The following is a 57,671-nucleotide window of genomic DNA, read 5'->3' as shown; positions in this document are numbered from 1 at the left end:
GTCTCGAGAATTTCGGCTGCTGCGGCGCGCCCTACCGGGAATCCGGGAACCGGCAAGCGTTTTTGCGCCAGGCCAGAGCCACCTTGAAGGCTCTGGCCACCCTCGAACCTCTGGAGGCGATCGTCAGCGACAGCGCCATTTGCCTGGTCACCCTCAAAGGCTATGCCCGCTCCCTGGGACACGATCCGGAACTGGGCGAAATCGCCAAACGGGTCGCGGAAAAAAGCATCGACCTGTCCAGTTTCCTGGCCCCGCGCCTGAAAGCACGCGGGATTCTCTTCACTGCCACGGAGACGCGGACGTTCACCTACCATGACCATTGCCAAAGTCGTCATGGCATGGGTATACTGACGCAACCCAGAGTATTGCTTGAGATGCTGCCCGGGACGCACCGCGAACTGACGCCGGAAGGCACCCCGGCACTCTGCTGCGGGGCTGGTGGCGAATACCTGTTGCGCGAGCCGGAACGGTCCGATCGAATCCGCGACGCCAAACTCCAGGCCATCGCCCGCGTTGGCGTCGATGTGGTGGCGGCCAGCAATCCGGGCTGCATCCTGCACCTGGGGGCCGGCTTGCGGGAGATCGATGCACCGGTTCAGGTCCGTCACCTGGCCGAGCTTCTCTGGGAAGCCCATCCAAAACCAAACGAGACCGAAAGAGAGAGACCATGAAATACCGTCACCCCCTGATCTTGATCCTGCTCATGCTGATCGGACTGGCCGTGGCCGTGCCTCCCATCGATGCCGAGGCCGCCCGTTTCGGCGGCGGCAGCTCCTCCGGGTCGCGCGGATCGAAAAGCTTCTCCACCCCGCGCGAGGCCACCACCCGTCCCGAGTTCTCCCACACCACCCCCAGCCCGGCCATGGCCGCGCCCGCCTCGCGCCCCTCCGGATTCGGATCGGGCCTGATGGGCGGCATCGCCGGCTTCGCCCTCGGCGGCTTGATCGGCTCCATGCTCTTCGGCGGCGCGGGCGGCGGCATCGGTCTGCTGGAGATCCTCCTGATCGGCGGCATCATCTGGTTCGTGATGCGTCGCCTGGGCTCCCGCAGCGCGCCTCGCATGCCCCAACCCATGCCGATGCCGACACCCGATCCCGTGCCGGCCCAAGGCCGCATTTCCCTGGAAAAACAGCCGCAAGCGTCCCAGGGATTCCAGTTCCAGGGCAGCCAGCCCACCGGATCGTTCACCTTCGGTCAGCCCACCGACGAGGTGACCCAGGGGCTGACGCAGATCGCCAGCATGGATCCGGGCTTCAACGAGGCCCAATTCCTGGGAGGCGCCAAAAGCGCCTTCCAAATGATCCAAGGCGCCTGGAGCGACTGGAGCATTGACCGATTGCGTCCGCTGCTCACCGAGCGCATGTGGTCCCTGGTCGAACACCAGGCACGCGACCGCCAGAACGCCGGACGCCGCGACATCATCGAAAAAATCCGCTTCCAGACCGCCGAAATCTCCGAGGCGTGGCAGGAGGCCGGCGAGGATTGGCTCACCGTCCACTTCGTGGTGGAGATGGTGGAGTACGAAACCGATGTGGCGGGCAAGGTGCTCAACGGCGATCCCAACCGCCCGGTGCGGGTCGAAGAGTACTGGACCTTCTGCCGCCCGGTGGGCAGCCGCAATCCCAACTGGTTCCTCTCGGCCATCCAACAACCCGGCGAAGTGGCCAGAAGCGTGCCGTGACCTGGCCTCGTGACATTTTCGGATCGTTGCGCATGGCACGATACCTCCTGGCGATCCTTCTGGTCGGCTGGGTGGCCGCCTGTTCGGGGCCCGCACCGGAGAAGAAAATCACCGAGGAGAACAGCCTGACCCTAGTCCCCTGGAGTCAGGTCGCCAAGGCGATCCATCAGGACAGCGACCTGGCCTCGTGGGCCGACGCCCTCGAGGCCAGCGCCGGGTATTACGCCTCCATTCCCCCGGAAACCATGGTCCGCTTCGGACCGCGTCAGTTCAGCGCCGAAACCATGGTCGAAGCGTGCAAGGATCTTGCCCGCTCGGCACGCTCCATGGAATCGACCGCCCTGTTGAAACATCTCGAAACCAACTACCTGCTGCTGCGCTCCGTGGGCAGCGACCAGCAGGGCGACGTGCTGGTCACCGCCTACTTCGAACCGCTGCTGCGCGGCTCCCTCACCCAGACCAAAACCTTCGCCCATCCGATCTACCGCCGCCCGCGCAACCTGGTCGAGGTGGATCTGTCCGAATGGTCGCCGGAGTTCAAGGACAAACGCATCATCGGACGCATCGACAAGGGACGTCTGCGCCCCTACTACGACCGGGCCCGCATCGATCAGGAGAAGGTGCTCAAGGGAGGCAATCTGGAGCTGGCCTGGGTGGACGACCCCATCGATCTGTTTTTTCTGCACATCCAGGGGTCGGGTCGCGTCCAACTCCCGGACGGCTCCACCTTGAGGGTCGGCTACGCCGCCACCAACGGCCAACCCTATCGCTCCATCGGCGCGCTGCTCATCGAGGAGAACCAGATCTCCAAGGAGAACATGAGCATGCCCGCCCTGCGCCAATGGTTGAAGGATAACCCCAAACAGCGCGATCGGGTTCTGAACGCCAACCCATCCTATGTCTTCTTCCGCAAGCTCGAAGGCGGCCCGTTCGGCAACATCGGCGTGCCGTTGACCGGCGAACGCTCCATGGCCACCGATGCCACCCTCTTTCCCAAGGGCGCGCCCGGTCTGCTCCACGTCACCTTGCCGGAAATCAACACCGATGGCTCGGTCTCCACCTGGCAACCCACGCTGCGCTTCACGGTCAACCAGGATACCGGTGGCGCCATCCGTGGCCCAGGCCGGGTCGATTACTTCATGGGCTTCGGCGAACGCGCGATGCAGATCGCCGGCATCATGAAACAACGCGCCTCCTCGCTCTACTTCATCGCCCCGCGTCCTCCAGACGAACCGCGTCCCGGTTTCTTCGCCCGTATCCGCGAATTTTTCTCGTTTGGTCAACCATGAGCCACGCCGCATCCCATCGGTTCACCCGCCAGATGTTGTGGCTGCTCATCCTGCTGTTCGCGCCGCTCCCCGCCCTCGCAGAGAGCTACTACCAACCCTATCTGGGCATCAGCTCCGGCTTCGGTCGCTGGAACACCACCATCCACTGGGTCTACAACCCCACCAACGCGCCACCCCTCTTCCAGGACAGCGCCAAGGTGGTCGCCATGCTCCAGGAGACGATGGCCGAGTGGGAAGGGGCGTGCGGGGTCAAATTCAGCTACGCCGGCACCGATGCCACCATCCAGGATATCAGCACCGATCAGAAGGTGTCGGTCATCTGGGGCAACGCCAACGGCGCCGCCGCCTACGCCGGCCCCTCACGCAACAGCTGGACCTCCTCGAACGACAGCTCGGACCGGGCCCTGGGATATGATCCCTATACGGACGGCAGCGTGGTGATCTCCAACACCCTCGACTGGAGCCAGGATGGCAATCTCTCCACCACCCAGGCGGAACGGAGCTTCAAACGGGTCATCCTGCACGAAATCGGCCATCTGATCGGCCTCGGCCACTCGGACAACCCGGTGTCGCTGATGTACGCCAACCCCTACAACGAGATCTCGCACCTGATGGCGGACGACAAGGCGGCTGCCCTGGCCCTGTACGGCCCGTCCGCAAACCCGACCACCGCGGCAACCTATTCGCCACCCACGGCGACGGTCAACCTGTTCACGGGAAGCAAGCTGACCAAAAGCGCGGCATCCGGTGCGCAAAGCGACCTGACAACCGCCATCACCAACGCGACCGCAGACACCGATTATCTTTGGTTGTATATTGATTATCAATGGTATACCGCCAAAGCGGTCGAGATCATCGTGGTCGATCCCTACGGCTACACCATTCAGGAGAAAACCGGCAACCTCAATTGCACCAACACAGGAGGGGGCGGGTACTCGTGTTCGGGCGCCTACCAGGGGATCGGCTATGCGGGCGCCCTCAAGAAAGTTCCGGGCACCTACAAGGTGTATGTGCTCGACAACAACCAGGTGGCCGCCAGCCACACCTTCACGGTCTCCTCCGACCCCGCCTGGAACAAACCACCCAGCGCCACCCTCTCCTTCGACAAAACCTCCGGCCTCGCCCCCCTCACGGTCTCCGGCACGGTGCAGGCCACGGACCCGGAGAACAACGCCATCTCCGTCACCTGGCACATCCCCGGCGTGGGCGCCCGGACGGTCTCCAATTTTACCGGATCGGCCAGCCAGTCGATGCTTTTCACCACGCCGGGACAGTACGTGATCCATGTGGCGCTCAACGACAACAGCGCGCGCTACACCGGCGCTTCCCTCGACTACGGTTCCACCAGCGACGCCGGCGAGGGTCCGCGTCTGGTGCTGCGTCAGGTGATCACCGTCACCGATTCGACCTCGGTGACCACCTCGAAGCTGGACGTGGACCAGGATGGCAGCGTCTCCTCGTCGGATGGTCTGATGATCTTAAGGCGCCTCACCGGTGCCGACGTCATCGTCAACGATCTGGGCATCGCCGAATCGCGCAACGACACCATCCGCGCCATCATCGACGCCCTGACCGCCGACAAAACCCTCGACGTGGATCAGAGCGGTACGGTCACCTCCTCGGATGGTCTGCTGATCCTGCGGCGCCTCACCGGTGGAGATGTGCTGATCAACGATCTGGGCATCGCCGAATCGGGCAACGTCACCATCCGTGGCCTCATCGATCAGTTGTCGGGAAAATAAGCAAACCGCAACGTCACGATTCAAAACCACCTTTACTTAAGTTATCACGCTGGCTTCACAAAGATCCAGAACCCCATGGGGGCCCTGGATCTCCATGCATCTGCGAAGCTGTTTGGCCCTTGCCAAACAGCCTCTGACCAACCATCGACTTTCAGGCCAGCTTATCCTTCAACAACCCGTTCACCACCCCCGGATTGGCCTTGCCACGGGTCGCCTTCATCACCTCACCCACAAAAAATCCCAGCAACTGCGTCTTGCCCGCCCGATACTGCGCGATCTTCTCCCCGTGGGCCGCCAACACCCGATCCACCTCGGCCTCAATGGCCCCCTGATCCGACACCTGGACCAGACCACGCTCCTCGACGATCTTCTGGGGATCGCCCCCCTGCTCCCACAAATGGGCAAAAACGGTCTTGGCGATCTTGCCGTGGATCACCCCGGCGTGGATCATGTGAACCAACTTGCCGAGCGCCTCGGCCAACACCGGCGACTGACCGATCTCCATTCCCTCGCGATTGAGCCGACCCAGCAGCTCCACGGTCACCCAGTTGGCCACCGTCTTGGGATCCGCCGGACGGGCCACGGCCAACGCGGCCTCGAAGTAATCGGCCATCTCCCGGTCTGCGGTCAGAACCCCGGCATCGTAATCGTTCAAGCCGAACTCGGCCTGAAACCGGGCAAATTTTTCGTCCGGCAGCTCGGGCATGGTGGCACGCACCGCCGCGATCCGCTCCGGGGTGATCACCACCACCGGCAGATCCGGCTCCGGGAAATAGCGGTAGTCGTGGGCCTCCTCCTTGCCGCGCATGGTGCGGGTGTGGTTCTGATTGGCATCCCACAGGCGGGTCTCCTGCACCACCTTCTCGCCGGCCTCGATCAGGTCGATCTGTCGCTCGACCTCGTAATCGATGGCGCGCATGACGTTGCGAATCGAATTGAGGTTCTTGATCTCCGCGCGCGTGCCGAGTTTGGGATCACCGAAGCGGCGCACCGACACATTGGCGTCGCAGCGAAACGATCCCTCCTCCATGTTGCCGTCGCACACCCCGAGATGACGCACCAGGGCGCGAAGTTTTTTCAGGAACATTCCGGTCTCGGCGGCGGAACGGAGATCCGGTTCGGTGACGATCTCCAGAAGCGGGGTGCCGGTGCGGTTGAGATCGACCCACGAGGCCCCCACGATCCCCTCGTGCAGACTCTTGCCGGCATCGACCTCCATGTGGGCGCGGGTGATGCCGATGCGCTTGCGCGGGGCATCCTCCAGTTCGATCATCAGCGCGCCATGTTCGACGATGGGCAGTTCGAACTGGGAAATCTGATAGCCCGCGGGCAGATCCGGGTAGAAGTAGTTCTTGCGGGCGAACTCGTTGCGGGTGCGGATCGTGCCGTTGAGGGCCAGGCCGGTCATGATGGCCAGATCGAGCACGGCGGTGTTGAGTACCGGAAGCACACCCGGAAAGGCGGCGCAGACCGGGCAGATCTGGGTGTTCGGCGGCGCGCCGAAGCGGTTCGGACAGCCGCAGAAGATCTTGGAACGGGTGGCGAGCTGGGTGTGGATCTCCAGCCCGATCACGGTTTCATAGCGGTCCTGGATGGTCATGGCGTGTTTCCGGGGCGGGCGGCATGCCACTGGGTGGCCTGTTGATAGGCGTGTCCGGCGGTGAGGATGGCGGACTCATCCAGGGGTCGGGCAATGAGCTGGAAGCCGATCGGCAACCCCCTGGCATCGAAGCCGCACGGCAGGGATGCACCCGGCAACCCGGCCAGATTGACGTTGATGGTAAAGATATCCGACAGATACATGCTGACCGGATCCTGATTCTTCGCGCCGAGTTCAAAAGCGGTCTCCGGTGCGGTCGGGGTGAGGATCACCGAGAGATCATGGTCGCGGAAGGCGCGGGCGAAATCCTCGGCGATGAGGCGCCGCACCCGCTGGGCCTTGCGATAATAGGCGTCGTAGTAGCCCGAGGAGAGGACATAGGTGCCGAGCATGATGCGTCGCTTGACCTCGGCGCCGAACCCCTCGGCACGGGTGCGGGCGTAGAGATCCTTGAGATCCCTGGGCTGGTCGCAACGGTGACCGAAACGGATGCCGTCGTAGCGGGCCAGATTCGAGGAGGCCTCGGCAGGGGCGATGATGTAGTAGGTGGGGATGGCGTGGCTGGTGTACTCGAGCGAGACCGGCACGATTTCCGCGCCCAGCCCGCGATAGACCTCGATGGCCGCCTCGATGGCGGCACGGGATTCGGGATGGAGTCCCTCGGCGAAGTACTCGCGCGGCAGACCGATGCGCATGCCCCGGACCGGTTGATCGAGCGCGGCGCCGTAATCGGGCACCGGAGCGTCGATGGAGGTGGAGTCCTTGGGATCGTGTCCGGCCATCTGCTGGAGCAGCAGGGCGGCATCGGCGATGTCGCGGGTCATGGGGCCGGCCTGATCCAGGGAGGAGGCGAAGGCGATCATGCCGAAACGCGACACCCGGCCATAGGTGGGTTTGAGGCCGGTGATGCCGGTCATGGCGGCGGGCTGTCGGATCGAGCCGCCGGTATCGGTGCCCAGCGCGGCCACGCACAACCCTGCCGCCACGGCGGCGGCGGAGCCGCCCGAAGAGCCGCCAGGGGTGCGTTTGAGATCCCAGGGGTTGGCCACCGGACCGAAAAAGGAGGTTTCGTTGGAGGAGCCCATGGCGAACTCGTCCATGTTGGTCTTGCCGAGCACCACCGCCCCGGCGGCGCGCAGGCGCGTGGTGACGGTCGATTCGTAGGGGGGCAGGAAATTTTCGAGCATCCGCGAAGCGCAGGTGGTACGCAACCCCTCGGTGCAGAAGATATCCTTGATGGCCAGCGGAATGCCGGTCAAGGGGGTGATCGGCTCGTTGCGCGCCCGTTTGGCATCGGCCTCCCCGGCGGCGGCCAGGGCCCCCTGGGCGTCCACGGTGACGAAGGCGTTCAAGGCCGGTTGATACCGCTCGATGCGCGCCAGGCAGGCGCGGGTCAGCTCCACGCTGGAGATCTCGCGCGCGGCCAGGGCTCGGGCCGCTTGCGCCAAGGTCGGGATGGTCGGTTCCACGTTCCGGGGTATCCTTGCTGAATGGTACGTACTGCCTTGAAACTCCCGAACTTCCAAAGCACCCCCAGGGATTGGCGGGCTCGGGAGGCGCGCGGGGGGATCCCCACGCGGATTCCAGTTCAACGACGGGTCATCACTCGATGATCTTCGGGACGCGAAAGCACCCCTCCTCGGCATCCGGGGCATTGGCGAGCATGGCATCGCGACGGTTTTCGTTGACGACCCGATCCTCCCGCTCCGGAGTGGTCATCGCCACGGCATGAGACATCGATGCCACCCCGTCGGTGGGAATCGCACGCAGCTGTTCCATCAGACCAAGGATGCGCGCAAGCTGGTCGGTGTAGGTGTGGATCTCCGCGTCGGAGATCTCCAGGCGGGCCAGCGTGGCCACATGACGGATTGTCTCTTCGGTGATGGACATGCGTTCCTGATCCAATCCGGACGGCACCGGGAAAGATAATTAAAATTTTCATCGATTAATCAACAAAATTGTATTGTAACATACCCCAGGATCCGTGGCAATGGCGGGTGGGCACGACAGGATCCTGGCAGAATGACGAAAAAATAAATGCGTCCCGATCAACAAATTGGATGTCATCAGCGTCAATGCATGATAAAGTGCGATCCGATAAGTTTCAGATGGTAGCCGGCAAAAACCATGCAAAACCCGCATGCTTGACGAGCCGGGCACGGCCCTCCTCAACCAGGAGAATCCGCGCGGTCATTTTTGACGCAAGGGGCAAACCGCATGGCCCCGGAGACAAGCATTGGACATCCTCTTCATCGCATTTCTGGCCACATGGTTGAGCTCCACGACCCTGATCCGCTTTGCGCGTCTGCATGTGCATCTCTCCTCGGACAGCGTGGATGGCGGACCGCAGAAGTTCCATGCGAACTCCGAAACCCCCCGCATCGGCGGCATCCCCCTGCTGGCGGGCATGCTCGCCGGCGTGGCCCTCATCAAGTTCCATGGCCACGTCATCCACCCCTGGCTGCTGATTCTGGTCGCCGTGCCGGTCTGGGGACTCGGGATCGCCGAAGATCTGTTGAAACGAATCGGACCCCTGCCCCGCCTGATCGGCAGCTTCGTCTCCGCCGGACTGGGCATCTGGCTGCTCAACGCCCGCATCACCCACCTGGGCATTCCGCTTATCGATGACTGGATGGCCGAATCGTTCCTCATCAGCATCCTCTTCACCCTGTTGGCTGTCGGCGGTCTCACCCACTCGATCAACATCATCGACGGCTTCAACGGCTTGGCCGGCATGGTGGTCATCATGATTTTAAGCGCCCTGGCCTATGTTTGCAACGAGGTCGGCGACCGCTATCTGATGCTCTACTGCCTGGCCCTGATCGGTGCCACCCTGGGCTTTCTGACCTGGAACTATCCGCTGGGACTGATCTTCGCCGGAGATGGCGGGGCCTATCTGTGGGGGTTCATGATCGCGGAAATCTCGGTGCTGCTGGTGTCCCGCAATCCGCAGGTTTCACCCTGGTTCCCGCTTCTGGTGGTGATCTATCCGGTCTGGGAGACCATCTTCACCATCTACCGACGCAAATTCCTGCGCGGTACCGGCACCGGCATCGCCGATGCCATCCATCTCCACTCCCTGGTCTATCGACGCCTGGTCCGCTGGATGGTCGGCTCCCGGGAGGCGGCGGACATCACCTATCGCAACTCCCTGACCTCCCCCTACCTCTGGGTTCTGGCCTCCTTGTCCATCGCGCCGTCGATCCTCTTCTGGAACAACACCCTGATGCTGGTGATCTTCGTGGGGATCTTCATCTCCTGTTACATCGCGCTCTACGCGATGATCGTCCGTTTCCGCTCCCCTTCCTGGATGGTCATCCGCCGCCCCAGGAACGATCCAACCGATTGACGCACGAGGAGGCGGACCCCTTTCCACCTCCCCAGAGAAACACCCCGCACGCTCCCGGAACAGGGCCAGACCGGCCAGATGCGCACCAAGAGGCCGAAGAAACACCCCGCATGCTCCCGGAACAGGGCCAGACCGGCCAGATGCGTCCTAAAAGGCTGGAAAAACACCCCGCATGCTCCCGGAACGAAAGCCTGCTCCCCGCGCGTGTAACGCTCGCGAGGCTGGGCGGGTGCGGTGCGGGGTGAGATCGCTCCTACTCCCCGCGCGTGTAACGCCCGACCAGGGGATTCTCCACCCCAGCGCCGACCCGGATCTTCTCCGCCGCCACCTCGGCCTCCGCACGACTGGGAAACGGCCCGGCGAAAATACATTCGAAACGGGTCTCCCCGTTCTTGATCAACTTGCGATAGACCGGATAGGACATGGCGCGGATCTTTGCGCCCAACTGTTCGGCGTGCGGACTGGCCGTGGCGAAACAGGAGAGATGCACCACCGCCCCCTGCTTCACCTCTCTGGCCGGTCCATCCTTGAGAGACGACTCCTTGACGGGGTGGGCCGACTGCCCGGATACGACGGTGGATGGCACGGTTTCCGCTGCGGGCCACGCCCGCTCGGGGGCCACCGACGGAACGGTCGCGGCGCTGGTGGTCGATGGGGCGGACAGCGGCTCCAGGGGCACGATGGTGGCCGGGGTGATCGTGTAGGCCTGCCGAACCGCCGGCAAGACCGGCTCCCCGGAGGAGGCGGAGGGGGCGGAGGAGGGGGCGGAGGAGGGCGCGGAGGAGGGCGCGGAGGGCGCGGAAGGCGCGGAGGGCGCGGAGGGCGCGGAGGGCGCGGAAGCGGTCGCCTGTCTGGCCGGGACGGGAGCGACGCCGGTGGCGGCGGGCGCCGCTGAAACAACCGGGGGCTCCGGGATGGAGGGCTCCCTGGAAGCGGCGGGCGGAATCTTCGCCAGGGTCTGGATCGCCTGGGTCACCCGCGTCACCTGGGGATGATCCCGGCCCAGTTTCTTGACCAGAATCTCCTCGGCGCGCCGCAAGAGACGCTCGGCCCGCTCCCGCGCCCCCTCCTTGTGCAGGATCACGCCGAGGTTGGCCAGCCAGTCGGAGAGCCCGAGGGGATTGTCCTTGAAGAACCGTTCCGCCGTGGCCTCCGACTGATCCAACAGACGTTCGGCCTCCGACTTGTGGCCGCGCCGCGTCTCGATCTGGGCCAGGTTGCCCAGGATGAACGCCACCTGGAGATGATCGTTGCCCATCCGTTGACGCGCGATCGTCAGGGCGTGCTTGAACAGCGTCTCGGCGCCGGCCACATCCCCGACCGCCAGACGCAACAGCGCCAGATCGTTCAACACCTTCACCAGCGCCGGATGCTCCTTGCCCAGACTCTTTTCCCGCGCCGCCAGCACCCGTTTCAAGAGCGCCTCGGCCTCCTGCCGCCGGTCCAGGGCGATCAGCGCCTCGGCCAACCGCTCCTGACTCTCCGCCAACTCCGGCAAGGCCCCCTCGCCCCCCTTCTCCAGAATCTCCACCGATCGGCGCAAAAACGGTTCCGCGCTCCTGGCCTCGCCGCGCACGGTCAATTGATGACCCCGTTCGCGCAACGTTTCGGCCACCAACGGATGATCGCCCCCCAGGCTCTTTTCGCGCAGGGTGAGTGCCGTGGTCAATCCCACCAGGGCCTCGTCATGCCGCCCGAGGGCAAAACGGATGCGCGACAACACCATCCACGCCTCGGCCACGCGCGGATGGTCGGCCCAGAGGCCGCGGGTCAGGCGTGGCAAAGCATCCTCCACCAGCCTGGCCGCCCGTTCGCGATGCTCCGGATCGGCCATGAGCAGACGGGCCAGATTGATCCGCGCGCTGGCGGTGTTGAGATGCTCGGCGCCCAGGGAGCGCTCCAGCCCCTGCAAGGCCGCCTCGAGCAGGGCACGGGCGGCGGTGAAGTTTCCGAGTCGGCTTTTGGCGCGCGCCAGACGGGTACGCGCCTCGGCCACCTCGGGGTGGTCCGCCCCCAGACGCTTCTCCAGGATTGCCAGGGCCCGTGTCAGGGTCGCCTCGGCCTCCCGATCCCGTCCTGCGGCCAGATCGATCTCGCCGGACTGGGTCAGGGCGGTGGCGGTAACGCTGCTCTCCGGACCGAACTGCCGCTCCGAATCCGCCAACATCCGTTTGAGCCGTTCCGGATCCAGCGGGCGTTCCTCGGCCCGAACCGGCACGACCATCGCCACCACCAGGGCCATCATGACCAGGCCCGCCACTCCCGCGACGCGGGCACGCCTCCCCACAATACGATGCCAGACCAAGATTGAACGCTCCGCTTCCGATCGGATGTTGTCGAACGGACCCCCGCCTCGGGTTGCCCGGAGCGGGGAATCACCAGGCCCCCATCCGGTCAACAAGGGGGCGAGATTCGAATTATCGACAAATCCGGACCCGCGCGCAACGCATCCGCCTCACCCGGTCTCAAAAGCCGTGCCAGCCCACCCCTCCCGGCAGGCTTCCGAACCCCTCCGCGCCCAACCCCGCATCCAACCGTTCGAGACTCTCCCACCCGACCCGCGGCACGCCCAGGGCATGGAACTCGCCCACCGTGCCGGCCCCCTCCCGGGCGGCACGCCACAGCATCTCCAGGGCATCCGGACCATCGTCATGGGCATCCGGTTCACCCCAGTGACGCAGTTGATCCAGCAGCACCGTCTGTTCGCGCCGGAAGCGGATCAGGCCATTGGCCACATGGGGTTGCAGCGCGCCGATGCGCAACCCCTTGTCACGGGTCGGTTTGACCCCACGCGCCGGAACCGGCACCCCGGCCTGCGCGGAGCGTTTGACCAGCTCGTCCTTGAAGAACTCCTGGAACTGCACCGTCTCCACCACCCAGGCCCGACACCCGTGGCGTGCCTGAAGGGCGATCACATCCGCGATGATCCGATCCGGCGAACGACGCCGGATGTCGGCTTCCAGCAGATGCAAGACTCCACTGGCCGGATCGTATCCGCCGACCAGGATCGCCGAAGGATCCCCCCGGCCACCCGATTTCCCCAGGGAGGGATCGACCGCGCCGAAACAGAGCCACGCGCCGGGCTCGCCGTTCCAGAAATGGAGCGCCGCGAACGGGGCGTTCTCCTGCATGGGTTGATTCTGCAACTCGGCATCAAAGGCATCCGCGCCATCCCGAACGCGAATCTTCATCAGGCTCTCCAGACTCCGCATCCCCGGCCAGGAAACGATGGCCCCGGCCTCCATGGAGGCGCGTCGTTCCCGATAAAAGGCGTCCGCCGCGGTCTCACCCTCGACCAGGAGCATCTCCCGCCAGCGCTCCCAGGCGGTCATGTCGTCCGGCCAGCGCACGATGGCCTGAAAGCGGCGCGACTCCCAGGCGCCATCGGCCAGAAGACGCGCCAGCACCGAATCGTGGTGCAGCACCGTGCCCACCAGGATCAGATCCATGGAACCATCCGGCGGACCCAGACGCAGCACGGTTTTTTTCAGCCAATTTTCCAGTTTGTCGCGCTGGGTGCGCATGCGCACCCGTTCATCGTTCTCCAGATCGTCGCAGATCACCAGATCGGGTCGCGCCGCCCCATGCCGCAGGCCGCGCAGCCGCGCCCCGGAGCCGGCGGCCTGGATCTTCACCCCTCCCCGGCTCACCAGCACGTTGGCCCGCCAGACGTTCCCGGCACCGCAGCGATCCGGAAAGTCCCGTTTGAGACGGGGGTTGACCTCCAGTTCGGCCTTGATCGCCTCGAGCATGGTCGCGGCCTGGTGTTGGGCATCCATCACGATCAGGATGAAACGGCTGCGTCCGGTGAGCAGGCGCCAGAGGACGAAGATCTGGGTGATCAGGGTGGATTTCGCCTCGCCGCGCGGCGCGGCCACCGCCAACCGACACCCCCGACCCGCGCCGGCGCCCAGAAGCGGCAGACGTTCGAAAAGCCAGGTGTGCAACAGGCTTTCGGAGTCGGAGACGTAATGGGGAAAATAGACCCGCGCGAAATGGCGCAACGAGCGGATCGCCTCCAGCCGTCGCGCGTCCGCCTCCACCCGGTCCACGTCGAAGCCGTCCACCCGATGCCCGATGACCGCGCGCAGCTGTTGTCCCAGCTCGGCCAGATCGCGGCGGAAGCGACTGGATGTGGTGGGCCGGGCGTTCACCGAAGGGGGCGGGAGCCCACGCCGGCTGTCCTGTCTGTCCATCATGGGAATGATCCCTCCATGCTCAAAGATGCCATGCATGCGTGACGCATGCGGCCCGACAATCGTTACTGTAAGCTTGATCTCCTCCTCCTCCCAGATGAATCCTTGCGGCCAAGAGCGAATTTCCAGGTGTCGCGCCCCATCTTTTTGCGCTATTCTGTTGATCAGGATCCCCAACCGGTCGCACCGACAGGCACGACCCATACCCCTTACGTTTCGCGAGGATGCCCGCGCGCTCCCCATGGCAGACCGTCTCCGCTCCGGTTCCCATCCGCGCCTGATCCCCTGGCTGTTGCTGGCCTTGGGGTTTGCCTGCACCTTGTGGTTCTGGCAACACGAAAACACCCGTGACGCGGAGGCCCGTCGCGACCGCTTCCTGAAACTCACCGAAGCGCTGCGGGAAAACGCGCGCCATCGCCTGGAGGCCCGATCCGACATCGCCCGTGTCATGGCCACCTGGTTCTCCTCGGAAGGGGGGATCACCGCCCGACAGTGGCAAACCTTCGCCGCCGCCCTCGCCCCGCGGGGACGCCATCCGGGCGTGCTCCAGATCGGCTTCGTGGAACCGGTGGCGGCCACGGATCGGGAGCGGTTCGAACGGGAGGCCCGACGCCGCCTGAACGATCCCAACTTTCGCCTCCGCAGCGATGAACCACGGGAAGATCTTCTGATCCTCACCCACGATTTCACCCTGGAGGAGGGTCGGCGTCCCTTTGTGCCCGGTCAGGAGATCGGCACCGAAAAACGACGCCGCCAAACCTTGCGTCAGGCCGCGGATTCCGGCCTCTCCCACTTCACCCCGCCCGTCCCCCGCCCCGGACCGGACCGCCAGCCCCAATACGAACTGATGCGCGTCACCCCGGTCTATCGGGCCGGCATGGTCCTCTCCAGCCCCGAGGAGCGACGTCAGGCCCTGCTCGGCTGGGTGGTGATCGTCCACGATGCCAAAACCCTCTTCGAACAGATGTTTCGCGATGAGTCCGGCCAGATCCGGGTGGAACTCTTCGATGGTCCGGTGTTGCGCCCCACCGCCCTGATCCACGACTCCCACCCGGATCTGGCCGGCACCCCGGACCCCTCCGACTGGAGCCAGATCATCCGGGGGGGCGAGGAGGGAGGCGGCTGGCTGCACCGTTTCAGCGCCACCCCGGCGTTCTTTCAACTCCATCCGGAGTTGAGCGCCAACCTGGTGTTGATCGCGGGGCTGGCGATCAGTCTGGCCCTGGGGCTGGTGGGGTGGTCGCTGACCTCGAGTCGCGAACGGGCGCTGGCCCAGGCCGTGACCATGACCCGCGCCCACCGGATGAGCGAGGAGCGTCTGCGCCGCACGGTGCTGCACGCGCCGATTCCGATCATGATCCATGCCGCCGATGGCGCGGTGATCCTGGTGAACCGACGCTGGAGCGACCTTTCCGGTCAACTTTCCAGCGAGATCGGCACCCTGTCCGCCTGGGTGGAACGGGTATTTCCGCCCGGAGAGCGTGAAGCGGCGTTGCGGCTGCTCGATGCCACGTTTCCGCCGGATGCGCCGTTCAAGGAGGCCGAATGGCGCATCGAGCCGTCACCGGGCGAACAGCGTTTCTGGATCGTGCGTTCCCGACCCATGGGGGCGACCGGGGATCCGGAAGGGTTGATCATCACCATGGCCATGGACATCACCGAACGCAAGAAGGCCGAGTCCACCCTCCTCGAAGCCAAGCTGGAGGCCGAGGAGGCCAATCGCGCCAAAAGCGAATTCCTGGCCACCATGAGCCACGAAATCCGCACGCCGATGAATGTGATCGTGGGCATGGCCGAGGTGCTGGCCGAGTCGGAGTTGACCGAAGAGCAGATGCGTTACGTGCGCATCTTCCGCAAGGCCGGGGACAGTCTGCTGGAACTGATCAACGACATCCTGGATCTCTCCAAGGTCGAGGCCGGACGCATGGAGCTGGAATGCGCGCCGTTTCCGCTGCGCGAGTCGCTGCATCGGATCGTCGAGATCATGGGCATGCGCGCGCGGGAAAAAGGATTGGAGTTGACCCTGGAGATCGCCGCGACCATTCCGGACGGCCTGAAGGGGGATGCCAAGCGGTTGCGGCAGATCCTGATCAATCTGATCGGCAACGCCATCAAGTTCACCCACGCCGGTCGGATCACCCTGCGGGTGGTGCCGCGTCCGGATCTGGGAGAGGCGGGCATGCTGTTCGAAGTGGCGGACACCGGCATCGGCATTCCGAAGGAGAAGCAGGCCCAGGTGTTCGAGGCCTTCACCCAGGCGGACGCCTCGACGACCCGTCAATACGGCGGAACCGGGCTGGGACTGGCCATTTCGCGGCGGCTGGTGGATCTGATGGGCGGGGAGATGACCCTGGAGAGCGAACCGGGTCAGGGGAGCGTGTTTCGTTTCACCGCCCGTTTCCGGGTGAGCGACACCCCGGTCGAACCCCTCACCCTGGCCCCGGAGGATCCGACCCGGAGAGGATCGCGCCTGGCGAAGGGTTCCGGCGTCGCGTCGGAGGCGACGGGGAGCACCCCGTCCGAGGCGGGACTGGATATTCTGATCGTCGATGACTCCGAGGACAACATCCTGTTGGTGAAGACCTTCCTGAAGCGCGCCCCGCACCGTCTCGACGTGGCCCAGAACGGTCAGGAGGCGGTGTCGCGGGTCACCTCCGGGCACCATTATGATCTGATTCTGATGGATGTGCAGATGCCGGTGATGGACGGCTACGCGGCGACGCGGGCGATCCGCGCCTGGGAGCGGGCACACCGCTTCGATCCGGTGCCGGTGATCGCCTTGACCGCCCACGCCTTCGCCGAGAACGAACGCCAGACCCTGGAAGCCGGCTGCACCGAACATCTGACCAAGCCGATCACCAAGCCGCGCCTGCTCGAGGCCCTCGGTCGCTATTCCCGACGGTTGCCCTGGCCCGCGGCCTGAGCCCGGCGCCCGCTCGCATCACCCGCTCCGCCCGCGCGGACCGGATCACCCCTCGAAGCGGATCTCTCCGGCATCCAGGGAGAGCACCTCCATGCCATACAGCGTGGTCAACGTTTCGCCCGGATCGGCCCCGTAGTATTGATGCAGCTCCCAACGCAACGCCTTGGCGGTCTCACCAGGCAGATGAACGCCCATGGCCTGTTTGCCATCCGCCTCGTAAGCCAGTTTCCTGGCCAGGATATCCTTGATGTGATCCATGTTCCCCCTTCACGATCCCCACGATCCGGCTGCTCCGTGCTCGCGACGGAGGAGCGGTTGTTTTCGACGTCATAACCTAGTAAAATTATCAACTATTAGGTCGCACCTTGTCAAGAGCCGACGACGACCGCGATCCTGCGGCAACGGCTTCGAACGCGCACCGGTGGCCCCTCCGTTCAGGGATTGAGGAAGGGTGCCTGTTGGCCGACAAGCCGCCTCCGGCGGCTTGGTTCAAGGCAAGGCGAAGGAGCGTCGTTTGGCCAGAATCGCAAAACGACGCTCCTTCCAAGGCCGCGCGCGGCGCATTTTTCGCGAAAACGCGAAAAATGCTTCTTTTGAAGAGCGCGCTAAAGTCAACGTCAAAAGCCAGACCTCGGAGGCTCTGCCTCCGAACCGCCGCCGGGGACCTTGCGGTCCCCGGTCCCCTGCAACAATCGGAGATTCCAAATGGTTGCCATGAAACTCCCGAAGAGAGATCCACGGCAAGGGGGGTGAGGAGAATCTCCCCCCATCATGCAAGGACGCGAAATCACTCGTACAGTTTGGCGTTGGGCAGGAAATCGATCGGGTTGACCTGCCACCTGGTGACATCCTCGTGCCCCTTGATGTAATACCCCGAGGCAGGATCGCTCTTGTAGGCCATAAGGTTGACCTCCTTGGGCACAAGCTTCTGACCGGTCTTGCCGTTGATGATCACCATCACCACCGGATGAAGCAGACTCTCATGGTTGGGACGGCTCACCACCCCCAACAGTCCGTTCTCCAGACGCACCAGGGTGCCGATGGGATAGATGCCCACGCACTGCACGAATTTCTGATACAGCTCAATGCTGAAGTGATGGCGACTCCACTCAAGCATTCGTTTCAAGGCCAGATGCGGTGGGTTGCCCTTGTGATAGCAGCGGTCGGAGGTGATGGCGTCGTAGACATCCACGATCGCCGCCATCTGCCCGAAGGTGTTGATCTGATCCCCCTTGAGCCCCTGAGGATAGCCGGAACCGTCGTAACGTTCGTGATGCTGGGCCGCCACATGCATGCTGACCTCGGCGATGCCGGGGGTCTCGGAGAGGATCTTGCGACTGAAGGTGACATGCTTTTTCATGATGAGGAACTCCTCATCGGTGAGCTTGCCGGCCTTGTTGAGGATCCCCTCGGGGGTGCGCATCTTGCCGATGTCGTGGAGCATCCCGCCCACACCCACGTTGATGATCTCCTCCTCGTCCATGCCCATCATCCGGCAGAAGGACATCAGCATCACCCCCACGTTCACGGAGTGCATGAAGGTGTATTCGTCCTTCTGCTTGATGAGACTCAACGACAGGAGGGCATCCGGATTGCGGAACATGGAGTCGGCCATGTTCCGCACCGCATCCTTGACCGGCGACAGGGTGACCTGCTTGCCCAGGCGGGCATCTTCCAGGATCGAGCCGACCAGGGTACGGGCCTGGGCCTTGACCTTGGCGGCCTGATGGATCTCGCGCTCCATCGGCACCTCGCGCTCCATCTCGTCCGGATCGTCGTCGGCCAGATCGCGCAGCTGCGCCTCGAGCATGCGCTGCACCTCCGCCGCCGAGGGGGCCTCCTCCACATCGACACCGCGCGCGGTGTCGATGTACAACTCGGCGATCCCATGCGCGATCACCGCCTCCACCTCCTCGTCGGTACGCACCATCTTCGGGCCACGAAAGGCGTTCGGATCCCGATCCTGACAACAGGGATCCTTCCAGTCGTGATTGAAATCGTGTACCCACATCCCCGCACGCAACTGCCGAACCGGAATTCTCTTGATCATCGTCTCCTCCACACCGCGCAACCCCCCAACATCCATCCAGACACCCGGCCCAACCAGGTTTCAGCTCGACATCCTGGCGATCACGGTTCGTCCGGGGATTCGCGCAGGGCCTCGCGCACCATCCGTTCCGCGCCGGCTTCGTCCCCATTCAAGAACCGCTCCGCCAATCCCGCATCCAACAGCCGCTTCCAGAAGGCCCCGCGCGCCGCCAATCCACCCGGCACCGCGCGCCGCCACTCGGCCAACCGCTCGGCCAATGGCCCCAACCGCTCCGGAAGAACCGACGCGATACGCCGCCGGATGTAGCCCGCCAGGGCCGGCGCCCGTCCCCCGGTGGTGATCGCCACGGTCACCGGACTCCGTTCCACCACCGCCGGCCAGATCACCGTGCAAAAACGGGGTTGATCGACCACGTTGAGCCAGATCCCGCGCTCCAGGGTGGCGGCATGCAGACGCGCGTTCAACGATTCGTCCGGGGAGTCGCTCACCACCAGCCACACCCCGGCAAGCATGCCCTCGTCGAAGGGCCCGCGCAACCACTCGGCCCGCCCATCCCGCACCGCTCCATCCAGGGCGGCGTCCAGGGTGTGGGCCAGGATGCGCAGACGCGCTCCGGCGGCCAGCAACGTCTCGCCCTTGCGGGTTGCCTCCGCCCCACCGGCGACCAGCAGACACAGACGCCCGTTCAGACGCAGAAACAGGGGAAAAAGAGTCTCATCCATCCTTCACCCGCCCTTGTTTGCGGGAACCGTTCGACCATCCAAGGGAGCGGATGGGCGCCTCTCTTATGTAGATCATCGCGTCCCACTTGGCAAGCGTATTAACATATGCTTAAATAGCTTGGAAAAACCTTCTCCACCCACCCACAAAGACGAGTGATTTCCTGATCATGTCCACCAGTCTGGATGTCCGCGACCTGCCTGCTCCCGAACCGATGCTGCGCATCCTGGAGGCCGTGACCTTCCTGCATCCCGGAGAGAGTTTGCGGGTGATCCACAACCGGATTCCCTACCCGCTCTATCCGCGACTTCAGGAACGCGGGCTGCTGGTGGAGACCCAACAGCGCAACGATGATGAAATTCATCTCGTCATCCGTCGCCCCGCCTGACGCTCGCCAGGCCACCCAACCGGCCACTGGCCACCTGGAGGCACGCGATGCCCGATTCCCCCGACCTGTCCACCTCAACCCGCCCCGGCGACGAGGAGATCGTGCGCCGAATCGGCGCGCTGGCCCGTCAGTATTACGCGGATGGTCAGTTCTCGTGCGCCGAGGCGATCGTGCGGGCTTTTGCCGAGGTCTTCGCTCCGCATCGTTTCGACCCGACAACCGTCACCCGACTGGCCACCCCGTTCAACGGCGGCTTTTCGGAGCTGCAATTGACTTGCGGCATGTTGACCGGCGGTCTGCTGGCGATCGGTCTGGTGGCCGGTCGCGACCAGCCTGGAGACGAGGAGGCCAAGGAGCAGGCTTACACCCTGACGCAGATCTACTACAAACGGTTCCATGACGAACTCGGCACCACCTCCTGCAAGGAACTTCTAACCCGCTGGAAGGAGCAGGGGACGGAGAAGGGGCTGTGCAAGGCCCACACGCAACGCATGAGCGAACAACTGGCCAGACTCATCCTTCAGGTTGGTTTTCACGAACTGGGCGACGAGGAGGAGTCCTGATCGCTCCCTCTTTCCGACATGGTTGTCAGGATCGCATCACAAACACCCACGTTCAAATCTGAAAGTTTTTCCTGTTCCCGACCTGGAAACAACAATCGACAACTCTTTCATTTCTCACCAGAATTACATCCCACCACCAAACTCCCGGCCCGTCCCGGCGAGAAGTGCATGACCCTGATGCATTTTCCTGGGAGTTTTTTCCATTTTCACTTGTCTAAAACAACGAGAAGGTATAATCTTCAGTCTTGTTTCCGTGCCAACAGTTCCTTAAGGTTGGCAAAAGGGTGATAGGTCGCGGTTGATTCCGATGACTCAGCGAGACCACCACCCGAAAAAGATGCCTGATGTTCTTCATAACGGGCGTGTTCGTTGTCGTGACAATAGATACACAAATTTTCCCAGTTGCGCCCATCAGCCGGGTTGTTATCGTGGTTATGGTCCTTATGATGCACGGTCAGCTCGCTCAGGTTCTCCCGATTGAACGCGCGACCACATCGGGCGCACACCCACGGGTGCAACGCCAGGGACCGCTCCCGATACCCACCCATGCGTTCATCCCTGGACTTGCGCGCCGAAGCGATCAGGGCATCCACCCGTTCCGTCTGGATGGCGGTCACCTTGGGTCGTGAATCCTTGGAAATCGGTTTATTGCCAGATGAAGTCGCCACTCTCAACCTCCACTTGAAAAAATGCCCTGCCGCGCCATTGGCCAGCAAACAATCACTACCGTGAATGAAAGACATTCAAAACGTGACACTGACAACTGATTATTGCATTTTTTTAACATCATATCAAGCAACAAAAATAACCGAATTTTCTTATTTTTGATTTCTGATTCAAAAAAATATTTTTTCAGGAATGAATGTCTAAATGTAAAATAATTTAAAATTTTCAAAAAACAAATCAAATAATCATTCCAGACCACGCATTTCCTGATAAGTATTGAGAAAAAAGGTTGCAATCGGCTTCCAAAAAGTATAAACCTACCCTCGACGCAACCAATCTTCATTAAAGGACGCAAACCCACCATGACAGACAGAACCAGCACCCTGACTTTAAGCGACCGCATCCAAACGGCTCGCAAATACGCCAACCTCACCCAGAAGCAACTTGCTGATCGCGTCGGCATCAGCCAAACGGCGGTGCATAAACTGGAGTGCGGTCGTTCCCGTTCCTCCAGACGCACCGTGGCCATCGCCCTGACCTGCGGCGTGGATCCGATCTGGCTGGATACCGGACGGGGCGAAATGAGCCTGGGTGGACCTCCCGGTTCCGGCCCCGGCGTGAGCGGCGTCTCGGAGTCCGCCGAGGGTTATCGTGTTCCGGTCATTGCCCGCATCCCGCTGATCACCTGGGAAGAGGCCAAATCCTATTCGCCGGAGACCGCCGAGTCCCACCATCCGGAAAACGTCAAGGCCTGGATCCCCGTGGCCCCGCGCACCAGCGCCAAGGCGTATGCGCTCGAGGTTCCGGATGATTCCATGGAGCCGGAGTTCACCGAGGGTGAGCTGATCATCGTGGATCCGACCATGAAGGCCGAGCACAACCGCTACCTGATCGCGCGCACCAGCGAGGACAATCGCGCCACCTTGAAGCAGTTGATCGTGCATGGCAACCGGCAATACATGAAGCCGCTCAACTCGCGTTATCCATTGATCGAGGTGCAGGGTCAGCTGATCGTCAGTGGCGTGGTCGTGGCCAAGTACAAGGACTATTGACCCCGAGGGCTTGACGATGACCCTCCCAGCGGGGGTGGGGGATCGTTCGATCCACCCCCGCCGGTGGGATCCTGGTGACCCCATGCCGGTCACGTTCATGGCGAGTCGCTCCTGATGATCCCACTGGACGCACGACCTTTCGCCACCCAGGCGGAACCCGACACCCGTTTGCAATCCGCGACGGTCTTCATTCTGGGCGCGGGCGGCCTTGGTTGTCCGCTTGCCTTGCTGCTTGCCAGGGCACGGATCGGTCATCTGATAATCGCCGACGATGATCGTGTGGCGTTATCCAACCTGCCCCGTCAGATCCTGCATGTCACCTCCCGTCTTGGCCAGCCCAAAGTTCTTTCGGCGCATCGCGCGCTGCAATCGGTCGCATCTGAAACGCGGGTGACCCCGATCCCGGAACGCGTGACTCCCGAGAACATCCACGCCCTGTTGGAATCCTGTGATCTGGCTGTAGACGGCAGCGACAATTTCGCCAGCCGTCATCTGTTGAACCGCGCCTGTCTGGCGATGGGGATTCCCTATGTTTCCGGCGCGGTTCTGGGTTTCGAGGGTCAGGTTGGAGTTTTCTTGCCTGGTGTGGACCCTTATGCGCCCTGTTATGCCTGTTTGCATCCGGAGCCTGAGACGGGATGCGGCATGGATCCGGTGGTTCCCACCTGTGCCACGGCGGGGGTATTGGGACCGATCGCGGGTCAGATTGCCGCGTTGCAGGCCAAGATGGTGGTCGAGTTGCTGACGTTGGGGGTTGAGTCGGTTCGCGCGGGGGGACTGTGGTTGATCAACCCGTTGGATCATCTGTTCATGCGGGTGGCGATTCCCAAGGATCCGGGTTGTCGGGTTTGCGGGGGCTGGCGTGGCATGACGGATTGAACCCGGACGGGGTTCTCCCCCTCATGCAAGTTACCGCGCAGAAAAGGGCATCAACCGCCCAGGCCGGACATCTCCCGGGATTCGACCACCTCGGGACCGGTGTCGAAGTGGTGACGGAGCGGTTTGCGGTCCACGGCGGCGCGAATGATCTCCACGAGTTCCGCATCCGAGGCGCCGGCGCGCAAGGGGGTTTTGAGATCGACCTGATCGACGTTGCCCAGACAGAGCACCAACTCGCCGCGCGAGGTGAGGCGCATGCGGTTGCAGGTGTCGCAGAAATGGCGCGACAGCGCGGAGATGATCCCCACCTCGGTATCGCTGCCGGCGATGCGAAAGTAACGGGCCGGACCGGAGCCGCGCTCCCTGGAGCGCTCCACCGGGATCAGCTCGGCCCCGCCGCCGGCGCGGGCCAGGGCCACGATCTCCTCCGCCGGCACGAAATGGGGGGTGGTACGCATGCCGGCCCGTCCCACGGGCATGGTCTCGATGAAGCGCAGCACCAGACCGTACCGCACCGCGAAGGCGATCATGGCCGGGATCTCGTGGGCGTTGACATCACGCATCACCACCATGTTGATCTTGACCGGGTGCAACCCGGCGGCCACCGCCGCCTCGATGCCGGCCAGCACCGGGGCCAGTTGGCCGCCGCGGGTGATGCGGGCGAAGGTTTCCGGATCCAGGGTATCCAGAGAGATGTTCACCCGTCCCAGACCGGCGCGACGCAGTTCCGGCGCGAACCGATCCAGGAGCATGGCGTTGGTGGTCAGGGAAAGTTCGTCGAGTCCGGGCAGGGCGGTCAATTCGGTCACGAGCCAGATCAGATTGCGCCGCAACAGCGGCTCGCCGCCGGTCAGACGCATCCGGTCGATGCCGAGACCGACGAACAGGCGACAGAGCCGGACGATCTCCTCCAGGGTCAACATCTCCTGGTGGGTCGGCATGAGCGGCCCGCCCGCCGGGCGACAATATTCGCACTGAAGATTGCAGCGGTCGGTCACCGAGATGCGCAGATAGCGGATGGCGCGCCCGAAGGAGTCGATCAGGGCCATGGGGTCAGATCCCGTCCCCGTCGCGCACGAAGTGCCCGCTTTTGCCGCCGCTCTTCTCCAAAAGACGCACCGCGTCGATCACCATGCGCCGGTCCACCGCCTTGCACATGTCGTAGATGGTCAACCCGGCCACGGCAACCGCCGTCATGGCCTCCATCTCGACCCCGGTGCGGCCCAGGGATTTGACCACCGCGCGGATCAGGATGCGATTCCCCTCCAGGTCCGGCTCGAAGGAGAGCGCCACGGACGAAAGATCCAGCGTATGGCAGAGCGGAATCAACAGATCCACCCGCTTGGCGGCCATGATGCCGGCCAGGCGGGCGGTTTCAAGCACATCCCCCTTGGCCACGCCCCGATCCAGGATCAGCCGCAGGGTCTCGGGGGCCATCGTCACCGTGCCGCCGGCCACGGCCACCCGTTCGGTCACCGCCTTGGCCGACACGTCCACCATGCGGGCCGCGCCCTGTTCGTCGAAATGGGTCAAGCGGGGTTGATCAGTCATGTTCGATCCATTGAATGGTCACCGGGTCGCCGTCGCGCAGCTCCAGCGGCTCCTCGGGGAGAAGAATCAGGACGTTGGCCCTGGCCACGCTGGTGAGGATCCCGGAGCCTTGCGGTCCGGTGGTCTCGACCCAAGGGCCGGCTTCGTCGAAGTGGGCGATGCCGCGCAGGAAATCGCGGCGGTTGTGTTTTTTGCGCAGCATGCCGCGAAACGCGGCGCGCATGCGCCGGGGAGGCTCTTCGCTCGCGCCCATGAGTTTCAGGAGCGCGGGCCGGACGATGAGCATGAAAACGGTCATGCCGGAGACCGGATTGCCCGGCAGACCGAAGAAACGGGCCTGACCGAGACGGCCATAGGCTTGCGGCTTGCCGGGTTTCATCGCCACCTGCCAGAAGTGGATCGAACCCTGGCCCACCAGCACCTCCTTGACCAGATCGTAATCCCCCACCGATACCCCGCCGGTGCTGATCACCGCGTCCGCCTCGTGTCCGGCGCGGGCGAAGGCGGCGGCCAGGGCCTCGCGATCATCCCGCACCAGTCCCAGATCGAGCACCTTGACCCCCAGGGCGAGGAGCGCGGCGCGCAACGCGGTGCGGTTGCTGTCGTAGACCTGGCCGGGCAGGAGAGGCGTTCCGGCCTCGACCACCTCGTTACCGGTGGAGAGCACCGCCACCACCGGTTGCCGGTACACCTCGATCCGCTCGAAGCCGAGGGAGGTCAACAACCCCAAATGGGCAGGACGCAACCGGCACCCCTTGGGGAGCACCACCGATCCGGCCTGGATATCCTCGCCCGCCGGTCGGATGTTGTCGCCGGGCAGACACCCCGCCGGGATCCCCACCTGGTCGCCGTCACGCCGCACCCGTTCCTGCATCACCACGCAGTCGCAGCCGGGCGGAATCGGCGCGCCGGTCATGATGCGCACCGCCTCCCCGGCGCCCAGTGCTCTTTCGAGCCGGTCGCCCGCCGGCAGATCGGCCACCACGGTCAGGGTGACGCTCCCCTCCCGCGACAGATCCGCGGTGCGGACCGCATAGCCGTCCATGGCCGAATTGGCGTGATTCGGCACATCCGCCGGCGCGATCGCCGGCATGGAGAGCACCCGGCCCAAACCCTCGGCCACCGCCACCAGGGCGACACCCTCCACGGGCCGGGTCTCGGCCATCACTGTGGCGAACGCCTCGTCAAATCCGATCATCGCGCATCCTCCTCTTCCATCAATGCCCCCCACCGCGCGCCATGCGCAGGACGTGGGGAATCAGATCCGCCACCGCCCCCAGACTGTGCAGCGCCCCCCGCGTCGATCCCGGCAGATTGACCACCAGGGTATTGCCGCGCAACATGCTCACCCCCCTGGTGAGCACGGCGGAACGCACCTGTTCCAGACCGGCCTGGCGGATCAGCTCCGCGAAACCGGGCAACTCGCGGGTACAGACCGCGCGCGTCGCCTCCGGGGTGACATCCCGCGGCCCCGGACCGGTCCCCCCGGTGGTCAGGACCACATCCAGACCCAGGTCATCGGCCCAGGCGACCAGCCGTTCCTGGATCCGCTCCAGCTCATCGGGCAGAATCTCCCGCCCGGCCAGCGTGCCGCCCAGCTTGAGCACCTCCCCTTCCAGGGCCGCGCCGCTTTTGTCCGATGGCAGGTCGCGGCTGTCCGAAAGGGTCAGCACCCCCACCCGCAACCCACGCCAGGAGAGGTTTTCGACGGCGCCATGACCGTGACCCTGACCGTGGCCATGACCGTGGCCATCCCTCTTCTCCCCGTGTCCATGGGCGCAATCGCGCCGATGGTCGAACGCCCCGTCTTCCAACCCCATCGCCTCGCTCCTTCCCCACTGTCCCGCCGCCGCCTCGCAGCCCGGACAGGCATCCACCCACCGCGCCCCACCCTCGGCGGTGATCTCCTTTTTCCAGAAGGTGGCGTAAAGCTTCAGATGGTCGATCATGTAGCGGCAGGCATCGAACGCATCGGCGCGATGCCGCGCCGCAGCCACCACCAGCACGATGTTATCCGCCACCCCCAGACGCCCCACCCGGTGCACCACCAACAGCTCCTCGATGGCGAACCGGGCCCGCGCCGCCGCCTCGATGCGCGCCAGTTCCGCCTCGGTCATGCCCGGATAGTGCTCCAACTCCATGGCCACCACCCGATCCCCGGAGGTGTAGTCGCGCACCGTGCCGACAAAACTCACCACTCCGCCGACCACCGTGCGTCCGGCCAGCAGGGCGGCCTGCTCCGATTCCAGCGAAAAATCCTCGGTCTGAATGCGAATCATCGATCGGCCAATGCGGTTGCAAGATTGTCCTTTGGGCATGGAGCGCGTATCATAAGACCCGCTCCGGTTTTCTGAAAGAGTTTGTCGCTCCAGATCCGAATCGATGCCCTCCGGCTGTTTGGAGTCTGTTTGGGAATTCCATCCATGGAATCACCCGGCGCGCATGGTTTCGAATGGCACTCGCACCACAACCTGAAAATTGCCTGGCAATCTGACGGGCCACCCCTGGCCCGCGTCGGCGGTTTGGCCTGTGCCCAACCGCCTTTTGGATCGTTGACGCATGACCCGCCTTCAAGCGACCAACCACCGATTGCCGGCCCTGGCCTTGGCACTGCTGTTTCTGATCCTCGATCAGTTCGGCCTGCTCGACCCCCTGGAAAGGCTCGCCTATGACCGGGGTCTGCGCGCCCTCGCCCGTCCCGCCGAAACCCGCATCGCCCTGGTCACCATCGACGATCCCACCCTGGCGCGCCTCGGTCCCTGGCCCCTGGCCCCGCGTCACCATCTGCGCCTGCTGGAGATCCTGCAACGGGCCGAACCGCGCGTTCTTGCCTTCACCGAACCGATCACCGCCCATGACGACCCGTCGGACCAGGAAGCGCTCCGCGCCCTGGGCGCCCTGTTCCGCCAGAGCGGCAACGTGGTCCTGCCCCTGCCCGTCGAGTGGAGCGACCCCGAGGCAGGACGGAGCGTCATTCCGCCGCCCTATCTGATCGAGGCCGCCACCCTGCCGACGCCGGCCAAACCCTGGAAACCCGATGCCGCCCCCCCCTGGGTCACCCCCTTCGACTGGCCACGGGAGGAACCCGGCGCCCAGGCGGCCCGGATCGGCGCGAATCTGACCGCCCTCGATCCGGACCGGGTTGTCCGCGCCATGCCCCTGCTGCTGCGCGCCGGAGATCGACTGCTCCCCACCCTGCCCCTGGCCGTGACCATGACCGCCCTGCGCGCGCCCACCGAGGCGGTGCGTCCCGATCCTTTCGGCACGCTGGAGATCGCCGACACCCGGATCGCGACCCAGAACGGCTGGCGCATCCGCCCCTGGTTCCATCCCGGCGTCAATCAACACCCGGAGTTCGCCCATTTCTCCATGCTCGCCATCCTGGAAGGAAAGGTTCCCCCCGAGAGATTCCGGGATCTGGTGGTGCTGATCGGCCCGGATGCGGAGAGCCTGACCACCCGATTCGCCACCCCCATGCCGCGCGCCATGTCCCCCCTCGAACTGCATGCCCAGGCGGTCACCGCCCTGCTCGACGGACAATCCTTCTTCATCCCGGATTGGGCCCGCTCCGGTCGCCTGATCCTGTTCGGCCTGGCGACCCTGCTGCTGCTTCTGGCCCCCCCGCTCGGCATCGGCGCCCACCTGGCGACCCTGGCCGGCGCGGTCGCCCTCGCCATCGCCGTGCCGGTGGCCCACGTCCGACTGCTCGACCTCCACGGACTCTGGGTGCCGATGGTCGCCCCCCTGGCCCTCCTCGGCAGCGGCGCGATCCTGCCGCTGCTGCTGCGCTGGTGGTTCGGCGCGCCGGAAGGATCCAACGTCCGGACCGGCGAACACGACCTCCACCTGGCCCTCGGTCTGGCCTATCAGGGACAGATGTGCTGGGAGCTGGCCCAGGAGCAGTTCCGCCTCGCGCCCATGGATGCCCGTCTGATGGCCATGAGCGACCATCTGGCCCGCGACCTGGAGCATGCCAGCCGCCATGCCGACGCCGCGCGCCTTTATCACCGCATGCTGCGCTTCGCCCCCGGCGACACCCTCCTGAAACAGCGACTCCACGCGGCACAGAACCGCCTGACCAGAGAGGGTGGCGAGGCGTCCGCTCCCGCCTTCCCCAGCGGCGAGACCCGGATTGCCCGCACCGTGGGCCATTATCCGATCGTCGCGGAACTCTCCCATGACCCGCTGGGGCTCCTTGAACTGGGTCGGGATCCCCTCACCGGCAGACCGGTGATCCTGCGTCTGCCCCACCCCCCGCGTCACCCCTCCCCGGAACAGGCCGAAAAGGCCAGACGCCGCTTCCTCGCCGATGGCGAAAAGGGGCTGAAATGGCATCACGAAGGGGTGGTCGAACTGCTCGGCATCCACCTGTCCGCCCAACCGCCCCATCTGGTCATGGCCCACTTCCCGGTGCATGGCAACCTGGAACGCCATCTCCACCCGGATGACCCCCTGCCCCTCTCCCTGATCCTCTACATCGCCACCCGCGCCGCCATGGCCCTGGACCACGCCCATCAACGCGGCCTGACCCACGGCAACTTAAGGCCCGAGGATATCCTCTACGATCCCAAGAGCCGCGAGGTGTGGATCAAAGAGTTCGGCCTGGCCCGCTACCTGGGAATCGATCCCGGCTCGGGGAGCCTCTCGCCCCATGCCGCGCCGGAGTTGGTGGCCGGAGACGCGGACGCCCTGGATACCGATGGCGAGGCGCGCGCGGATCTTTATGCCCTGGCGGCGATTCTGGTCCATCTGCTCACCGGTCATCCGCCCCACCGGACGGATGACCCGGAAAGTCTGCGCGAACGGATCCTGCACGGTCCTCCCCCGGATCTGACGGCCCTTCGACCCGACATGCCGCCGGGCTTGAAGCGCATTCTCGACCAGACCCTGAACCGGGATCCGGCCAGGCGTCCGGCACGCGGCAAGGAACTGGCGCGCCTGCTGGTGGCCTTCATCCGCGAGAGCGTTCAAAAACCGTCAACCCCCTGATTCCGCTTATGTCCCCGTCCCTGCGACACCTGTGGCCTGAAAACAGTTACTCACTGAAAATCTTGCAAAATCCTGTTTGTCTTTCGCCTGCCGGGCTGCTATCCTATTCAACATTTAGATGACATCAACCCGGATCCGCCCTTCTGGTCTATCATGCGCGCCACCTTTCTCTCCGCACTCCGCCAGGCCACCCTCGTCCTGGCGCTGTTCTCGATCCAACCGGTCGCCGCCGCCGAAATCCCCATCGGCATGTCCACCCCCCTGGAGAGCGGTCCGGTGGCCCTGGGCCAAAACACCAGACTGGGGGTGGAGGCCTATTTCAACGCCGTGAACAAAAACGGCGGCGTGCATGGCCAGACCCTCAAACTGATCGCCCTCGACGACGGCTACGAACCGACCAGGGCCGCGGTCAACATGCGCGCGTTGATCGAGGACAAAAAGGTGCTGGCGGTGATCGGCAATGTCGGCACCCCGACCGCCGTGGTCGCGGCCCCAATCGCCAACGAAACCCGCACCATCCTGATCGGCGCGATCACCGGGGCCGGATTGCTGCGCAAGAACCCGCCGGAACGGTATATTTTCAACTACCGGGCCAGCTACGCCGAAGAGACCGCCGCCATGATCGACGGTCTGCTGGGACTCGGCATCAAACCCCGCGAGATCGCCTTTTTCACCCAGAACGACGGCTATGGCGACTCCGGACACGCCGGCGCGGTGGCCGCCCTGAAAAAACACGGCTTCACCGACACCGACACCCTGGCCCATGGCCGCTACACCCGCAACACCACCCACATCGAAGGGGCCCTGGCCTCGATCCTCGACGCCGAAACCGAACCGCGCGCCATCATCATGGTGGGGGCCTATCCGGCCTGCGCGGCCTTCATCCGCGAGGCACGCAAGGATCTCCCCAACGCCCTCTTCATCAACGTCTCGTTCGTCGGCAGCGCGGCTTTGGCCAAGGCCCTGGGCAAGGATGGCGAAGGGGTGATCGTCACCCAGGTGACCCCCTCCCTGAGCGACACGCTCCCCGGCGTGCAGGCCTATCACAAGGCCCTCAAACAGCTCGATCCCAAGGCCACGGCGGATTTTCTCTCCCTGGAGGGGTATCTGGCCGCGCGCCTGCTCGTCGAAGGGATCGAACGGGCCAAGCCCACCGGCAAACCGCGCGAAGATCGCGAAGCCCTGGTCAAGTCCCTGGAGAGCCTGAACGACTTCGATCTGGGCATCGGCATCCCGGTGCGCTTCGATCCGAAGGACCATCAGGCCAGCCACAAGGTGTGGCCGACCCGCCTGGTGCATGGGGAGTTCCAACCATTCGCCTGGAGCCAACTGCGATGAACTCCCCGATGACCGACCCCACCCGCAACGCTCCGGCCATGACGGGGCGGCTCGTGACCCGGCCCTTCGATCCGACCATCCGCCGTCTGCTCACCCTGTGGGTGGCCATCGGGGTGGTGGCCACCCTGATCCTGGCCGGCGCCGCCGCCTACTCCACCATCCGCCTCACCGGCCTGCAACAGCGGGTCGTCGAGCAGGTGCTCCCACTGGAAGCCTCCGGACGCCGCATCGGCGCGCTGCTTCTGGAGTACCTCACCCATCAGGATCAGCTGCTCCAGACCCAAACCCTGGAGTCCCTCGGCAAACTCCCGGCTCGCGGCCCGCTCGATGGACGCTTCAACGCCGAACTCGAACGGTTGGGCCGGACCATCCAGACCTTTCCGGACATGGCGCCGATCCTGTCGGGACTCAAGCAGGCCCACGCCGCCTTCCTGGAACAGGATGACCGTCTGCGCGAACAGATGCGCCGCGACCTGGAGATCCGCCAGAAACTCAAAACCCAGATCACCGCCCTGGACCAGACCGTGGAGCGCATGACCACCCACGCCGAGGGGATCAAGGGCAAGGTGAACCTGGCCATGACGCGCGGCAAACGCCAGACGCGCCGCGCTCTCGAGGGACGGAGCGCGGAGGATCTCAAGAGCCTGGCCGTGCAGATGATCTCGGGCGGCGCGGGTCGGATCGCCCAGGTGACCGAAAAAAGTCTGGCCAGCGTCAACACCCTGGCAATTTTAAGCCGCCAGATCCGCCTGGAAAAAGCCCCGGATCTGCTCACCAGTCTCAAGGCCAATCAGCTCAAACCCGCGGTGGATCTGGGTCGCCAGTCGATCACCGCCCTCAAGGGAGCCTCGGATCAGGCCCAGGCCGGCCTCGCCGAACTGGCCACCGAACTCGACAAGGAGTTCAACACCCTGGTCAAACTGCTCGTCGAGGGGGACGAGGCGGTCTACACCCTGGCCTGGAACGGCCTGGAGGTGGAACACCAGATCGAAACCAGCCGCAAGAACGCCGAGTCGATCCAACAACAGGTGCTCGGTCAGCTCGAAAAGATCGGCGCCGCCGTGGACGGCTTCAACGAGGAGACCACCCGCGCCTCGGCCTCGGTCAGCCGCACCGGCCAGGCCCTGGTCTACACCGTGACCCTGATCGTGGTGCTGTTCATGGTGGGCTTCGGGCTCAAACTGGCCCGCCGCATCTCCTCCTCCCTCGACCAGGCGGTGGCCGGGGTCAACCGCATCGCCGCAGGGGACCTGACCACCGAACTCAAGTCGGTCAGCCGCGACGAACTGGGTCAACTGATCCTGGCCATGTCCGGCATGGCGGCCATTCTCAAGGGGATTTTCGCCTCCCTCAACGAGGGCTCCGGCAACCTGTCGGAGGCGGCCCGCGAACTCTCCCAGGTCTCTGGCGCCCTGAACGCCAGCGCCGAACTGCTCACCGAACAATCGAGCAGCGTGGCCGGCGGCGCGAACCGCTCCAGCCGCAACCTCCAGCAGATCTCCACCGACGCCGAACAGGCCAGCGCCAACCTGTCCACCCTCTCCCATGCCGCCGAGGTGGCCAGCCACAACCTCAACACCATCTCCGCCGCCGCCGAGGAGGCGAGCATCAGCCTCACCCAGGTGGTCTCCTCGGCCCAACAGGCCACCCAGCGCATGGCCGAGGTCAAGGATGCCGCCGAGCAGACCAGCGGCAACGTCACCGGTGTCGCCGGCTCGGTACGCGCCATGACCGATGCGTTGGGCGAAATCCGTCAACGCTGTCTGATGGCCAGCCAATCCTCGGAACAGGCCAACCACGAGGCGGAACGGACCCAGGAGGTGATGGAACGGCTGTTGGAGTCGGCCCAGGAGATCCACAAGGTGGTGGACGTGATCAACAGCATCGCCGAACAGACCAACATGCTGGCCCTGAACGCCTCGATCGAGGCTGCCGGCGCCGGAGATGCGGGCAAGGGTTTCGCGGTGGTGGCCAACGAGGTCAAGGAGCTGGCCCGACAGACCGCCGCGGCCACCGGCATGATCTCGGAAACGATCGTGCGCATGAGCGACCACTCCAGGGATGCCACCGACGCGGCGGATCAGATCGTCGTCAAGATCCACGCCATCGCCTCGGCCAACGAGGAGATCCTGCAAGCGGTGGAGGATCAGGACCGCTCGGCGCGCGGCATCGCCCAGGCGATGAACGAGGCCGCCGAGCGGACCCGTTCGGTCACCGAAGGGATGGTGGCCACCAATCAGGACATGGAGGATGTGAGCCGGGCGGTGAGCGAGGTGTCGTTGGGGATCGCGGAGGTGACCCGCAACGTGGGCGAGCTGTCGGTGGGGGTGGGCGAGATGACCCGCAACGTGGCCGAGGCCTCGGCAGGGAGCCGGAACATCACCGGCAACGTGCACGATGCCGCCGACACCGCGCTGGAGATCGCCGCCAGCATGGAGCCGGTGCGCCAGGCGGTGGCCGACGTGCTGGGGATGAGCGCGCAACTGAGTCAGCGCGCTGGCGAGATGTCCCGCCTCTCCGAATCGATCAAGGGGATCGTCGCCCGCTTCCGGCTGGAGTGATTTTCCTGGCCCTGCCGCGACGGATCCCCGGTCTGCACGCCGCACATGAACCAGATGGGAGCGTTCCGCCAGCAAACCGGGCAATCATCAAAGGTGCGGTTCTCGGAAAGCGGGTGCCGCTTCCGGTACGGCTCGGGGTGTTGTATTCGTCCACACCCGGCCAACAGAAGACGATCGTCGCGTTTCTCTCACGCCTGTTTGAGCGACACATCGGGGTAGACACCCAAGGCCAGGAGCTTTTGCTTGTCGTCGAATCGATATCGGAAGCGCCACCACTTGGCCCCGTTCGGTTGACCAATGGACAAGCCGCCATCATCCGCGAGGCTCTCGGGCGCGGGTGTCGGCTTGAGGTCGCGCCGTTGGGTATCGGTCAGATAAATGACTTATATCTTTAAATTTTAATTAAATGCATTTAGTATGGTTTTTATGCGCCAGATCTACATACAATATCAGCGGCTGTTGCTGCTGCAGCTTTTCAAAATGTTCTGTTTGCCGGGTGACGCAAGACTGGTAATGGCTTTTTGACGAGGCCCTAAATCATAACAATCTCCCCAAGTCCATGGCCCGCCTCCTTCCAGAGCAAAAAAAGGAGATGATTAGGCAAATGGTCTTCAGTCCGGAAGGTGTTCTGGGCCATCTGAACCGACTTGCAGGTCAGCATTGGACTTAAATCGTGCAACAGCGCTTTCGGGCGACCCAAACATGGTAAAGCAGAATCACCATATCTTGATATAACAGTGTTTTACTGGCACAATGCTGACGATATGAAGCTGACAAGCTATACAATTTGATATCATTTTATGTTTTTCTTGGAAGATTAAAACATAAAAATAAAAAACAATCTTATTCTAGGAAATAATTCAATGAGTGACTGGTCTCAAGGATATGTTGTTTCTACGGATTATATTTTTAGTTACTGTGCAGAACTGAATCCGGGGCGTTGTCAACTCCCGCTTCTGAATGCCGGTTTTGCCACGCCCGATATTCATGTAGCCTGCGAACTGGGCTTTGGACAGGGGCTCAGCACGGCCATTCATGCTGCCACCGCTCCTGTGGCATGGTGGGCCACGGATTTTCACCCAACCCAGACTGCCTTTGCCAGACAATTGATCGCCACATCCGGTTGTTCTGCCCACATGTACGATCAATCGTTCGAGGAGTTTTGTCAACGAACCGATCTGCCGGATTTCGATTTCATCGGTCTGCACGGCGTGTGGAGTTGGATTCAACCGCACAATCGTCAGATTATCATCGATTTTATACGCCGAAAACTAAAAGTCGGTGGTATATGCTACCTCAGTTACAATACACAGCCTGGCTGGGCTGCGCGGCTTCCTTTTCGACATCTGCTTGACGAATATGCAAAAGTCATGGTTCCTCCAGGAGAGTCCATGATTGGACGTGTTGAAGCAGCTTTTGATTTCGGTGAAAAATTAGTGCAACTGCAACCCGCTTTCATAACCGCCAATCCTCGGGTGGCAGAGCAATTCCATTGGATCAAACAGGCTGATCCCCATTATCTGGCCCATGAATTTTTCAACCAGGCATGGAACTCCTTTTCCTTCACCGAAACCGCCATTTCGCTCGAACCTGCCAAAGTCACTTTTGCGGCATCGGCCAACACGCTCGATCACCTGGACGCCTATCATTTAACGGAAGCACAACAACGCTTTTTGCAAGATATTCCGGATCCGATATTTCAACAAACCGTGCGGGATTTCATGATCAACCAACAGTTCCGTCAGGATTACTGGATCAAAGGTCCACGTCGTTTGTCCCCACGGGAACGTCTGGTCTCGCTGCGGCAGCAACGGGTCATTCTGAACATCTCCCGCGATCGTGTTCATGAGGCTTCGTTTGATATTCCAGGAGAAATTCCTCTGGATCCAGAGCGCTTCGCTGTGGTGCTGGATGCCTTGGCCGATTATCGTCCAAGAACCATCGCAGCACTGGAAGATGAGTTGCGAAACGATGGCATCGATCTGAATGCAATCCTGCACGCCATTTTGGCGCTGATGTCCAGAAACATCATCGTTCAGGTTCAGTCGCCAGAACAGATCGAAAACGCCAGACCGCATACCGAACGACTCAATAATTTTCTGATCAATCTGGCCGAGGATTCTGATAACATCATCCATCTGGCCAGCCCAGTGACTGGCAGTGCCGTTATCCTGCGACGCATCCCGCGATTGTTTCTGCGGGCGCTTTCCTTGGGACACGAAACCCCGCAGGCTTGGGCAGAATGGGTTTGGCAACGATTTGCTCTACCCAACGAAAATCGCATCAAGGATGCGGTTCCTTTGCCCGTCCATGAAAGTTTAGGCAATCTGATGGCTCAGGCGCACCAATTTTCCACGCAATTACCCAGATTGCGCGCCCTCGGCGTTCTGTAACTTTGGATAACTCATAAGTTCAGAAAAAAACTATTATTTATTTTTGCTTCTTGAATGTTTCCATGATTTTCCAACTCCTCCGGCATGAAATCACGAGGAATGTAACCGTTATGCTCATTGGCCGACCATATCGTTCCCGCCGCACTCATCCGCGAGGTTCTCGGGCAAGGGTGTCGTCTTGAGGTTGCGCAGTTGGATATCTGTCAGGGATATGGTGTGATTCTTTAGGTTTGCGACAACTGTGTGTAGTCTGGTTTCCATGCACCCGATCTACACACGATACCATACACAGCAAACCTGGATGTTATACACACCCTTGGAACGCCTTGGAAACAAAAAAGCCAGCAAGTGTTTAATCTTGCTGGCTTCATGGAAACTCTTGGGAGTCTCTGGAATCGAATTTGGTGCCCAAAGGGAGAGTCGAACTCCCATGACCTCTCGGCCACTAGAACCTGAATCTAGCGCGTCTACCAATTCCGCCATCTGGGCTTGAGCGCATAGAATAGACCAGCCCAATGTGGTTTGTCAACCACAAACTTGCAGGATGGAAGCCCCGCAGACCTAGCCCGAGGGCGTTCCACGGCAAATGCGCGCCGAGGATCGTGCGCCTCGCGACCCGCCTCGCTCAAGCGGCGCCGACATCCCCTCTTGCGTCTCTCACCGCACATTGTAAAGAAAGGGCATGCCGAACCACACATCGGCGGGCCACATGCGCAACTGCATGGCCTCCAGGGTGTGGTGGGAGAAGAGCCGGGCAAGCACGTCCGGCAGGCCGGGGGTCAGAAGCACCACCATGCCGGCAGCCAGATACATGGTGAAGGCGGCCCAGGGGTCGTTGGACCAGATCTTGAGCGCCGTGCCCAGAGAGCTGGAGGTTCCCCCCTCGCCGAAAAGATTGAGGCTGTAGAGTTCGTCCAGCACCAGGTGAACCAGATACCCGCCGGTCACGAACAGCCCGACGATCCAGCAGAACCAGGGGGCCTGATGAAACAGATGATAAAGCAGGGCCGCGGTGAGACCTCCAAAAAAGACCCCGGCAGGCAACGAGTGAAAGATACCGCGATGGACCGTGCAGCGGATGAACAGTTCGCACACCGCCAGTTTGATGAACAGATAGGTCACCAGCCAAAGCATGACCAGTTCGCCGATCGACAGACGCGCCACCTGACTCAACATGACGAAAAACGAACCGAGCAACGCGAAGAGGGTGAAGGCCAGATCCAGGGTCCAGGACTCCTCGGCATCGACATCCGGGAGCACGCCGCCGATCATGGCCGCGAAAAAGCCGCTCAACCCCAGCTGGGCGTCGGCCACCCCCGCGACCATCAACGCGGTGATCGCCACCCCGCCGGAGACCGCCGCCACGGCCAGATGGGTGTTGAAATCGGCCATGTCACCCTTTCCGTCCCTTTTCCAGCCGTTTCTCCACGGTATAAACCTGAATCCGCGCCCCTTCGCGCCAGCTGTCGCCATCCAGACCGGCCTTGCGGCACAACTGGCCCAGAAACGCCACCGGATCCGGGAGCTGCTCCCACACCTGGGGCAGGAAGGTGGCCCGTCGTCCCTGTTTGGAGAGGATCACCCCATGCACCCCCGGTTTCAGCCGGGCGAGAAGATCCGCCGCGTCCCGGTACGGAAAAGGTTCGGGAGGGGTGAGAAGCGACACCTCGATCTCGGTTCCGGCCAGCTCGGCGGCGGTCAACGGCGCGAATCGGGGATCGCGCAGCGCGGCGGACAGTCCGTTTTCCAGCAGATCCTCGGCCAACGGACGGTGGGCGACCAGCGAGCCGATGCAGCCGCGCAGCGCCCCGCGCCGGGTCAGGGTGACGAAACAGGCCCCCTGTCTGGCCAACTCCGGGGACTCCTCGATCAGCCGCTCCGCCGAAAGCCCGGAACGCCCTTCCAGGGAGGCGGTCAGATGGGCGCGCACCAGCTCGGGCAGACCCGGTGCCTCGCCGGACAGAACCGCCGGAGCGACGCCTCCCGGCGCGGATCCCCCTCCGACCGGAGGGGACGCCGGGGCGTGATCCGCCGTTCCGACATCCGCATGAAACAGATAACTCGCATACCCCACCACCCGGTTCCTGTCCCCCGCCGTATCCCCGGAGTTGCGCAGATCGGCCAGCACCGGACGCCAACGCCGCCGCCGCGCGGTCTCGAGCATGGCGCCCACCCCGATGCGACCGCACGCCTCGCATCCGGCGATGCTCCTGGGATCCCTGGCCAGGATCGCCTGATTGCTGATCCCGTCCAGGCGTCTGGCCTCGTCATACGGGTGATAATGGGAAAGATCGGTGGAGATGACGATCAGATCCCCCGGTTTGACGCACGCCTCCAACAGATCGGCCAGATGTCCGCCGCTGATCTCCCCATAAACGATCGGCACGATGCGAAAATTGACCAGGGTCACCTGCAGGAAGGGGAGTTGGGTCTCCAGGGAGTGCTCCAGGCGGTGCGGTTCCTCGTCGCGACTCACATCCGGACGCCGGGCCAGGCACTCCACCCCCTCGCGATCCACCGGAATCCTGCCCAGCGGGGTCAGATAGGCATCGTAATCCCCCACCGAAGCCCCGTCGAGCCAGACCCGATGGCTCGGCCCCAGCAGAAACACCCGGCGTGGCGCGGTGGCCGGCGCGCGGACCAGCCCCTTGTAGGCATGCGCGGCGGTCAATCCCGAATAGATGAACCCGGCATGCGGGACGATCATCGCCAGGGGTTCGTTGGCGACCGTCGGGGCCTGCTCCAGCAACCCCTCGACCATGGCGCGCAACGCCTTGGACTCCTTGGGATAGAACATCCCGGCCACCGCCGGTTGACGCACCCGTTCGTTGTTCATCGCACCCTCCATCCAACCACCACCCACGCTGGAAAACCCTCCGGAACCCACCGGCGCCCGAATCCAAACCGCATCGAAAAATCTGGTCAAACACCCGGCATAACGGCTACACTGCCAGTTCATGCGGGATGAAGCGCTCACGTTCATCCCCACCCCTGGAACCCCTCGCAGGGATCCATGTTAATAAAAGTGTGCGTGCAATCCAGGTCGGATGCAAGCCACCCTGTTTCCCTTTGCCCGTGCAACACCCGCCAGGGCGTTCGATGGTCAGGGGGTGAAAGGGGGCTCCCCCCATCATGAAATCATACGAGGTTTTTTCCCGATCGCCATGCGTATCCTGCTCCTCCTTGTCGCGTTCATCTTTCCGCTGGCCTCCCAGGCCCTGGCCGCCCATGGCATCAGCCTGGATGGTACGCTGAAATATCCCGCCGATTTCAAGGGATTCGACTACACCAGCGCCGACGCCAAACCGGGCGGAACCCTGAACCTGCACGCCATCGGCGGGTTCGACAAAATGAATCCCTTCACCCTCAAGGGATCCCATCCGGACCTGCTCTCGCCGCTGGTCTTCGAACACCTGATGGTCCAGTCCATGGACGAACCCTTCTCCCAGTACGGACTCCTGGCCCAATCGGTCGAGGTGGCCGGGGATGGACTCTCGGTCACCTTCCATCTCGATCCCGAGGCCCGTTTCTCCGACGAGTCGCCGGTGACCGCCGAGGATGTCCAATTCTCCCTGGAGGTCCTGCAATCGGACAAGGCCCATCCGTTCCACCAGTCCTACTGGCGCGACATCGTGGCCGCCGAAGTGCTCTCCCCGCGCTCGATCCGCTTCAAGTTCCGTCAGGCCAATCGCGAACTGCCGCTCATCGCCGGTGAGATCCCGGTGCTCTCCCGCGCCTTTTTCGCCAAACACCCCTTCGGCGCGGAGAAGGAGATGATCGCGCCCCTCGGCACCGGACCCTACGTGGTCGAGGAGTTCAGCCCCGGCAAGATCGTCACCTATCGCCGCAACCCGAAATACTGGGGCAACAAGCGTCCGGTCAATCGCGGCCTGTATTCGTTCGAACGGATCGTGCTCAAGTTCTACAAGGATCCGGTGGTCGCCCTCGAGGGTTTCAAGGCCGGCGAATTCGACTTCATGCACGAAAACAACTCCAAACAGTGGGCCAGGGATTACGAAGGGCCGAAATTCGTCCAGAAATTGATCAAGAAGGAGACCCTCGGACACAAACGCGGCGCCGGCATGCAGGGGTTGATCTTCAACCTGCGTCGCCCCTTTTTCCAGGATATCCGCGTGCGCAAGGCGATGGTCCTGGCCTTTGACTTCGAATGGAGCAACGACAACCTGTTCCACGGTCAATACACCCGCTCGACGAGTTATTTTTCCAACTCGGAGATGGCAGCACAAGGCGCACCCCCGCCCGAAGAGCTGGCCCTGCTCGAACCGCTGCGCGACAAGCTCGATCCGGCGGTCTTCGGACCGGTCCAGGCGCCCCCCTCGACCACGCCGCCCCACGGGTTGCGTCAGAATCTAAAAGAAGCCGCCAAACTGCTGAAAGAGGCCGGCTGGACCCTGGGACCGGACAAAATCCTCACCGACGGCAAGGGCAACCGGCTGGAGATCGAAATGCTCCTGGCCACCCCCGCCTTCGAACGCATCCTGGCCCCCTATGCCGCCAATCTGGAAAAACTCGGCATCGCGCTCAAATACCGCACCGTGGACACCTCCCTCTATCAGAGCCGCGTCCACGACTTCGACTACGACATGATCGTCAACGGCTTCGGACAGTCCCAATCGCCGGGCAACGAACAGCGCGACATGTGGCACTCGGAAAGCGCCCTCATCAAGGGAAGCCACAACCGCATCGGCATCCAGGATCCGGCGGTCGATGCCCTGGTGGAGAAGATCATCTACGCCAAGACCCGCCAGGAGCTGGTCACCGCCTGCCGCGCCCTCGACCGGGTGTTGTTGGCCGGACACTATCTGGTGCCCAACTGGCATCTCAACTACCACCGCATCGCCTATTGGGATCGCTTCGCCCGCCCGGCGACCGCGCCGCTGTATTATCAACCCGAAGATTGGCTCCTCTCCTGGTGGATGAAGTAAGATGGGCGCCTACATCGCCAGACGCCTCCTGCTGATGATCCCGACCCTGTTCGGGATCATGGCCTTGACCTTCCTGGTGATCCAGTTCGTACCCGGCGGACCGGTGGAGCAGATGATCGCTCAGATGGAGGCGGGCGCGGCGGGCGGTCATGGCGGTGGGGAGGTGTCGGGATCGGCGGGCGGCGGGATCTATCGCGGCGCCAAGGGGTTGACCCATGAGCAGTTGACCGCCTTGAACCGCCTCTACGGCTTCGATCGCCCCCCCGTCGAACGCTTCCTCCTGATGATGCGCAACTACCTCACCTTCGAGTTCGGCGAATCCTACTACCATCACCGCAAGGTGGTGGATCTGGTGATCGACAAGCTGCCGGTATCGATCTCGCTCGGCATGTGGACCTTCGTGCTCACCTATCTGGTCAGCATCCCGTTGGGCATCCGCAAGGCGGTGCGCCATGGGGATCGCTTCGACGCCGTGACCTCGGCCCTGATCCTGGCCGGCTACTCGATCCCCGGCTTCGTGCTCGGGGTGCTGCTGATCGTCCTGTTCGGCGGCGGGAGCTTCTTCGATCTTTTCCCGATCCGCGGTCTGGTCTCGGACAACTGGTCGGAACTCTCCTGGTTCGGTCGCCTCACCGATTACCTCTGGCACATGGTCCTGCCGGTCACCGCATCCGTAGTCGGCTCGTTTGCGGTGATGACCATGCTCACCAAGAACAGCTTTCTGGAGGAGATCTCCAAACAGTACGTCCTCACCGCTCGGGCCAAGGGGTTGACGGAGAACGCCGTGCTCTACCGTCACGTCTTCCGCAACGCCCTGATCCCCCTGGTCACCGGCTTTCCCGGCGCCTTCGTGGCCGCTTTTTTCAGCGGCAGTCTCCTCATCGAAACCATCTTCACCCTCGACGGTCTGGGTCTTCTGGGCTACGAATCGGTGATCAACCGCGACTATCCGGTGGTGCTGGCCACCCTCTATTTCTACACGCTCCTGGGACTCATCACCAAATTGATCACCGATATCACCTACGTGATCGCCGACCCGCGCATCACCTTCGAAGGGAGCCGCTAACCACCATGCGCCGGCTCGACTCCCGCTTGCAGAACGTTCGACTCCGAGGCAAATCACTCATCCTGATTGGCGTGACGGCCCTCGGCTTTCTGGCCGTGGCCGGCAGCGTCGGCAGCCACCTGAACGACCTGCGTCACGCCACCATCCAGAATCAACGGATCGATCACGTCAGCCTGCTCATCGGTCAGGTGGCCTTCGGCACCTTCGAGCTGCAACTGCTCATGACCCAGTTTCTCCAGAACGAATCCAATCCCGGCGATCCGACCGAACCACCCGACGCAGCCATCAAGAACAAGATCGCCCGCATCGAAACCGACATCACCACCCTGGAGAAGGCCCTCGGACGGGTGGAACACTCCCCGGCCCTGCTCGAGACCGCCCAACCGCTGCGCGCCATCCAACATCTGCTCTCCCAGTTGAAGGAGCACGATCTGGCGGTGATGGAGTTGCGGCAAGAGATCGGTCAGGATGAGGATTCGGGCATTCAGGGCCGCCTGCGCACTCAGATCCATGTGCTGGAAAGCGAATTGACCACCCGCAAGGATTACCCCTGTCTGGTGGATCTGCTGCAATTGCGCCGCCGTGAGAAGGATTTCCTGATGCGGGGTCACCGCAAGAGCCGCGAATTGTTCGAACAGGCGCTCGACACCTTGCGTGCCACGATCTCCGCCTTGCCGGGCAGCGACAGGGGTCCGGACGTAGCGCTGCTCACCGAGATCTTTCAGAGCTATGGCAAGGAGGTGGAGCGTCTCAAGCAGGTGTTGCCGCTGATGACGTCGCATCGCAAACGGCTCTGGGAGATCAACAACGCCATCCTGACCCAGGCGACCCGCCTGACGGAGAGCCATCAACAGTTGATGGCCGTCAATGCCGGAGTCCAGCAGCGTGGCATCGACGGGGCAACCGTCAGTTTGATGCTGTCGTTGTCGGTGATCTTCCTGGTGATCGGTTGGGTAACCTTCTGGTTCTTCCAACAACTGATCACGCCGATTCACCGTCTGCGGGAGATGGCGTCCCGGATATCGGCAGGGGAGAGGCCGTCACCAGCCGACGATTTCGGCACGGACGAAATCGGCGAACTGGCCAGGAATCTGCAACAGGTGTGGGATCTCCCTCGCGATGACCGGAAGCCTGAGGAGTGAAATGGGATCCAGTTGTCACGACCTCTCGCACATGCGTCGTTGGTGTGACTTGGCATACGCACCTCTGGCGTGACTCCCGTCCATGTGCGCCGGACTGCACGCACCCCCGGGCTGGACGCCATGCAAACCAGGTTGGGGCTACAATCCGATCGCCCCACCCCTTATGACTCCACCAGGGTTGGCCAACATGGATCCAGATGGTCGTCTCACATGGATCCGGCCCGATTGGCATCATGATCCGGCCCGATTGGCATCATGATCCGGCCCGATTGGCATCATGATCCGGCCCGATTGGCATCATGATCCGGCCCGAGACATCATGGATCCGGCCCGGTTGACATCATGGAGCCGGCCCGAGACATCATGAATCCAGGTGGTTGACTCTCAAGAATCCGGCCCGGTTGGCCGCGACGATGGATTCTGGGACTGTTTTCGAGCATCGATGTACCAATAGCGTACCCCCCTGCCTGTCCCTTGCAGATTCTCCGGAACCAGAAACAGCTGATTTCTTTCAACTCTCTTGATAAGATAGCCGTTGCAGATCTCGCCCTCGAAACAGATCTGGTTTCCGAACATCACGGCACCCTTTTCGTCCGATCCCTCTTCAGTCACCTTGATACCCTTGATGTCCAGACTTGGCAGATCGACCACGGGATTCTCGTTCATGACAAAAAAGAACGGATCTCGTTTCACGGGCTGCAACTCTGGTTTGTTGGCCTCCTGAAAAGCGGAGCGTGACGGATGGAAAACAAGCCCCAAACGCACATACAACTGTTGCGGTTCCTTCTTGTGATCGGTCGCCGAACCTTTTTTTGATGTGGCATCGGTTTCATTGATCTCCAATTCGACCACATCCAACGACTGCTTCTCAAGATCAACAATAAAATTTTGAAGATTGTTATAATGCGACCAAAATTCAGTCATCATGATATTCTTGTTTGCAGCGCTTGGCCGGATGTACTGCAATAAAATTGAATGACGATCTGCTGTCTGTTGCATGGTAACACCAACTGTGGACGAGATTTTTTTTCTGTTGCTCTTCTCGTTCTGCTTGTCAAGCTTTGCATTTCTCTTGCTAATCTCACCATAAGCGTTCCTGATATTTTTCTGTGCCATTTTACCAGGATAATAATATACCGAAAACACAAAAATGGTCCAGATCAATACCAATGCAAACAGATGCATGATAAGTATCCAGTGTTTTCTCCATATATACAGAAGAAAATTTCTCATTTTGACTGTCCCATCGTGGATTTTGCAACCGAAACCTTGGTCCGCGCTTCGAGGGTGAAATAAATGACACGAGAGTTGACATGTGGTTCAAACCCGGACTCCATGCCTTTGAGAGACACCTCTTCCCCATCCAAGGCCAGAGGACTGTTCTTGCCATTCAAATGGGTGATCAACAGGTTCAACGCCTTCATGTGCTCGGGGTCACTGGTGTTGGCGAACCCACGAATCACCCACTTGCGTAGCGTACCCCCTGTTTTCTCCTCCTTCTCATGAACCGTTGAAACATAGTTCAGTTTTATCGCGGGGGAAACAGACAAGGCAAGTCGATTCAGTCTCTGGGACCAGGACAATCGATCAGAGGATTCGTACTGATCCCAGCCATGCAATTGTGTCAGTTTAGCCTCTTTCCCATTCATTTCCGTCAACAGTTTAGACCATTGACTGATGTCGGAAAGATAAGTACTGCTATTTTTTGTATTGAAAGATAGAAATATAATATAGCAAATCACCACAGACAAAAGCATCATTGACAACGGAATAACTTTCTCATACTCCTGCAAGATTTTATATGCACCTCCTTGTGGCAATGTGGATTCTTTATCCGCAGATGAGGTATCGTTCTCCTTGTTTTTTTCATCAGGCTGCGACTTCCAAAACTTGATTATGATTGAATTCGGGGACAGGGATCTCTTTTTTCTATTATAAATCGTGCCTTTGTTGATCCTGAAAGCCTGATCGTCGATTTGATTGACCTCCTCGGATGCCCCAAGAATCAGATTGGAAGGATCCGTACCATGCTCATAATTTCGAACACGTTGCACAATCAACTCCAGAATGGCCTCCGTGGTCATGCCTGGCATGCTCTTCTGGGGAAAAGGAAGCGTCTGGGACGTCGCCTGAGGATTTCCAGCCAGGATCTTCTTGTGTGCCGCTTCCAGCAAAGGAAGCACAGACTCTTGATAAAACGTGTCCTTGATCTCCGGAAATTCTTGCCAGTATCCCATCAATTGCATGGAATCCAACGGTCCTGTTCTTCGATCGAACTGCAAATGGCAGAGAATATCGGATAATTCACGTCCAAATGATTTGAATTCGTTGAGCAACTCCGGCTTGGCTTTTTTGTAGGTCTTGTCCGTATCTTCTGCCTGAAGCGCACTTTTAACCCGACTCAAAACATCCAGAACTGTGGCTTCATTGCTGATTGGCAGACCTTGTTTTATAACAGCGAGCAACGAAAGCAGACAAAAAGATACTCTGTCCGCAAAAATGATCTCATTCGTTGGATCCACGTATAAGAAATAACTCTGACTGACCCCTAAAAAAAATACGGCTTCAACCTTTTGTCTCAGCCTCGCCTGTTCTATCAAATGCTCCAGGATCAACAATGGCATCGACAATACCGCATCAACGGCAATCTCGCGCATCGATGGGTTCGGAAGAAGATTGCAAATATGTCGAATATGCATGGCTGCCGCCATGCTCCATTGTCCGCCCTTGCTGGCGTCATCCGTTCGCCTGGGAATGAATGCGGTGCAAAGCAGCACCGGATCCTCTCCCCAACGATAGCCGGCCACTTCCCGGCACTGTTGATAGGTATCCGTCTCCTTTGAGACCGAATCCGACGGCTCGATGAACTCAAACGGCAGATCATCGACCGCAATCACAATGCTTTTGGCTTTCTTTTTGAGCATTCCACCATCAAACTCTTTCCAGAATTTTTCCGCTTGCTCAAAAATGACCTGGTTAGAGCCTTTCTTACCCAGATCATGGACGAAAAAATCCGAAAATTTGGCCTGATCAAGTTTCGCGTCGGTCCAGCCATACCGTGTGTCTTCATTGGAATAGAAATTGTATCGGACGCCCAGGGCATCTGCCTGAATGATGACATGCCGATTCTGAATGTGCTTGGCCGGTTTGGGATCCTCTGAATTCTGATGAGCCTCCAGTCGGCCAAAAAATATGTTTTCGAGTCTCTCAGAGATCATGTCAACAGATCCTTATAATATTTTTGCGCGCCTTCATGTAAAAAAACAACTTAATCTGTGTTTGTGCGCATCATTCGTGACTGCCCAACCGCAAGGCTGGGACACCCCGTACCCGGGCCCATGCAGAGTGTGATTTGTGACCACGCAACGTTCGCTGCGGGAAGATTTCGCAAAATCTCGAGGTTTCCGACGCTGAACACGCCAACATCCACGCGCATCAAACCGTCCGCAACATCCGTCACATCCACGATTTGCGCCTTGATCCCAAAGGTATAGTCTGAACCGATTTCCGGATAAACAAATTTCACTTCGGTCTGACCAGGATCCACAAGCTCGGCTGCATAATTCCCAAGCAGGATACTCTTTTCGGCATCGGAAGCGGGCATGGATGCCTCCTGACGCGATCGGCTCATCAGATAGTCGGCAATCCCAACCCGTGCCCAGTGCAGCTGCAATTGCGCCAGACTGCGCTCGACCTGATGCGCCTCGGCAAGCCAGAAGTGTTCGATCAGATACCCGGTCACCATCATGGACGTCATGACCACCACAGAGGTCAGCACCAGAATCGAACCGTGTTCCCCCTTCCCAAACGCGCTCACGGGGGACGAACCATTTGCTGATGTTGACTGGCGCGCGCCGCATTGCCCAAATCGAAGATGGGCGCGAAGATGGCCAGCATCAATCCGACCACCACCAGGCCCAGGATCGACGTCATGATCGGATTGATGCGGGCCACGAGCTGGTCGAGACGGTTTTCCAACAACTGCTCGAAATAATTGGCGGCGCGATAGGTCAAATCGCTCAATTCTCCGGCTTCGTCGCCGGAACTGATCATCTGCATGACCAGACCTTCAAACACTTGATGCTTTCTGAAGGCTTGGCTCACGGTCACCCCTCTCCGGACATCCAGGATGATGGCGAATATGATGGCCTCGATAAACAGATTGTCCGCGGCCCCGGCTGCATACTCGAGCGCCTCGAGAATCTCCACTTCGTTCTTGATCTGCACCGAGAACGTCTTCAGAAAGCGTGACAGCGACGCTTGCCGATAAAGTCTGCCAAAAACGGGCAAATTCAGTTTGAATTGATCCCACCAGGCGCGTCCTGTGCGTCTGGAAAAAAAAACAAGCATGATTGCGACAACAGCCACAATGGTTATCGACAATTCGACCCCGTGCTGACGGACAAATTGGGCAATATCCAGCACGATCTGGGTTGGTTTTGGCAGCTCGGCATTCAGACTCTTAAAAACTTTTTCAAAATTGGGCAGAATCCAATTGATGATCGAAATCACCAAAAATAAAATTGCGACAAACAGAAAAGCCGGATACGCCATGGCTCTCTCGATCTTGTCACGCATGTTCTCCCGGCGTTCCAGATATTCGGCCATCATGAGCAACGAAAGGTCGAGACGCCCAGAGGCAAGACCAGAACGGATGACATTCACAAACACCGAGTCAAAGAAATGCGGATGCATTCCCATGGCATTGGCCAGGTCATGACCACCACGCACTTGCCTGACCAACTCTTCTGCGGTTGCACGCAAACGGGTGTTGTAGGTCTCCTTGGCCAGGTTCTCCAGCACCTCCACCAGCGGCAGACGACTGCTGAGCATGAAGGCAAATTGACGCGTGAAGACCAACAGCTCATTGAAATTGCTGTTTCTCATATCGACTCCACACTTTCATCCCCACCCAGCACACGCAAGATCTCCTCGAAGGTCGTTTCATCCTTCTCTTGCAACTGCTTGGCAAAAGTCACCATGGGCTTCATGTTGCATGTCTCGATGGCTGCCTGACGAATCGCGGCTTCGTTGCATTGTGGCGCAAGAATCAGTTCTTGAATGGTCGCATTGATGGGCAACAGCTCGAACACCGCGCGCCGTCCACGATAACCGGTTGAACGGCAGTGCGAACACCCCTCACCCCATACCGCTCCGGCACGCGGAATTTTCAATCCGATCGCTCTCAGCCGATCATCATATTTCTCATATTTCTTCAGCTTTTCGTGCATTTCATCTGCTGATAGTTTTTTCTTGCACTGCGGACAGATCAAGCGGACCAAACGTTGGGCGACCACCAGATTCAACGCGCTGGCCACCAGATAGGCAGGAATGCCGATGTTGAGCAGACGTACCACCACGCCAACGGCATCATTGGTGTGGATGGTGGAAAAAACCAGATGACCGGTCAACGATGCCTGCAAGGCCATGGCGGCGGTCTCCGAGTCACGGACCTCACCCACCATGATCACATCCGGATCCTGACGCAAAATGGCCCGCAACCCCTCGGCAAAGGTCAGGTTGATTTTGGGATTGACCCGCATCTGATGGGCGCCGGCGATCCGGTATTCCACCGGATCCTCGATGGTCATGATGTTCCGCTCTTCACGGTCGATGGCACTCAGCAGGGTGAACAGCGTGGTGGATTTGCCGCTACCCGTGGGGCCACTGACCAGAATCAACCCATGCGGCTCCTGAACATGCTTTTTCAACAGCAAAAGCTCAGCGCCCGACAAACCCAGATCATTCATCTCCTGGACCGCGGACTCGCGACGCAGGATGCGCATGACCATCTTTTCGCCATGGATGGTCGGGTAGGTGGCGGTACGGATATCGAACTTCTGATACAAATAATTCACCTCGATACTGCCATCCTGGGGTCTTCTTTTTTCAACCACATCCATGCGCGCCAGAATCTTGATGTGGGCGATCAATTCCGGATGGAGCGCCCTGGGAATGCGATCCATCTCGCGCATGAGACCATCCACGCGCATGCGAATCTGCATGTCGCTGTCGGTTGGATCCAGATGGATATCCGAAGCGCGTTCCCGGATGGCCTGGGCGAGAAAGTACTTCACTTTCCTTTCCGCATCGAAGGCGTGCTTGCCGCCCGTCTTGAAATCCTCTTTCGGATCGATATGGATGGCGCCAGGCGTGTGTTTTCTGGTTGGGGTGTTGGTGGCAAGCATGGACAGCAGCTCTCGCAGCAGTGCGGGACGGATCAAACCGCCCTTGAGCAACCGACGTCCACTCTTGCGACGCAACCAGGAACGCAATCTGGGATCCCACGGATCCTCGGCGATGAATCGCAGCGGCAGTTCCTGGGGATGGTTCCCCGGTTTGAGGGTATTGAGCGCATCAACCCGATCGGCGGGCACATTCAGATCCGACAGGATCAAGATTCGCGCGAATTTGCTCCCCTCGGTGGTAAGCCAATCGGGTTGGGAAATTTCGCTCATCAGATCGTTGATGAGATCCTCTTTTTGATCTTCATGATCGACAAGATAATGATCGAATAAAAAAACCTGCTTCAATTGATCAAAAAGTGGTCCCAATTTCTCTCGAAACGGCTCCTCTTCATGGAGCAGGACCGACCACAAGGATTTGCGTCCATTCTGCATCCATGCATGACACTGACTCAGATCCAGCAACTCGCGCAGGGATGGATCGGATGACAGAATTTCAGTAAGGGTGGTCATGGCTCACCAGATCATCCAAAGAGCACTCACGGCACGGGCCAAACGACACGAAATCCAACGAACGGGTATCCTTGCAATGGATCAAGAGTCTGACTGACCCCATTCTTGCAATCTGCCGTCGGGGAAAAATAACTTCCTCCCTTGATCACTCCGGCAGGAACAGGCTTGTCGTCGCCGGTCTCCAGGCACCATTCAAACACATTGCCACACAAATCCTCGACGCCATGCGCGGAACGACCAGCCGGCCAGCTCCCCACCGGAAGGGGCCCACTGGAGCGCTCTTCCGCCAAGGCGTGCGAAGGGGGAATTTTGCCCTTTTCAAGGTCGGCTCCCCACGGAAAAAGGCGTTTCTCGTTGCCGTTCATGGCCACGTATTCCCATTGAGTGACCGTGGGCAGATCCCCACCCACCCATTTGGCAAAGGCCCTGGCCTGGGCGAACGTCACATCGGTGACCGGCAGATCGCGCGCGACATAATCCGGCTCATCCTGAAACTCCGGATGTGGCGGCACCACGCAACACTGCACGGCGAGCCAATACTGGATACGGGTCACCGGAAAACGCGACATGGCGAACTTAGGCACATGCATGACCAGAAACTCCGATGGCAACCATTCAAGACCCCTACATTTGGCAGGATCCAGGGACAAAGCCCTTGGGATTTTTTCGTTAATCCTTTCGCGCACTCTTCACGATAAAACAAAAAAACAAACTTTTAGAGCCTCTGCCTCCAAACCTCCGCCGGGGGCCTTGCGCTCCTCGGACCCCTGTAACTTGACATGATGGGGGGAGAACCCCCTCACCCCCCGTACCATGGACCTCCCTTCGGGAGTTCCATGGTACGGGGGGTCCTGAACAGGTACCGCCGATGAAAGGATAGGCAATTCAGAACGATCCGGCAGGAATCTGAATCCGCATGCGATCCCCAAACAGGGATTGGGCAAAGGCCATCTCCACATCCACCCAAGGCATGGGATGGCTTTGCTCCATGGCTGCCAAAACCGCATCGACCTCACTTGCCTGAGAGAAACCTCTTTGCTCCGGCTCCGGATCGAGCATCTGCAACAACAGGTTGTTGAAGGGTTTCGGCATGACCCCGAGAAAAGCATGCGGGGGATTGCGATCCATGAAATCCTTATGTATTGTAATAAAACCTTGTACATCTTCATCGCATGACAGACCACTTCGATATAAAAATTTTTTTATTTTCTTGATTTCATGGATGACTGCTCTGCCGCCAAACAACTCGTATCCGATCATGCCGAGCGAATAGATGTCGCACCGAAAGTCCAATCGGTCCGCCGTGCAAACGATCTGTTCCGGAGCCGCATAGGTTGGTGTGAAGTGCGTCATCTGCTTCTTGTCCACATACGATCTGAACCACACCATGTTGGTAAGATCGATCAACTTAGGCTTAAGGACCGGAGAATTTTCCCGTTGCTCCAGAAAAACATTCTCCGGCTTCAAATCCAGATGCACAAAACCGATCGTATGCAGGCCGGCGACACCACGAACGATCTCTCGGAACAAGCGCCACCGTTCTGACAAGGTTTCCAGGATCTGACTTTCATGGTTCGTGATCCAGGAAGCAAGCGATTCTCCCTGAAGCCAGTCCATGACCAGTCCCATCCCTTTCTTGCCCACATAAAGATCATGAATCTGACACAGATACTCCTTGTTGGATACTTCCCGAATCGTTCTGATTTCATCCACGAGCGACGCCAGAAATTCTTTCGGCGACATTTGATCATCCACAGGTTTGATGATCTTAATGGCGCACATCAGCGACAGTTGTTTGTAACAGGCGAGCCAGACTTCACCGAACCCCCCTTTTCCCAAGACATGCGCGAACACATAGTCGTCATCCGAGGTTTTCTCTTTCTGTAAGTCGCTCTCTTTTCTGGCCCGCTTCAAGCCCTCATCCTCATTTTTACCCGTTTTTTCCCCCTGACCCGCATCCCGGGTCTCCTCATCCGCGCCGCGGACTAAGGATGCCGGTTGATTGGCCGGCCCGCGCCCTTCTTTCGAGCTGCTCATACCCGTCACTCCCCGCTCTCGTACCGTCAACCCTGATCCGTCGTGGCCACCGACCCATCCGCGTTACACCATTTGCCGGGCAGCAGGGCATTCGTGGTATCGACAAATTTGGTCCGATAAACATTGTTGTCCCAGGTCGGCAGTTTGGATGCCTCATTGGAGTACAGGATCTCACGTTGCTCATTGTATAAGGAGACCGCCCTGATGCACATGTGTACTGCGAACGGCTGCTCGATGACATCCAAAGATATTTCATATTTGAAACGTGCATCCGTGGGAATCGTCAGTGTCGGAATGATGCTGGTCAACTGATCTGCGGCAGCGCCACCGGGCACGAGATTGCCCTTTTTCCCGGAACCTGGAGCAATGAGCGCCTCGATATCCTCGGCAGGCACATTCGGACGCTGCTCCACGAAGATCTTGACCGCCTTGCTGATACGCCCGGCCATTTCCACCGCCTCGTTGCTCTCCGCCTCGTAGATGTAACCCACCATCGACGGAATCGCCACCGAAGCGAGAATTCCGATGATGGTCACGGCGATCATCAATTCAAACAGTGTCCAACCACCTTCCCTGCTGACATGCGCATATGGACGATTCATCGGCCTCTCCTGATGGAAGTGCAACAAGCTGCGTGATGAGACAGATCGAATACCGGAACGCTATCTGCCATAAATTTTCTGACAAACCTTGTCATCATGCGCGCAATGCCGGATCAAGACGCGGGAACCGAACGGTCCGCTCCCGTACTTGTATTCCAGGCGCACATAGTGACCAATCTCCGGGACATACCACCACCGCTCCAGGCTGGTCCAGGCACTGGTCAGACTCTCCGTGGTCCAGGTCAAAACCAGGGCATCGTCGAATTTTCCCGCAGGGACCGTGATCTGCTCACGCGCATCCAGGCGCACCTGGACCTTCTGGCGTATCATCTGTTCCCCGGCCCGGTACTCCTGATGAAACGAGAAGGCGGTTCCAGGCTTGGATTGCAGCAGATCACGCAGCGATTCCAAGGGTTGACCGGTGCGATAGACCATCCTCCGTTCCATGTCACCCAAATTGGAGGATTCGCGCAACAATCCGCGTCTCCGCACCCACTGGTCCGATTTGCCGATCAGGGAAAAGGTCGTCAAATCGCCGACAACCTCGTTGACACGCAACTGGTAGCCGTCGTCATAAATCCACAAGTCACCCTGACACCATTTCGGTTGCGCGCACGATTCCGAAACCGTGCAGACCGGAGCCGGCTCTTCGGAAGGGTGAAGCGGTCCAAATATGTACGGTTTGCATCCGCCCATTCCGAGCGTGATCATCATGACGAGCATCGACAGACGTTGCATTGTTATCTTCATCGTTTCCTCATCGGAACTCCGAGCCGAACAGCCCAAGCAGGCTTTGGTGCTTCACCCCTTCCGGGTACCAGTTTCCGCGCACATCACCCTTGATCTTTTGCACGACATAGATCCCTGGCACCATGGATATCTCCTTGAGTTGGACCAACCGTGGAACAGCCCTGACACCCATCCCATTCTCATCGGTGAACACTTGATAATCGAAATAGCGCCGAGAATCTTGTTGATTGCCAACATCCACACCGATCTCCTTGAGCAGAGGTGAAATATCCCCGCTCAGATCACGATTGTTCTCCCTCTTTTTCTCTTCCAGTTTTGAATACAACGTTTTTGAAACGTTTTCCGCCCCTTCCCTCTCCCGCCTCTGGGTCAAACCATGCAAAATCGGATCGACGATGATCCACAGGACCATGCCGACCATGCTCGCGCGTGCGATGTATGACAGCGTTCCGTCCCACATGCCCCTCACTCCTCCTCGCGGAAAGTGGTGGTGGGTTTCGATAGCAGTTGCGACTCCTGGCGAAGCTCCAGGCGCTTCTTTTTCAGCTCGTCGTTTCTGCCCCCCACATAATCGCGCGTGACGTCATGGTTGCCGGGCAACAGTTGACCGGGACTGACGATGCGCGGTGTGATCAGGAACACGGTTTCAAGCTTTCGATCATCCGATTTCTTGTACTTGAACATATGGCCAAGAAGCGGCAGATCTCCGAGCAAAGGTATGGCGTTGGTGATCTCCTCGCGCCGATTGTTGAACAGCCCGCCCAGCACGAAGGTGGCCATCTCGGGGACAAGAACCGTGGTATTGATCTCCTGTTCATTGGTGCTGATGGTATCCCCGGTCTGACCGGTGGGAATGCTGTTGCGGGCATTCAAAACCAGGCGCACCATATTTTTGTCTTCCTCCTTACCCGATACGTTCTTGCTCGGATCTGGACGGACGACTGCCGGCGTGATCAGCAGTTGCACGCCGGTGTTGACCACATGCAACGAAGAGTTGATCTTCTCGGTGTTGGTGACCACGAAGTGGTAATTGTTGGCGTTGGTGATGCGCGCCTGATTGTTGTTCAGGGTAATCACGCGCGGCGCGGCGATGGTTTCGAGTTGATTGGCGTTCTCCATGGCCTGCAACGTCGCGTCCAGTAGCGAACGGGTTCCCTGATAGAGGAATCCGGCGGTGCTGACCTCCTTCGGGAACGGACTGCCCAACAGGGAAAAACTGCCGCTGTTGGTGGCGGTGGACGAGAGCTTGCTGGCCGGTCCAACGATGCCAGTGGGCAATATTTGCGAGTTGCCGCCGAGATACCCGACCCCGCCCCAGCGAATGCCAAGCTCTCGTGAGAGCTGATCCTCCCCCTGCACGATGATCACCTCGACCTCGACCAGATCCGGAGACTTGTCGAGGAACAACACCATGGCACTGATCTCATCGAGCTGCTTGGACGTGCCGCGGATGATCAACTGGTTGTTGAGCACATCCGGCATGACCGTCGTAATGGTGACGTGTCGCCTGGTCGGATCGATCCCGCCAATCTTCCCCTCCATTAACTCCTTGACCTCTTTTTGTTCCTTCTTTTCGACCTCCTTCTCCTCCTCGCGGGTGACCACCCGCACGTCTTCTCCGGAAAAAAGATGCTTGAGCGTGTCGATGATGCCAGGGGTTTGATACCGTTTGCCCTGAAAGGTGATGTCCGACGGACCGACCGAGACGTGCCGCAAGGGGATGATGCGGGTTTCGATCCGTCCCCGGAACTCTTTGTCCTCCTCGATGCGCATTTTCAGATCGTTGTCCGCTTGGGCGCGCAGGCTCTCGGCATGGATGCCCTCGTCGATCGATTTCAACAACGCGCGAACCTCGCTCACCTTGCCGGGATCGCCGCTCAGGACAATCCCCTTGCCCTTGATCTCCAACTTGACTCCACGCACGCTCAGAAGTTTGTCGCGGGCGCCACGCGCCGCTCCATCGTGCAGATTGTTCGCTTCGCCAAACAGAAAACGGGCATCCGCATGCCGGGGATAGAACACATCCTTGACGAACAACTTGTTGTCTTTTCGCGAGAATGTGATCGTCTTCGCCTCTTTGGAATATATGTGATCGAGGCTGTAGTCCGCGCAAAGCTCCTTGAACGTTTCCCTGGGCGAATGGCGGATGTACTGCTGGGTCGAAGGGATCTCGTCCTCGATTTTGCCATTCACGACCACCATGATCTTCATGGGTTGAAAAATGAGTTTCAACAACGCGACCACGGGAAGCGGCTTGTAGAAATCCCACGACCCGATGGTTTCGCGCTTGTCCTGGTCCCAAGGGATCTCATCCGCGAAGAGTGGTGAAGTCACGAACAGGCAGCCGAGGATCAAGGCAAACAAGAGGTTCTGGATTCCTCTGCCTGTTTTGCCTTTTGTGCTTACCCTCTGATTTTTGATATGCGTCGCCACGGTCTGCTTCCTCATAGATTAAAACCGAAAATAGAACCTTTAGATTTTATGAAGCCATTGATTTAAAAGCGCAACCGTTTGATCATTCATTTTTGCGATGCGACATTTTATAATACATATAAAATATTTGATACAGAATACACAATTATAAACATATTGACAAGGAAAATGAATTATGAAAAATTAGATTTCCGTGTATCACTGATTATCAAAATTGTTTATTGACACTTCCATCAAAACGACGTTCCAATGACAGCAAAGGATACACCAAGAACCTATTCTGTCTATTTATACCATTCATTATGCAGCATTTTCTGAAGTGGATTCCAAGATTGATAATTTCAGTTAGAATACATCATAATAATAATTATGGCTTCACCCTGATCGAAATCCTGATCGTGATCGTGATTCTGGGGATCCTGGTCAACCTCGCATCGGTTTCGCTGCGTGAACACGCGGTCTCGGTCGCGGCAGAAGAGGCCAAACCCTATCTCATGGCCATCTCCGCCAAGGAGCAGATCCAGCTGCGGCGCACCCGAACCCTGATCAATTCCGACAACGAACAGACCCTCCAGGACGGCTTGGGGGTCGATCTCTCCCTGGCCGGGAACTTCTGCTTCATGGTCCGTCTGCCTGCCGACGGTCTCATCACCACCACCACCGATACGATCCAATATGAGGTGTGGGCCGTCCTGCGCGATACCAACTACTCGGGCGGACAATCGGCCCAGGATCAGGTCGCAGTGCATGCCTTGGGCGGCGTCACCTGCACCACCGCCACCGATAAATCCACCGCCACCGGGTGGGTCTCTGCCGATCCGAACACCATCGGCGGCGAAGGCCGGGTGGTGGTCCTGCGTTACCCGCCACCCGTCAATGGTCTGGAAACCGCCCCACGCTCCGGTCGGGAGATCCAGCTCGACTGGCTCAACGGCATCAGCCTCTCCGATACCCTGCTGTGAACGCCTCGACGCCACATTCCAAACCCGCCCATCAGGGATTCACCCTGATCGAGATTCTGCTGGTGGTGATCATGATCGGACTGTTGATGATCGGCATGGTCGGCATCTGGGATCTGCTCGCACGCGAATTCCTCGCCCTCCAGTTGCGCCAGAAAGCCATCTTCGCCCTGCATGGCCAGATGGAACGAATCGCGGCCCTCAATCGCCATCAGGTAAACTTCACCACCTGGAAAACCAGTGGCTACCCTGCCACCCACCTCGACCCGCAAGCGGATCACCAGATTTTGCAGACCGTGCCCAACAACCTGATCGTCTATTCAACCACCGCGCTGGATCAGCCGGGCAAAATACTCCTGCATCAACCCGCGGGTTTGGATCCGACCGCCCGCAACGTGATTCTGCTGGATCCCGAACGACGCATCACCGGCGAGCTGAGCTGGACTGAAGAGCCCTTGACCACGCAACCCTGTTACACGGGGGATGCGGGTGGTGGCTGGTGTCGCAAGCTCACCCTTTATCTCGATTATCCCTACCTCTTTCCAGAGAGCGACTCCCAGACCTCGCAACCCTGGGGGGGACCGATCTCCACCCTGACCCTTCGCACCATCGTGGGGCGCCGATGACGACGTGGCATCGACTCAAAAGCGATTCGAATCCGCTTCCGGAGGCAGACCGACACCCCGGCTGGCCGAACCGCGCGCGCACCTTCGGCACGCGTCAAGACCAACGGCATCAGGCCGGGTTCACGCTGCTGGAACTGATGATCAGCAGCGCGCTCTCGCTGATCATCGGCCTGGTGCTCTGGCAGTTGTTGGGCATGATCCTGAACATCGCCCAGGAGTCCGGCAATCTCATGGCGCTCAATCAGGAGAGCCGCAACCTCTTTCAACTGCTCAGCGAGGGTGGAATCGCCTCGGACGACACCCGCATACCCGGCTATTGGGGACGCTCGGTCGATCCGGCCAGCGACAACGCCTTGCGGGTGACCGACTATCGGCTGCACCTGGGGCTCGAGGCGGGGCCAAACCTCGCATCCGGCGAATGGCACCCCCTCGATATCCCGTGTCAGAGCGCGGGGAACCCCCTGACCGCCTGCACCGCCGCG

General features: G+C 60.7%; 47 protein-coding genes and 1 tRNA gene (2 of these 48 only partly in view). 20 read left to right on the top strand and 28 right to left on the bottom strand.

Annotated features, from left to right (window positions below; translation table 11 throughout):
* The 4 genes in view from ACOY6C_RS16700 to ACOY6C_RS16685 are tightly spaced (at most 32 nt apart) and all read left to right on the top strand, a layout consistent with a single transcriptional unit that may run on beyond the window.
* Positions 1-671 carry the 3' portion of a (Fe-S)-binding protein gene (locus ACOY6C_RS16700; protein WP_420906654.1) on the top strand. Its footprint begins 640 nt before the window's first position, so 671 of the gene's 1,311 nt are visible here — the last part of the coding sequence; the start codon falls outside the window, past its left edge; its stop codon occupies positions 669-671.
* A complete protein-coding gene (locus ACOY6C_RS16695) occupies positions 668-1,681 on the top strand; it encodes a Tim44 domain-containing protein (RefSeq protein WP_420906653.1) in 1,014 nt (337 codons plus the stop codon). Before ACOY6C_RS16700 ends, ACOY6C_RS16695 begins: the two co-directional genes overlap by 4 nt.
* Before the next feature lie 32 nt (positions 1,682-1,713).
* A complete protein-coding gene (gene mltA, locus ACOY6C_RS16690; protein ID WP_420906652.1) occupies positions 1,714-2,970 on the top strand; it encodes a murein transglycosylase A in 1,257 nt (418 codons plus the stop codon).
* Positions 2,967-4,712 (top strand): matrixin family metalloprotease, encoded by a 1,746-nt coding sequence (locus tag ACOY6C_RS16685; protein WP_420906651.1) that lies wholly within the window; start codon positions 2,967-2,969, stop codon positions 4,710-4,712. The genes mltA and ACOY6C_RS16685 overlap by 4 nt, the downstream gene beginning before the upstream one ends.
* Before the next feature lie 151 nt (positions 4,713-4,863).
* On the opposite strand, the gene gatB is transcribed toward ACOY6C_RS16685, so the two are convergent.
* From gatB to gatC, 3 genes are all read right to left on the bottom strand, one after another.
* On the bottom strand, positions 4,864-6,312 hold the full coding sequence (gene gatB, locus ACOY6C_RS16680) for an Asp-tRNA(Asn)/Glu-tRNA(Gln) amidotransferase subunit GatB (RefSeq protein ID WP_420906650.1): 1,449 nt from the start codon (positions 6,310-6,312) through the stop codon (positions 4,864-4,866).
* Positions 6,309-7,781, bottom strand: a complete 1,473-nt coding sequence (gene gatA, locus ACOY6C_RS16675; RefSeq protein ID WP_420906649.1) for an Asp-tRNA(Asn)/Glu-tRNA(Gln) amidotransferase subunit GatA — start codon at positions 7,779-7,781, stop codon at positions 6,309-6,311. Before gatA ends, gatB begins: the two co-directional genes overlap by 4 nt.
* Positions 7,782-7,914: 133 nt before the next feature.
* The gene (gene gatC / locus ACOY6C_RS16670; protein ID WP_420906648.1) at positions 7,915-8,202 is read right to left on the bottom strand and encodes an Asp-tRNA(Asn)/Glu-tRNA(Gln) amidotransferase subunit GatC; all 288 of its coding nucleotides are present in this window, start codon (positions 8,200-8,202) and stop codon (positions 7,915-7,917) included.
* 346 nt (positions 8,203-8,548) lie between these two features.
* Here gatC and ACOY6C_RS16665 point away from each other — a divergent pair, with 346 nt between their 5' ends.
* Entirely contained in the window at positions 8,549-9,661 is a 1,113-nt protein-coding gene (locus tag ACOY6C_RS16665) for an MraY family glycosyltransferase (RefSeq protein WP_420906647.1), read from the top strand.
* A gap of 253 nt (positions 9,662-9,914) precedes the next feature.
* Here ACOY6C_RS16665 and ACOY6C_RS16660 read toward each other — a convergent pair whose 3' ends face one another.
* Together ACOY6C_RS16660 and terL are read right to left on the bottom strand one after the other, a co-directional pair.
* On the bottom strand, positions 9,915-11,906 hold the full coding sequence (locus ACOY6C_RS16660) for a tetratricopeptide repeat protein (RefSeq protein ID WP_420906646.1): 1,992 nt from the start codon (positions 11,904-11,906) through the stop codon (positions 9,915-9,917).
* Between the two features lie 220 nt (positions 11,907-12,126).
* A complete protein-coding gene (gene terL, locus ACOY6C_RS16655; RefSeq protein WP_420906645.1) occupies positions 12,127-13,860 on the bottom strand; it encodes a phage terminase large subunit in 1,734 nt (577 codons plus the stop codon).
* 238 nt (positions 13,861-14,098) lie between these two features.
* Between terL and ACOY6C_RS16650 the strand changes: the two genes are divergently transcribed.
* Positions 14,099-16,780, top strand: coding sequence for an ATP-binding protein (locus tag ACOY6C_RS16650; RefSeq protein ID WP_420906644.1), 2,682 nt, complete (start codon positions 14,099-14,101; stop codon positions 16,778-16,780).
* Between the two features lie 45 nt (positions 16,781-16,825).
* Here ACOY6C_RS16650 and ACOY6C_RS16645 read toward each other — a convergent pair whose 3' ends face one another.
* From ACOY6C_RS16645 to ACOY6C_RS16635, 3 genes are all read right to left on the bottom strand, one after another.
* Entirely contained in the window at positions 16,826-17,038 is a 213-nt protein-coding gene (locus ACOY6C_RS16645) for a hypothetical protein (RefSeq protein WP_420906643.1), read from the bottom strand.
* 529 nt (positions 17,039-17,567) lie between these two features.
* Positions 17,568-18,830 carry an HD-GYP domain-containing protein gene (locus ACOY6C_RS16640; RefSeq protein ID WP_420906642.1) on the bottom strand — a complete coding sequence of 421 codons (1,263 nt, stop codon included), beginning with the start codon at positions 18,828-18,830 and terminating at the stop codon, positions 17,568-17,570.
* 80 nt (positions 18,831-18,910) lie between these two features.
* The gene (locus tag ACOY6C_RS16635) at positions 18,911-19,552 is read right to left on the bottom strand and encodes a precorrin-2 dehydrogenase/sirohydrochlorin ferrochelatase family protein (RefSeq protein ID WP_420906641.1); all 642 of its coding nucleotides are present in this window, start codon (positions 19,550-19,552) and stop codon (positions 18,911-18,913) included.
* 167 nt (positions 19,553-19,719) lie between these two features.
* Between ACOY6C_RS16635 and ACOY6C_RS16630 the strand changes: the two genes are divergently transcribed.
* Positions 19,720-19,938 carry a DUF2249 domain-containing protein gene (locus ACOY6C_RS16630; RefSeq protein ID WP_420906640.1) on the top strand — a complete coding sequence of 73 codons (219 nt, stop codon included), beginning with the start codon at positions 19,720-19,722 and terminating at the stop codon, positions 19,936-19,938.
* Positions 19,939-19,985: 47 nt separating this feature from the next.
* Positions 19,986-20,501, top strand: coding sequence for a C-GCAxxG-C-C family protein (locus tag ACOY6C_RS16625; RefSeq protein WP_420906639.1), 516 nt, complete (start codon positions 19,986-19,988; stop codon positions 20,499-20,501).
* 239 nt (positions 20,502-20,740) lie between these two features.
* Here ACOY6C_RS16625 and ACOY6C_RS16620 read toward each other — a convergent pair whose 3' ends face one another.
* Positions 20,741-21,118 (bottom strand): YajD family HNH nuclease, encoded by a 378-nt coding sequence (locus tag ACOY6C_RS16620; RefSeq protein ID WP_420906703.1) that lies wholly within the window; start codon positions 21,116-21,118, stop codon positions 20,741-20,743.
* 411 nt (positions 21,119-21,529) lie between these two features.
* Here ACOY6C_RS16620 and ACOY6C_RS16615 point away from each other — a divergent pair, with 411 nt between their 5' ends.
* Positions 21,530-22,219 carry a LexA family protein gene (locus tag ACOY6C_RS16615; RefSeq protein WP_420906638.1) on the top strand — a complete coding sequence of 230 codons (690 nt, stop codon included), beginning with the start codon at positions 21,530-21,532 and terminating at the stop codon, positions 22,217-22,219.
* 114 nt (positions 22,220-22,333) lie between these two features.
* Positions 22,334-23,098 (top strand): HesA/MoeB/ThiF family protein, encoded by a 765-nt coding sequence (locus ACOY6C_RS16610; protein WP_420906637.1) that lies wholly within the window; start codon positions 22,334-22,336, stop codon positions 23,096-23,098.
* 50 nt (positions 23,099-23,148) lie between these two features.
* Here ACOY6C_RS16610 and moaA read toward each other — a convergent pair whose 3' ends face one another.
* Genes moaA through ACOY6C_RS16590 form a run of 4 tightly spaced genes read right to left on the bottom strand, consistent with a single transcriptional unit; the run spans position 23,149 to position 26,928 of the window.
* Positions 23,149-24,147 carry a GTP 3',8-cyclase MoaA gene (gene moaA / locus ACOY6C_RS16605; RefSeq protein WP_420906636.1) on the bottom strand — a complete coding sequence of 333 codons (999 nt, stop codon included), beginning with the start codon at positions 24,145-24,147 and terminating at the stop codon, positions 23,149-23,151.
* A gap of 4 nt (positions 24,148-24,151) precedes the next feature.
* Entirely contained in the window at positions 24,152-24,649 is a 498-nt protein-coding gene (gene moaC / locus ACOY6C_RS16600; RefSeq protein WP_420906635.1) for a cyclic pyranopterin monophosphate synthase MoaC, read from the bottom strand.
* Positions 24,642-25,847 carry a molybdopterin molybdotransferase MoeA gene (gene moeA, locus ACOY6C_RS16595; protein ID WP_420906634.1) on the bottom strand — a complete coding sequence of 402 codons (1,206 nt, stop codon included), beginning with the start codon at positions 25,845-25,847 and terminating at the stop codon, positions 24,642-24,644. The genes moaC and moeA overlap by 8 nt, the downstream gene beginning before the upstream one ends.
* 19 nt (positions 25,848-25,866) lie before the next feature.
* Positions 25,867-26,928 (bottom strand): molybdenum cofactor biosynthesis protein MoaE, encoded by a 1,062-nt coding sequence (locus tag ACOY6C_RS16590; RefSeq protein WP_420906633.1) that lies wholly within the window; start codon positions 26,926-26,928, stop codon positions 25,867-25,869.
* 280 nt (positions 26,929-27,208) lie between these two features.
* On the opposite strand from ACOY6C_RS16590, the gene ACOY6C_RS16585 reads away from it, so the two are divergent.
* The 3 genes from ACOY6C_RS16585 to ACOY6C_RS16575 all read left to right on the top strand — a co-directional run bounded on the left by ACOY6C_RS16585 (position 27,209) and on the right by ACOY6C_RS16575 (position 33,537).
* Positions 27,209-29,638 (top strand): CHASE2 domain-containing serine/threonine-protein kinase, encoded by a 2,430-nt coding sequence (locus ACOY6C_RS16585; protein ID WP_420906632.1) that lies wholly within the window; start codon positions 27,209-27,211, stop codon positions 29,636-29,638.
* A gap of 153 nt (positions 29,639-29,791) precedes the next feature.
* On the top strand, positions 29,792-30,976 hold the full coding sequence (locus tag ACOY6C_RS16580) for an ABC transporter substrate-binding protein (RefSeq protein WP_420906631.1): 1,185 nt from the start codon (positions 29,792-29,794) through the stop codon (positions 30,974-30,976).
* Positions 30,973-33,537, top strand: a complete 2,565-nt coding sequence (locus tag ACOY6C_RS16575) for a methyl-accepting chemotaxis protein (protein WP_420906630.1) — start codon at positions 30,973-30,975, stop codon at positions 33,535-33,537. Before ACOY6C_RS16580 ends, ACOY6C_RS16575 begins: the two co-directional genes overlap by 4 nt.
* A 188-nt stretch (positions 33,538-33,725) precedes the next feature.
* On the opposite strand, the gene ACOY6C_RS16570 is transcribed toward ACOY6C_RS16575, so the two are convergent.
* The gene (locus tag ACOY6C_RS16570; protein ID WP_420906702.1) at positions 33,726-33,911 is read right to left on the bottom strand and encodes an Arm DNA-binding domain-containing protein; all 186 of its coding nucleotides are present in this window, start codon (positions 33,909-33,911) and stop codon (positions 33,726-33,728) included.
* A 489-nt stretch (positions 33,912-34,400) separates the two neighbouring features.
* Between ACOY6C_RS16570 and ACOY6C_RS16565 the strand changes: the two genes are divergently transcribed.
* Positions 34,401-35,930, top strand: a complete 1,530-nt coding sequence (locus tag ACOY6C_RS16565) for a methyltransferase regulatory domain-containing protein (RefSeq protein WP_420906629.1) — start codon at positions 34,401-34,403, stop codon at positions 35,928-35,930.
* A 402-nt stretch (positions 35,931-36,332) separates the two neighbouring features.
* On the opposite strand, the gene ACOY6C_RS16560 is transcribed toward ACOY6C_RS16565, so the two are convergent.
* From ACOY6C_RS16560 to amrB, 3 genes are all read right to left on the bottom strand, one after another.
* Positions 36,333-36,419: transfer RNA gene (locus tag ACOY6C_RS16560), tRNA-Leu, on the bottom strand.
* 168 nt (positions 36,420-36,587) lie between these two features.
* Positions 36,588-37,322, bottom strand: a complete 735-nt coding sequence (locus ACOY6C_RS16555) for a metal-dependent hydrolase (protein ID WP_420906628.1) — start codon at positions 37,320-37,322, stop codon at positions 36,588-36,590.
* 1 nt (position 37,323) lies between these two features.
* On the bottom strand, positions 37,324-38,907 hold the full coding sequence (gene amrB, locus ACOY6C_RS16550) for an AmmeMemoRadiSam system protein B (protein WP_420906627.1): 1,584 nt from the start codon (positions 38,905-38,907) through the stop codon (positions 37,324-37,326).
* A gap of 187 nt (positions 38,908-39,094) precedes the next feature.
* Between amrB and ACOY6C_RS16545 the strand changes: the two genes are divergently transcribed.
* From ACOY6C_RS16545 to ACOY6C_RS16535, 3 genes are read left to right on the top strand one after another with little or no spacing between them, the layout of a single operon-like run.
* Positions 39,095-40,876 carry an extracellular solute-binding protein gene (locus ACOY6C_RS16545; protein ID WP_420906626.1) on the top strand — a complete coding sequence of 594 codons (1,782 nt, stop codon included), beginning with the start codon at positions 39,095-39,097 and terminating at the stop codon, positions 40,874-40,876.
* Position 40,877: 1 nt separating this feature from the next.
* Complete coding sequence (locus ACOY6C_RS16540; protein ID WP_420906625.1) at positions 40,878-41,942, top strand: microcin C ABC transporter permease YejB; 1,065 nt, start codon at positions 40,878-40,880, stop codon at positions 41,940-41,942.
* A gap of 5 nt (positions 41,943-41,947) precedes the next feature.
* A complete protein-coding gene (locus ACOY6C_RS16535; RefSeq protein ID WP_420906624.1) occupies positions 41,948-43,084 on the top strand; it encodes a HAMP domain-containing protein in 1,137 nt (378 codons plus the stop codon).
* Between the two features lie 384 nt (positions 43,085-43,468).
* On the opposite strand, the gene ACOY6C_RS16530 is transcribed toward ACOY6C_RS16535, so the two are convergent.
* From ACOY6C_RS16530 to ACOY6C_RS16480, 11 genes are all read right to left on the bottom strand, one after another.
* On the bottom strand, positions 43,469-44,269 hold the full coding sequence (locus ACOY6C_RS16530; protein WP_420906623.1) for a hypothetical protein: 801 nt from the start codon (positions 44,267-44,269) through the stop codon (positions 43,469-43,471).
* A gap of 44 nt (positions 44,270-44,313) precedes the next feature.
* Positions 44,314-46,302: a hypothetical protein gene (locus tag ACOY6C_RS16525; protein ID WP_420906622.1), complete on the bottom strand. Its 1,989-nt coding sequence runs from the start codon at positions 46,300-46,302 to the stop codon at positions 44,314-44,316.
* 50 nt (positions 46,303-46,352) lie between these two features.
* On the bottom strand, positions 46,353-46,901 hold the full coding sequence (locus ACOY6C_RS16520) for a hypothetical protein (protein ID WP_420906621.1): 549 nt from the start codon (positions 46,899-46,901) through the stop codon (positions 46,353-46,355).
* Positions 46,898-47,971: a type II secretion system F family protein gene (locus tag ACOY6C_RS16515; protein WP_420906620.1), complete on the bottom strand. Its 1,074-nt coding sequence runs from the start codon at positions 47,969-47,971 to the stop codon at positions 46,898-46,900. Before ACOY6C_RS16515 ends, ACOY6C_RS16520 begins: the two co-directional genes overlap by 4 nt.
* Positions 47,968-49,782, bottom strand: a complete 1,815-nt coding sequence (locus ACOY6C_RS16510) for a GspE/PulE family protein (RefSeq protein ID WP_420906619.1) — start codon at positions 49,780-49,782, stop codon at positions 47,968-47,970. The genes ACOY6C_RS16515 and ACOY6C_RS16510 overlap by 4 nt, the downstream gene beginning before the upstream one ends.
* A 26-nt stretch (positions 49,783-49,808) precedes the next feature.
* On the bottom strand, positions 49,809-50,372 hold the full coding sequence (locus ACOY6C_RS16505; RefSeq protein WP_420906618.1) for a formylglycine-generating enzyme family protein: 564 nt from the start codon (positions 50,370-50,372) through the stop codon (positions 49,809-49,811).
* Positions 50,373-50,667: 295 nt separating this feature from the next.
* The gene (locus ACOY6C_RS16500; protein ID WP_420906617.1) at positions 50,668-51,819 is read right to left on the bottom strand and encodes a serine/threonine-protein kinase; all 1,152 of its coding nucleotides are present in this window, start codon (positions 51,817-51,819) and stop codon (positions 50,668-50,670) included.
* A 26-nt stretch (positions 51,820-51,845) separates the two neighbouring features.
* Positions 51,846-52,421: a pilin gene (locus ACOY6C_RS16495; protein ID WP_420906616.1), complete on the bottom strand. Its 576-nt coding sequence runs from the start codon at positions 52,419-52,421 to the stop codon at positions 51,846-51,848.
* A gap of 60 nt (positions 52,422-52,481) precedes the next feature.
* Complete coding sequence (locus tag ACOY6C_RS16490) at positions 52,482-53,006, bottom strand: hypothetical protein (RefSeq protein ID WP_420906615.1); 525 nt, start codon at positions 53,004-53,006, stop codon at positions 52,482-52,484.
* A 172-nt stretch (positions 53,007-53,178) separates the two neighbouring features.
* Positions 53,179-53,631, bottom strand: a complete 453-nt coding sequence (locus tag ACOY6C_RS16485; protein WP_420906614.1) for a hypothetical protein — start codon at positions 53,629-53,631, stop codon at positions 53,179-53,181.
* 5 nt (positions 53,632-53,636) lie between these two features.
* Complete coding sequence (locus ACOY6C_RS16480) at positions 53,637-55,535, bottom strand: hypothetical protein (protein WP_420906613.1); 1,899 nt, start codon at positions 55,533-55,535, stop codon at positions 53,637-53,639.
* A 371-nt stretch (positions 55,536-55,906) separates the two neighbouring features.
* Here ACOY6C_RS16480 and ACOY6C_RS16475 point away from each other — a divergent pair, with 371 nt between their 5' ends.
* The 3 genes in view from ACOY6C_RS16475 to ACOY6C_RS16465 are tightly spaced (each overlapping or abutting the next) and all read left to right on the top strand, a layout consistent with a single transcriptional unit that may run on beyond the window.
* Positions 55,907-56,566, top strand: a complete 660-nt coding sequence (locus tag ACOY6C_RS16475) for a prepilin-type N-terminal cleavage/methylation domain-containing protein (RefSeq protein ID WP_420906612.1) — start codon at positions 55,907-55,909, stop codon at positions 56,564-56,566.
* On the top strand, positions 56,563-57,189 hold the full coding sequence (locus ACOY6C_RS16470; protein ID WP_420906611.1) for a type IV pilus modification PilV family protein: 627 nt from the start codon (positions 56,563-56,565) through the stop codon (positions 57,187-57,189). The genes ACOY6C_RS16475 and ACOY6C_RS16470 overlap by 4 nt, the downstream gene beginning before the upstream one ends.
* Positions 57,186-57,671: the 5' portion of a PulJ/GspJ family protein gene (locus ACOY6C_RS16465; protein ID WP_420906610.1), read on the top strand. It continues 195 nt past the right edge of the window; 486 of the gene's 681 nt are visible here — the first part of the coding sequence; its start codon is at positions 57,186-57,188; its stop codon lies off the right edge, out of view. Before ACOY6C_RS16470 ends, ACOY6C_RS16465 begins: the two co-directional genes overlap by 4 nt.

It is taken from the genome of Candidatus Magnetaquiglobus chichijimensis (assembly GCF_045865675.1).
GTDB classification, from domain to species: domain Bacteria; phylum Pseudomonadota; class Magnetococcia; order Magnetococcales; family Magnetaquicoccaceae; genus Magnetaquiglobus; species Magnetaquiglobus chichijimensis.
The sequence above is the reverse complement of the archived record's forward strand: the minus strand, read 5'-3'. Positions and strand labels throughout refer to the sequence as shown.

Excerpts from the sequence above, each read along its gene's own strand:
- gatC (WP_420906648.1), bottom strand. The coding sequence starts at position 8,202 with ATGTCCATCACCGAAGAGACAATCCGTCATGTGGCCACGCTGGCCCGC.
- ACOY6C_RS16635 (WP_420906641.1), bottom strand. The coding sequence starts at position 19,552 with ATGGATGAGACTCTTTTTCCCCTGTTTCTGCGTCTGAACGGGCGTCTG.
- ACOY6C_RS16625 (WP_420906639.1), top strand. The coding sequence starts at position 19,986 with ATGCCCGATTCCCCCGACCTGTCCACCTCAACCCGCCCCGGCGACGAG.
- ACOY6C_RS16545 (WP_420906626.1), top strand. The coding sequence starts at position 39,095 with ATGCGTATCCTGCTCCTCCTTGTCGCGTTCATCTTTCCGCTGGCCTCC.
- ACOY6C_RS16685 (WP_420906651.1), top strand. The coding sequence starts at position 2,967 with ATGAGCCACGCCGCATCCCATCGGTTCACCCGCCAGATGTTGTGGCTG.
- ACOY6C_RS16630 (WP_420906640.1), top strand. The coding sequence starts at position 19,720 with ATGTCCACCAGTCTGGATGTCCGCGACCTGCCTGCTCCCGAACCGATG.
- ACOY6C_RS16535 (WP_420906624.1), top strand. The coding sequence starts at position 41,948 with ATGCGCCGGCTCGACTCCCGCTTGCAGAACGTTCGACTCCGAGGCAAA.
- ACOY6C_RS16530 (WP_420906623.1), bottom strand. The coding sequence starts at position 44,269 with ATGCATCTGTTTGCATTGGTATTGATCTGGACCATTTTTGTGTTTTCG.
- gatB (WP_420906650.1), bottom strand. The coding sequence starts at position 6,312 with ATGACCATCCAGGACCGCTATGAAACCGTGATCGGGCTGGAGATCCAC.
- ACOY6C_RS16525 (WP_420906622.1), bottom strand. The coding sequence starts at position 46,302 with ATGATCTCTGAGAGACTCGAAAACATATTTTTTGGCCGACTGGAGGCT.
- ACOY6C_RS16505 (WP_420906618.1), bottom strand. The coding sequence starts at position 50,372 with ATGCATGTGCCTAAGTTCGCCATGTCGCGTTTTCCGGTGACCCGTATC.
- ACOY6C_RS16555 (WP_420906628.1), bottom strand. The coding sequence starts at position 37,322 with ATGGCCGATTTCAACACCCATCTGGCCGTGGCGGCGGTCTCCGGCGGG.
- ACOY6C_RS16610 (WP_420906637.1), top strand. The coding sequence starts at position 22,334 with ATGATCCCACTGGACGCACGACCTTTCGCCACCCAGGCGGAACCCGAC.
- mltA (WP_420906652.1), top strand. The coding sequence starts at position 1,714 with ATGGCACGATACCTCCTGGCGATCCTTCTGGTCGGCTGGGTGGCCGCC.
- ACOY6C_RS16660 (WP_420906646.1), bottom strand. The coding sequence starts at position 11,906 with ATGATGGCCCTGGTGGTGGCGATGGTCGTGCCGGTTCGGGCCGAGGAA.
- ACOY6C_RS16575 (WP_420906630.1), top strand. The coding sequence starts at position 30,973 with ATGAACTCCCCGATGACCGACCCCACCCGCAACGCTCCGGCCATGACG.
- ACOY6C_RS16645 (WP_420906643.1), bottom strand. The coding sequence starts at position 17,038 with ATGGATCACATCAAGGATATCCTGGCCAGGAAACTGGCTTACGAGGCG.
- terL (WP_420906645.1), bottom strand. The coding sequence starts at position 13,860 with ATGATGGACAGACAGGACAGCCGGCGTGGGCTCCCGCCCCCTTCGGTG.
- ACOY6C_RS16485 (WP_420906614.1), bottom strand. The coding sequence starts at position 53,631 with ATGTGGGACGGAACGCTGTCATACATCGCACGCGCGAGCATGGTCGGC.
- moaC (WP_420906635.1), bottom strand. The coding sequence starts at position 24,649 with ATGACTGATCAACCCCGCTTGACCCATTTCGACGAACAGGGCGCGGCC.
- moeA (WP_420906634.1), bottom strand. The coding sequence starts at position 25,847 with ATGATCGGATTTGACGAGGCGTTCGCCACAGTGATGGCCGAGACCCGG.
- ACOY6C_RS16565 (WP_420906629.1), top strand. The coding sequence starts at position 34,401 with ATGAGTGACTGGTCTCAAGGATATGTTGTTTCTACGGATTATATTTTT.
- ACOY6C_RS16640 (WP_420906642.1), bottom strand. The coding sequence starts at position 18,830 with ATGATCAAGAGAATTCCGGTTCGGCAGTTGCGTGCGGGGATGTGGGTA.
- ACOY6C_RS16585 (WP_420906632.1), top strand. The coding sequence starts at position 27,209 with ATGACCCGCCTTCAAGCGACCAACCACCGATTGCCGGCCCTGGCCTTG.
- ACOY6C_RS16590 (WP_420906633.1), bottom strand. The coding sequence starts at position 26,928 with ATGATTCGCATTCAGACCGAGGATTTTTCGCTGGAATCGGAGCAGGCC.
- ACOY6C_RS16695 (WP_420906653.1), top strand. The coding sequence starts at position 668 with ATGAAATACCGTCACCCCCTGATCTTGATCCTGCTCATGCTGATCGGA.
- ACOY6C_RS16500 (WP_420906617.1), bottom strand. The coding sequence starts at position 51,819 with ATGAGCAGCTCGAAAGAAGGGCGCGGGCCGGCCAATCAACCGGCATCC.
- moaA (WP_420906636.1), bottom strand. The coding sequence starts at position 24,147 with ATGGCCCTGATCGACTCCTTCGGGCGCGCCATCCGCTATCTGCGCATC.
- ACOY6C_RS16650 (WP_420906644.1), top strand. The coding sequence starts at position 14,099 with ATGGCAGACCGTCTCCGCTCCGGTTCCCATCCGCGCCTGATCCCCTGG.
- ACOY6C_RS16615 (WP_420906638.1), top strand. The coding sequence starts at position 21,530 with ATGACAGACAGAACCAGCACCCTGACTTTAAGCGACCGCATCCAAACG.
- ACOY6C_RS16510 (WP_420906619.1), bottom strand. The coding sequence starts at position 49,782 with ATGACCACCCTTACTGAAATTCTGTCATCCGATCCATCCCTGCGCGAG.
- ACOY6C_RS16580 (WP_420906631.1), top strand. The coding sequence starts at position 29,792 with ATGCGCGCCACCTTTCTCTCCGCACTCCGCCAGGCCACCCTCGTCCTG.
- ACOY6C_RS16515 (WP_420906620.1), bottom strand. The coding sequence starts at position 47,971 with ATGAGAAACAGCAATTTCAATGAGCTGTTGGTCTTCACGCGTCAATTT.
- ACOY6C_RS16540 (WP_420906625.1), top strand. The coding sequence starts at position 40,878 with ATGGGCGCCTACATCGCCAGACGCCTCCTGCTGATGATCCCGACCCTG.
- ACOY6C_RS16495 (WP_420906616.1), bottom strand. The coding sequence starts at position 52,421 with ATGAATCGTCCATATGCGCATGTCAGCAGGGAAGGTGGTTGGACACTG.
- ACOY6C_RS16475 (WP_420906612.1), top strand. The coding sequence starts at position 55,907 with ATGCAGCATTTTCTGAAGTGGATTCCAAGATTGATAATTTCAGTTAGA.